The organism is Nocardia gamkensis NBRC 108242 (assembly GCF_001612985.1).
GTDB classification, from domain to species: Bacteria; Actinomycetota; Actinomycetes; order Mycobacteriales; family Mycobacteriaceae; genus Nocardia; species Nocardia gamkensis.
Genome location: NZ_BDBM01000034.1, coordinates 1 through 57,671 on the forward strand (window position 1 = coordinate 1; position 57,671 = coordinate 57,671).

The following is a 57,671-nucleotide window of genomic DNA, read 5'->3' on the forward strand; positions in this document are numbered from 1 at the left end:
CCCGAAACTGTCGGGAGGGGCCGATAGGGTGTACGGCGTGGCGGGAGTCTTCGATCGATTGGTCGGCCAGGAGGCGGTCGAGTCCGAGTTGACGGCTGCCGCCGTAGCCGCGCGCGGGGGAGCGGTCGAAGGCGCGATGACGCATTCGTGGTTGTTCACCGGCCCGCCCGGCTCGGGCAGATCCGTCGCGGCGGTGTGCTTCGCGGCGGCGTTGCAGTGCACCGACTCGGGGACGCCCGGGTGCGGCAGGTGTCACGCCTGCACCACGACCATGGCGGGCACGCACGGCGATGTGCGCCGGGTGGTGCCCGAGGGCCTGAGCATCAGCACCAAGGAGATGCGCGAGATCGTGCAGGTGGCCTCGCGCAGGCCGAGTACCGGGCGCTGGCAGGTGGTGGTCATCGAAGACGCCGACCGATTGACCGAGGCGGCCGGAAACGTGCTGCTCAAGGTCGTCGAGGAGCCGCCGGAACGGACGGTGTTCCTGCTGTGCGCCCCCTCGGTCGACCCGGAGGACATCTCGATCACACTGCGCTCCCGCTGCCGGCACGTGCACCTGGTGACGCCATCGGTGCCCGCCATCGCGCGGGTGCTGCGGGAACGCGACAACCTCGACGAGAGGACCGCGAACTGGGCCGCCTCCATCAGCGGCGGCCATGTCGGCCGTGCCCGTAGGCTCGCCACCGACGAAGAGGCGCGAGCCCGCCGCCGGCGCGCTCTGGCCTTGGTCACCGCATCCGGGAAGCCCGGCGCGGCCTACGCCGCCGCCGACGAGCTGGTGCGCGCGGCCGACGACGAGGCCAAACAGATGAGCGCTACCCGTGACGAACGCGAGCGCGAGGAACTAGCGACCGCGATGGGCGCGGGCGGCACCGGCAAGGGCGCGGCGAGTGCGACTCGCGGCTCCGCCGGCGTGCTGAAGGACTTGGAGCGGCGGCAGAAGTCCCGCGCGACCCGCACCGGCCGCGACGCACTCGATCGCGCTCTGATCGACGTGGCGGGTGTCTACCGGGACGCGCTGGCCGTCCGATTCGGCGCCACCCGGCTCGGCTCCGGCATCGCGCTCACCCACCCGGACCTGTCCGACGAGATCCACGACTTGGCCGAGCGTGTGCCCCCCGAAGGCCTGCTGAAGTCCATCGAGGCCGTGCTCGCCTGCCGCACCGCGCTCGACCTGAACGTCAAACCCCGTTTCGCCCTCGCCGCCATGGCCGCCGCCCTCATCGCGGCCCGCGCGCAATGACCGTGACCACCTGTTTTCGCGATCGGGCCGCGAAAGGATAGACTCGCTTGGCCGAAAGGCACGCCGCCTTAGCTCAGTCGGTAGAGCGCTTCACTCGTAATGAAAAGGTCGGGGGTTCGATTCCCCCAGGCGGCTCCATACTTGCTGGTAGAAGCCATTTTCGTGGGTCGATGGATCAACCCCGAACGGCTCGACTCCCAACTAAATCCCAACAAATTCGTTCTCCGTTCTCATCTCAGGGCTCTCCGCTCACCGCGCGGTCCAGCGCATCGGCAGCGGCATGGTGCGCCCGACCGCGTGCCATGTACCGCCGCTGTGTCATGGCCGGGTCTACGTGCCCCAGCACGTCCGCTGTCACACGGGCTGATAAGCCCGCGTCGTCCAGGATCGTCGCGACAGCACCCCGGAAGCTGTGCGGCGTCACATCGTCAGGGATACCGAGCGCATCACGGACCCGCTGCCACTCGTGCCCGACGTTCTGCGGGTCCCGCAGCGTCCACACCGTGGACGGGAACACGAGATCCGGCGTGTCCTCGCCTTTGGGGGGCGATGCCAGCTTGCGAGCAGCGAGAGCTTTCCGCCGCCGCTTCAATGCCTCCACGACGAAATCAGGCAGGGCAATGACGCCCTTCCGGTTCTTCGGATCGTTGTCGTTCGCCACCCGCACGAGACCCTTGCCCTTGACCCGCACCACCTTCCCGGTTGTTCTCAGCGTGTGCGCGTCCAGGTTGATGTCAGACCACAGCAGTCCCAACACCTGACTCCGCCGCAGCCCCGTACCCGCCAGCACCGTTACCCAGTCGGCCAGGTCGGCGCTCTCGCAGAACTCCGCTACGGTCGGCGGAGTGTAGGACTTGACCGGCTTGCCCCGTGTCCGTTCGGCTCGCGACAGCTTGCGCGGGCACGGTAGGTCAGACGTGCGGACAGCCGCCAGGATCGTGCGCAGCTCATCCACCGTGATATCCCGCGCACCACCGGTTCGGCCCTTGGCCTCGATGTTCTGCGCGAGCTGGGTTTCCCGCACAGGGTTCACGCTCAATGCGTCCTTGCGCACCGCGTAGCGGAACATGCCCGAAAGCACGTTGCGCCCGGTGCGCATCGAACCCGGTCCCTTGGCCTGGCCTAGATCCTTCAAGAAGGCTTCAACCGAAGAGGTGGTGACTTCCAGGAGCCGCCGACTGCCGAACGCTGTGTTGAAAGTCTCAGCTACCAAGTCGTAGCGCTCGACCGTCCCCGGAGCCCGGTTCTGATCAACGAGATACTGCCGATACTCGGCCCACAACTGCCGAACAGTCGTGCTCTCCGACAACTCGCCACCCGCGTCGACTCGGATGGCCGCAGCGGCAGCCAACACGGCGCTTGCCGCTCGAGCACCTTTATGGTCCGGGACCGTTCGCCCCCGCGCATCGAGCTTGAGAGGGGAGTTGCGCGTAAGTTCCCGACGTCGACCCGAGGCATCTCGCACCAGAACCCGAGCCTCCCACCGCCCCGGCGAAAGCTCCCTCAGCATCACCTTGCCAGGGACGCCGATAGGCCGTGCGGGCCGTCCCCGCCTCACGGGTGCCTCACCCCACGTCGGTGTCTTCCTGTGCGTCTAGCGCCGCGTCCAGCGCGTCCAAATCCCAACGGAAATCCTTTCCCACCCGCTTCGGCCGAGGTAGCCACGGGTATTTGTCACGTTGCCTGTTCCACCGCCGCAGCACTTCGGGATTCACGTGGATATGCGCGGCGGCGACCTTGGTCGTTGCCCACCGGCGTACCGGCGGATCGGTTCGAGCAGACATGTCGCAGTCCTTTCCGGTCAAGAGATCCATAGTTCGCTAATCGGTAGCTGTGTCGGCTGAGTCGGTATCACCTGCGCCCGGCTCCGGCGAGTACCCCATCTCTTCGCTACTGGGTTCAGGTGGATGTTGCGCCGCGAGTAGCGCTTTCTCGTATTGCGCGCGCCAGCCGAGCCGTTCTGCGACGGCGTGCATGAGTAGGTAGGCGCGTGAGGGTATGCGGGTGCCGGGGGTGATGGTGTTCCAGGTGTAGCGGTGTGGGTCGCGGGCGGGGCGGGTGATGCCGACGTTGGCGAGCAGTTGCCGAACAAATTCGATGCGGTCGGCTTTGTGGTCATCCAGTGTCTTACCGGTCCACAGTTGCGAGCACAGCACCCGCCGCCCCGGTAGTCCGAGCGTGGTCCGTCGATGTGCCCGTCCCCGGCACTGGCCGGGTTGCATGCGTGACTTCGCACCCTTGGGCACGATCCCGTACATCAGCCACACCGCACACCGAGGCGAGCACGGAGTACGGCACAACGCCTCGTGCAACCGGTCGTAATGCGTCTGCTGACGCGCCGTCCGTGCTTCCAGGACCTCATCCACGGATTTGGTGAGGTACTTGCATAGATACCCGATGTGCCGCTTGGCTTCCTCGGTGCCACCCAGTACGCCCCGGATGTCCATCTGGGAGCCGAACACGGCCATGTGCGCCGGATCGTCCTCCGGGCCGATGGCAGCGATTGCCTCGTCCCAGGACTGCAACGGCTGGCGCGTGTCGGGGTCGACGAACGTGCGTTGTGCGCGGTCCCACAGTGGTACTCGATCCGGGGTGTATGTCATCTCGGTACGGCGGGGCCACCAGATTTGCCGGTACGTTCCGGCGGTGACCTGTCGCAGGATTGCGGCGGGGGATGCTGCCGCGGATTGCGATGTGCACATGGGGGCGCCGCGCCGTTGCGGTTCGACCGTGGCGAAGTATTGGACGTTCCAGCCGACCGCCCGGCGTAGGTTCTGTATCCACCGGTCGAACAACGCCGCGAAGCATATGGCGTCCCATGCTGCCCGCGCGTAGTCGTAGCTGTCGGGGTCGATCGGTGTGCCGTCTTCGCGGTGCACCGGCCCGTAGCTGTCCAGGGTGAGCGTGACGAACATGGAGGGTTTGAACCGTCCGGCGTACTCCCGCCCGATGGTGCGGGAATGGATCGGCAGCCGAGGCAACTCGGGCATCCCCTCGGGCCGTTTGGTGGAACGACCCACCGGCTCCGACCCGCCACAATCGTCCGCGCCGTCGTCGCCGGCCTGCTCCGATGACGACGCGGCCGGCGGTTCCGGCGACGGTGGTGTGCCGCGTGCGCCGAGCGCTTTCAGTTGCTTGTCGGCCCAGTCGATTTCGGCGCGTATCTCTGCTGCGTCGCTGTCGCGGCCCCCAGCGAGAGCGTCTTGGTAGGCGGCGGTCTGATCGGCCCGGTACAGGATCAGCCCGAGCTGATCGAAGGTAGGGCGTGATTTGGGCTTCTGGGGCTCGACCTCCAGGTGCCAGCCCTCCCGCAGCTGCGTTTGCCGCAACGCTTTGGCCTTGGCCGCGCACGCCGGGCAGATGGCGGCCATCGTGTTGCCGCATGGCACGGCCACGAATTCCACCCGCCCGGTCTCGGTGTCGGTCTGCTCGAGCACCATCGGCCGAATGCACACGCCGTGGGTGCGGGCGGCGTCCATCGCGATGTCATCGAATGTCGGCGGCCGACCGACACCGTCAGCTTCACCGCCCGGTTGAAGCCTGTCCGGGTCGGTGGCGGGTAGCTCGGCTGGTTCGTCGTTCACCACGGCGAGACCTCCCCCCGGATGATGCGGATGAGCTTGATGATCAATGCGGCCAGACGGCGGGCGAACTCGCCCGGATGCAGCGGCCCGAGCGGTTCGTCCGCGAACGGGGAAACCTCTACCGCGATCTGCCATTGACGCACGTAACCGGGATGCTCCCACCGCTTTCCCGGACGGACGGGCCGATCATCCACCCCGACGTTCAGTGTCCGGTCACGCAGGCACGCGGCCAGCACCGTGATAACCACCCAGATCAGTTCGTCGTCGCTCACGCGCCTACTCCCTCATCCGAGCCGTAAGGGAAGTCCGCCACGTCGGTCTTCTCGAGCAGCGCCGTTGCCTGCCCGCCTACCTCGTGGCTGGGCGCTGGAGTGGGGTTGTCGCCGGTGTAGCGCCGAGGTGGGCGGTAGGTGGAAATCAACCATCTGATGTCGTCGTCAGTGACTTCGAACGCCCGTACCCGCACGATGTCGGCGGCGTGTTCCTCGGCTGCGTTGGTCTCCGCGTCGCTCAAATCCAGGCCGGGAGTGATCTGCACATACGCCGTGCCGGGCATGCTGACCGGGATCAGGTCACACAACGCGCCCCGTTCCCGGCCGCTGAGCCCGAAAATCATCTGAACTTGAGTCGGCTCGGCAACCCTGAGTCCGACGCGAGTCGGAAAGAGCTGCCTCACCCGCAACACGTCCTTACTGGGGTCCTGGATGCAGCCGACGACCACGATGCCCGCTGCCCTGCCTTGGGTGGTCAGCAGACCAAGCAGGCGTTCGATTTCGTCTCGGGTCTTCTTGTCGGTGAAGTACTCCGTCAGCGAGGCGAACTCGTCCACGATCAGCAGAATCATCGGCTCATCGGCCGAGGGGATCAGTTTGCGGACCTTGCCGCGCATGCGGTCCATCCGCGCTTGCATGGTCTTCACCAGCTCCCGCAGCAGCTGCAAGGCCATCTCGGAGTTGTCGTAGGCGAACCGGTCGAACCATCCCATCCCGAGCCCGAACTCCACGCCCCCTTTCGGGTCGATCACCCACACCACCACCGTTCCGGCGGCGATCGCTGGTGCCAGCGCGGCAATGATCGACCACGCCACCGACCCCTTACCGGAGCCGGTCTCGCCCGCGATCAACAGATGCGTACCCAGAATCGTCAGCTTCCACGGACGATCCAACTCGGTGACACCCACCGGAATCGATTGCAGATCAACAGATTCCCCGCTGCGCCGGTCACGGGGCAGGGGGATCGGTTCGCGCAGCAGGTCTTTGTGGATGACCTCCAGGTGCACGAAACCAGGCCGGGTGTGGCGCACCCGCAGCCCGATCGCCCGGAACGCGTGCCGTAGCTCCTCGGATTTCGCCGCCCAGTCCTCGACCTTCTGACCATCCAGCATGCCCACTTCCAGCACGTCCACCACATGCCCGGTCTCCGCGCGCATGATCGCGGGTGTCTTGACCCGCGTATCCAGTTCCAAGGTCAACCCCGACATGGCGGTGACCGTCTTCCACCGCTGCGTATACCGCGCCCACTTGCGGAAGCGGGCCGCGATCCGGCCGGAGACCCACCGCCGGAACGACACCGGCCACCGCCACCACCACAACCCCCACCCGGCCACCGACACCACCCCGGCCACGGCACCGAACGGCCACCCCAGCCACACTCCCAACCCGACCGACACCACCACCGGCAGCGACAGCATCGGGAACAACACCGCCCACCACACGCACAGCACCAACCCGTAGGCCAGCGCGATCAGCGCGTCCATCAACATGTTCTCGATATCCGTCGCCGGATCGGACACACGCCGCCCATCACGACGCGGATCGAATTTCGCGGATCGAACCATCACGACAAACTCCAAACATTGAGCCACGCCCACGAACCCGCCAGTAGCAGGTAAGGGACGAAAAAGGTTGTGCAGCAAGGCGATTGCCGTGCTCTTGGATCGGCGGGGCGGGTTCATGTCCGCAGGCCGTGAGCCCGCCCCACCGCATGCGGCTAACTCGCCGCGGACTTGCCCGAACTCGAACTGGACGCGCCAGAGCTACGCGGCCCCGCGCCAGCACCCGAAGACGGCGCGGGAGCGGGTTTGGGTGCCTCTACTCCGGTCGCGCGCACGGCGTAGGCGATGTGCCGGAACTCCCCGGTGCCACCCACGCGCGGAGACACCCGCAGGCCGGTGAACCGGATCGGTGCACCCAACGCGAACTCCCCACCCGGCAACACCGGTTCGGTGTCCGACAGCAACGTCACGTCATACGACATGCGCGCCGCATTCCCTGCCGCCGGATCGGTGATCGGCAACTTCCACATCAGAAGACCGGTGTCGTCATCGCGTAAATGCTTGCCCGGTCGGCGTGGATCATTCGAGTATTCGGTGAATGGACGCACAGGCCCGACCACCAAGCAACTGCCGAAATAGAAATCTTCGTGCTCGATTCCGAACGAGATATTCCGGCGACGTTCCTGAGCTTCACTCCGAAGAGGTTGTGTCATAACAAAACTCCAACGAGTCGTAGAAACAGCGGAAGCAGCGCGACCAACGCGCCACGTAGACACCCCTTGCCCCGACAGCCGCCCGCAAGCAGCCCGGCATACGGGCATCTACCAGCCCGAACGGCGGATCACGTCCGCCCCCGCCGCGTCTGCGGCAGTTCTACGACCCTGTGAAGTTGACGGGTTCCCGTTCCCACGGGACACCCCATGCACTACTGTGGACACAGCAGAACTCCCAATTCTGCTCGAGGGGTATCACTGCTTCGGGCTAGGGGTTGCAGCCCCAGTCATGCCCGAAGTACCTCGCTAGTGCTGGCCCTCCGCCCCCGGAGGGTTCAGCCATGCGAGTACTTAAGAACTCCGCAATGCCGCTACACCAATCCGAACTCCTTCCTGTTGATGCCGAACATTCCATCGGACCACGCCCGAGGAAGGTTGTCCAGTAAACCTATTCGCGATCTGCGCGCCCAGCTAGCCAATCCACACAGCCGGTGTGCCCTACCCGCAGCCGCACCAGCGCCGACACCAGGGCATGCGTGTACACGCACACCACTGTCGGAAACACCAGGACACCACACGGCCCCAGAACACACGCGATACCGCGTCTTCACCAACGGGGACCCATACACCCGCGGTGGAATCGACTGCCCGCCACCCATCTTCGCCTTGCTAGGGTGACAGCCGCCGCGCACACAGGGGACCATCATCCGGGCTCGCACCCGATCCGTTCCTTCCACACTCGTCCTCGCCGCTGGGGCTCCGGGTACCCGGCCGGACCAGCAGCGTTCAGTCAGTCTCCCTGGCTACCATCCATGAGACCCGCACAAAACGCCCAGGTCAAGGAAAACCATGCATGCAAAATTGCCTGAAACCGGTACAGGCGTGTCGAATTGACCAAACCGCCGCGATAAGGTATGAGAACCCAACTATGCGATCGGCAGTGGCGACGAAAACCCTTGGCCCGAAGTCGATTTCAGAAGACGCAGGCACTCGCAGTCTTGCGGCAGAACAGGCCTCGAACACTCAGCCCGAACAGGCGACACGCCGGTGCGACACGAAGGAAGAATCTATTAACCCAGAAGTAGCTACATCACATGAATAACAACAGCAACATCAACGATACGCCTGCACCGAGAACGACGACAGCTCACAAAGCTATCCAGAGTCCGTAGTTGCTGTTATTGCTGTTATTGCTGTCGTTGCTGAACGGCGGACAGCGCGGCCTCAACAGCGGCCTGCGGAGTAGATGTCACCACAGCCGACTCGACGGGTTTGCCGTCACTGTCGAGGATTTGCCAACCACCGATTGAGACGACGGGGACGTTCCCGCGCCTGTTCGCCAGTGCAAGTTCAGACAGAGTGCCCCATGAGCCGCCGACCACGATCACAGCATCAGCGGACCATACGAGGATGGCATTGCGCGCCTCACCCATGTTCGTGTAGAGCACCGCCGAAAGGCCCTCGCATACGCGGTCGGGATCAGTGTCGGGTCGCACACCGATCACGAGACCACCAGCCGATGAAACCCCTTCGGCTACTGCGGCCATAACACCACTTCCGCCGCCGCAGAGAACCGTTACGCCCGCTTCGGCGAGCAGTCTGCCGATCTCCCGCGCGTTCAGTGCATCAGCGTCGGCGGCAGATCGGGGACCACATACGGCAACCTGAATCGGGGGCATCTCACTCCTTGCTGGCCTGTTGTGCCGCGTTGCTGGTGAACAGGCTAATCCGGCTGGGAAGTTCCCGCGCGACCCGCGTTGTGGCAGAGATTGCGCGCAATTCGTCTGCCGACTTCACGACCCGTTCCACGATCGGGATGGTTCGAAGTTCTACCGGCAGTTCCAGGACAGTGCTGATACGGTCACTGGCGGCGTCCAGGTCGCCGAGGCCGAGGTGTGCACGGGCCGCATCGAGTTCGGCCGCTGCGACGAATTCCGGCGGACTCGTGTCGTCAAAGATCCCGAGCGCAGCTTCAGCGTGTTCCAGGGCGAGCCTGCTGTGCTGGTGGCCGCCGAGGGCGAGATGGACTTCTGCGGCGTAGTACTGAGCCTTGCCAGGATCGAACCACATCACGCCGGGCGCGCCAGCGGTGGTGGGCTGCACCCCTGTCAGGGCGTCCATTGCAATGTCCAGAGCCGCCAATGCCGCTCGTTCGTCGGGCAGCGCAGCTCGTGCACGTGCGAGCTGACTAGCGAGCCGGAGTCGAGTCGACGGATCGGTCATGTCACGGAGCCCGTTCTCTGCATACTGCGCGGCGCGGCGGTAGTCACCGGCCCAGTACGCAATGTTGGCTTGGACCCACCGGACGTAAGCGCGAAGGTGTTGATCTTCGGCGAAGTCGGCGGCGACCCAGGCGGTGCGGGCGTGGGTGTCTGCATCGTAGGGGCGGCCGAGGTCGGCACAGGCGTGCGCGAGCAGCGCGCAGACCTGTCCGGCGATCAGATACAGGTCGGGCACATAGCGCGGCCGTTGGCGGGCATCGAGCAGTTCGAACACCTCACGCCGCATCCGGGTCAATCCCGGTATCAGTTCCAACGGGGGCTTAGTGAGGTAATCGGCGGCGAAGTGGTGGACGTCGACGTGTAGCTGTTCGAGCACATTCTCGTCGACCCCGCCAGCGCCGCGTTTGACCCAGCGTGCGGAGTCTTCCGTGGACATCTCTATCTCCTGATTCAACTGATCGATCGCGGACGTAGCCGCCTGTGGTAGTCCCCCTCCGACGTTGGGAGGCGACACGAGGACTTCAAAAGCCAGTTTCCACACTCGTTGTGCCACACGCCGCGCGGCCGGACGTGCATCCGGTACGTCTCCAGCCATCCAACGACGAAGCTGCCGCTCGGACAGCGTCGCGTTCTCCTGGCTCTGTTTGGCCAGTTCGTTGAAGACTGTGCACCATTCGGCATTGCTCCGGTCCCCTGTGCGGACCAGGGCTTCTAACACGGTGCGGGGGGCTGCGCTATCCATCGCCGTTTCACCTCACGCTCTGCATCGAATCCACGGTATCCCCCCGGTACGGGCCGATCGGTCTGTCACGAAGGAAGTCCGAGAAAAGTCCGGGAAAAGTCCGGGTGCCGACATTGTTACGTCCGGGGGTGCCGCGTGAGGCTAATCACTGCACGCGCCGCCGGGTTGATGCCGTACCCTCATCGGCTCCCCGGCGTCGGGTGCATACCAGTGCATCGAGCAGGGGAGCCGCTTGTGAACTCATCGAAACAGCTGGGGCACACGCCCTTGTCGGTATGTCACTTCTACCGGCAGGTGTGTGACCTGCCCGCCGAAGTCCACCCACCGCACCTGGGGCGAATCACGCTACGCGCGGGCCGGGTGTGCGGGGTGATGATGCCCGCGTTCATCGGCTCGGACGTTAAAACGTGGATACACCAGCACGGCCAGCAGGCCGGACCGGTACTGACACACCCGCGCTCGCAGCGCTGGACGTTCCTCACCAGTCCGGACCTGCCCGAGGACATCCGGTTGTTCGCGGAGATGTCGCGATTCGGTGTGTCCATCCTGCGCGCCGGAGAGATCGCGCTGCCTGGCCCCGGACAGCGGCCCGGCTTGTTCCGGGCGTGGGTGCAACCGCCCCGCGACGCCTACCGCCCACCGGGACGGGTGGTGGTCGAGGCGATCCGGGGATGCGCGGCCAAGCGTGCGCGGCAACGCCGGGCGGTGGCGCATGCCTGAACCCCTCAGCACCGCGCTGCCGTTCGGGTGTGGGCCGACCTGCCAACCGTGGATCACCGTCGAGCAATGCGGCCTGTTCACCTTCGACCAGCAGACCGGGGAAGTCTTGTCGGTCAAGTGCCCGTCGATGAACTGCTTCGGGCAGATGGTGAAGGTTGTTCGCGGTCGCATGGCCGACCACGACTCCCCGATGGACATCGCACTCGGAGGGCAGAAATGCCCATGGATCGGCATCCGCGTCGTGTTCGACCCCACCCGCTATCCCGACCTCGCCGCCCAGCCTGCTCCGCCACCAAAACGGCACCCGCAGGCCGGTCGATGACCGATGAGCAGGACGCCGAGCGATCCGCCGCCGAACTCGACGTTCTCACCGACGTAGTCGGCACCCTCATGACCGCCACCGCGGAGGCCGTACTGGACGGGATGAGCGACACCACTCGTGTTCGTGTGATGGCGATGGTGGTCTATGAACTGATCAGCAGCGCCCGCACCGCCGCCGGGCCGCACACCGGCCGCTTGTATGCCGCCCCGGTGCTCGATCCGATCATCGAAAACATCCCCGCCGCCGAGGACCTCACCTTTCTGGACCTGTTGATACCCGCGATCATCGGCCAGCACATCAACCGCACCTGAACCACCCAGACCGCCCCAGCACACCCACGCGCCCCCTGGTCCCCCCTTTGCACCACAAGGGAAGCGCGCCACGTGCCGGGGCACCCAAAGGGGGAAGGCTGCGCGGACGGGACTCCATCGGTGTGCCCAACCGAACCCGCCCGCCAGCCTTCCCTCGCACCACCGAATTCATTGCACCACAACATCATTCACTAGGGTGACTCCTTCACGGAAGGCCCCCATGCAGCCCGACGCAGCCGCATCGCACGGCATGACATCACCCCTGCCGCACGAACCCGACGTACACCTGATCGTCCGAATACGTGGCCACCACCTGCACTACGCGGCGTGCCTGACTGCGGCCCTGGTGTTCATCCAAGACGAAAATCTCCGCCACTGCACCGACGCCGTGTGTGTCGCCAGCAGCGCAACCGATCACCTGCCCCGGTTGCCCTGTGAGCGGCTGTATGTCGAGCGATGATGCGACACCTCGCCTCCATCCGCGCTGCTTGCCCGGCGACGCGCACCAACGTGACACTGTAGTGCTTTAACCCGCGACACCAGACAGCCAGCATGAGGGGAAGGCTCCGCCAGTGGACGACGACCAGATCGGTTTCGATATGGAATTCGATGACAAAACCCAAGCATTCCTCGATTGGGTTGCGCCAGAACGCATGGAATCAGAGGTGCGCGCATTCCTTGCCGAAGTAGTCCCCGACATGAGCGATGATTCGGAATGGTGGAAACCGCCGCTGTCGACCCAAATCATGGAAGCGGCCAAAGAGTTGCTCAGTGACTGGGACGGGTTCATCGCACCGGAGAACCGGAAACCAGCCGATGGATTCATCCGGTTTCTTGGCGAATGTTACATACGGCGGCACGGTGATATCGCATGGTCGAACAGCGGAAAGTTCTACCCGCCATTGTATCCCGAGTTTGGACCGGCGGTACAAGTGCGCGACACACATAAGCTCGATTTGATGTTCGAAGCGAGTGCCCTGTTTCGGGAGAACTACGGTCCCCGGATGGTGGAGTACAGCATTACCAAGGCTCATCGCGCGGCATGGTGACATGCATGCGTGATTAGACGTTCCAAAGGGGGGCACCGTGCCCGACGAGTACGACGATTACCGACGAAGGCTGTCCAACTACGAAAAGGGACTGTATTTCGAACTCGGTCGGGCGCGTGAACGAGGCGAAACGCCGGAGCGCGGCTGGGTTCAGCAATTCGCAATCAAGATCGACGATAAAACTCGAAGACTGGATTCAGCCCGCACGGAAGGCCGGGGAACCCGGGGGGTCGAGCGCAAGTCAGGGCGGATCAACGAGCTAGAGACGCTGAGGCAGTTAAGCATAGAACGAGTCGGACTGGAATCTGGCCAACTGGCCCATTCTCGATGGGAAACAGTGTCCGGCGAGAAAATCCCGCCCGCCGTAGCCGCCGAGTTACAGGCTATGGCCCGCGACCTCGGCGACAAGTTTCAGCACGTGGTCATTTCCCGCGCTGACGCACTCCGTGCAATGCAACTCGGGCGATCGCTGGTATCCCAGCAGTTGGAGCTGATCCGACCGTACGAGTTGAATCGAGCCGACCGGGCGCGGGAACGCTTGGCGAAGATCCGCGAAATTGTGCGGGCGCAAGCGCGATCCGAGAAATTCCGGAAGGTGCAGCAGTTCCGGGAAGCCGCCGCGCGTGGCCGGGCGGATGCCCCCCAGCGGGTCGAACGCGACCGACAGGCCCGAGCAGAGGCAGAGCGAGCCCGGCAAGCACGCCAGACGCCAGAGACCGAGCGGGCACGGATCGAACGAGAAGCCGCCGAACGAGTGGCGCAGGAATTCCCGATGCCCAGTCAGTATCAGCAACGCGAAACCGCCGACACCGCAGAACAAGTCGCCCGAGAATCAGCCGACGCCGCCAGCGTCGAGCGCGAAGCAGCCGATGCACGCGCAGCAGCAGCCGAGAAGGAACGCGAAGCGGCCTTGAAGGCGCTGGACGAGGCGAGAAACGCGGCGTTCAAGGAGCTGGACGAGAAAGGTCGTTTATCGGAGGTCGAACGACTTCTGTGGTTGGGGCAGGCGCATCACCCACAAGCGGCGGTGCGGCATCCACCCGGACAGGCACCCAGCGTTGAGCGTGGCGGCACCGGACACGGACAAGACCGCGCACGCGGAATAACTCGCGACCGATAACCATCACAGCCGATCGGCTCAAGTGCGGTCGGCCTCTTGGTCGGGATCGGGGTTCGGGTCGCACGCTGGGTTGTGCGGCAGCAGTGCCAGCCCTTCGCGTCCGCTCGTCCTAGGGTGCAAGGGAGCATTCGCGGGTGAGTGGGGTGCGGGATGTTCTCGAGATTCGTTGTAGCGCAGGGAGAGAAGTTGGCGCGTCCTACTGGGGGAGAAGAAAAAGAGAAAAGGGAAGTAGGAAACCTCCAACAGAATTTGCCGAATTTCCCTCTACAGAATCAAGAACGGCGCGGCTACGCCGCGCCGCGCCAGGCACCCCGTCCTCGCTCCGCTGCGGGCGGGGCGCTGCTGGCGCCCAACCAGGTGGGACACGAACCACCAATCCCAGTCCACCACACCCATCCTCACCTAACTAAGCGCTGCCGCGCCCCTCCGGGGCTTGCCATGTAACGGCGAATACTCTTTTCCGAGCACCTTAAATTCCGGGCTGTTGTGGAACAGCTGGCTCAAACCGAGATAGCTAAATCATGGTTTGGCGGGCGAGGATGTTGGTTCGAGCCGCTCAAGCGGTAGGCGCGGTGCACTTCGAAGAATTGCGATAAGTTGTCGTGAATTATGCGCGACCCGAGTTGGTTCAGGGCTACGTGTTTGACGAGATACGAACCTTCCTCCCTCAAAGTCGAGCATGCGAATTCCCTGCTTGAGTCGAGCGCCCGAGTATTGGCTGAGATCAAGCATGTAGGCTTCCGATCGATGTCCCGCTGAGTGTGGATCAGAAACGCCAGGATCAACGAGATGAATGAGGCGCACATCCATCAAATCAGTTAACAGGCTGTACCAAATGGGGTTGTCCTCCTTGTCTCGGAACCCAACAAGGAAATAGGTATATCCGGACTCTTCCAGGCAGAAACTTCGTACGATTTTGAGTGTCTCGATAGTCCTTGCAGCTGAGCCAGGATTGGATGCCATATCCTCTTCGAGTTCTTTTATCTTCGCGGCTGCGGCGTCGCCGGCAGCTTGATTCACTTCCTGAGCACCAACTTGCCGGGCTCCAACTCTTTGCTGAGCGCGTGTTATTGCGCTGGCAGCGAGCACCATGTAGTCACGTGGCACTGCGCCCGACGCAAGCACTAGGCGGTCCAATGCTTTTCTGCTAAACAGATGTAGCAGGGAGGAGATCCGTACCGCCTTAGCATATCCCGCGAGGACGTTTTCCAAGAATTGTCGTGCTTGCTGAGGGTCCTGGAGAGTTACGTCCAGGTCGATTACCTCGGCATCTTGGCCAGTTTGCATTCCGGTGGGAGGGGAACTGATCCACCATCGGGTCAAATGCTTAATTGAAGCAACCTTAAGCCAAAGCTTTATGTCGCGAGATATTCCGTGCAACATATCGAGAATGATGGGTTGCATATCTCGGGATACGTAGTAGAAATCGTCTAGGAATACATATATTGCAGTATTGGTGACCTCAAGGTAGCGGCTTAGGGCAGCCTGGACCTTTGGAATTAGGAGCACTACCTCTTGCTCGGAATTTTCGCTCTGATCTAACAGCTCGATTGTCTGCGAATGTACTCTAGAAATAGCAACAGCAGGCGCGCTCCGTGGCGGAAGTGCATCATGTCGCGCGGCTACGCTTGACAGGATGTTCTGAATGGTCCACAGCACAACCCTTTGCGGTGCCTCGCGCCGATAGGTCTGGATATTGATCCACGCGGTTATGGCACCGGAGGATTCGACGCGACGTCGCGCCTCCACTAATAAGGCTGTTTTACCCGAACCACGCCTGCCAAAGATCAGATGATGGCGTGCGGCGGTGACTGATGAGAGGCTCGCCCGTACGTCGGGGACGTATACAAGACTCGGTTCTGCTGCTGAAACGCGAGACCGAGCGCTCACCAGACTAACTAGTTCTGTCACTCGAAGGTCGGAGACGTTGTCAACCGCTGGAAGAAGCTTCAAAGATTCCGAGATCATACGCTGTTCAGCAGGCCGAATAATCAAGAAGACCTGAATATCGCCGGTCGACAGCTCCGATTCTAGTTTTGCTGTATGAAGGGCGACCGACGCGAGGTCCTCTTGCTGCACATACAGAACATAGTTTCGCTCGCCGGGGTAATCTCGGATCTGCACATCTACGATTCGGACACCGCTCTCGCGTTCCATTCTGGTACGAATCGATTCTTCCGGACTCAGGCTTTGCCCGTTGCTCACAGGAATCCACATCCTTTGCTAGCAAGATACGATCGACACGCAGAAACGAAGTCGTTCGCCACCGGATCCAATGATCGCACCACTCCCTGGAAATACTTATCATCTATGGGATAAGGATCGTAGTCGGCCTCGTTTCGGCGAAGCCGTGCGTCTTTTAGCTCGTTTGCGCGCAGCTCTTTGCTGGGGAAGTCCTTCGGAATTGACTTGAAAAGCTGGTTGTGAGCTTCGAAATCGTCGCCGCTATGTGCAAAGAATGATACGGCGCGCATTCCATGATACATTCCGTAGTAGTAGCGCCCAATAGTACTGCGCCAATCTCGTATTCTGGCACGCCGCATTGTGTTGGCCACATCTATGAACCGTTCACCGAGTCGTAGACGATCGGCCGTCGTTTTATGGATAATGTCTGTAATACTGAGCGCTAACGCCTTCTCTAGCGAAGCACCTTCCTTGAAGTAACCCAGCGTTTTGCTGTCAGCCTTCATGACGCGCCGCAGTCGGTCATCATGCGCTGGCGTCGTCATGTGTCTCCTTCGGGCTTTAGAGCATCTGCGGTGACCGCCGATCAGCGATCATCTCACGTCGCTGGTGTGCTGCGCTCCCGAGGATGCATGAGTGCCAGGGCTCATTAGGCTGTGCCCCTACGTGCTTGATGTCGAGACGACCAGCTGTGCACGTTCCGCAAGCGCGGTAGTGGGTGCAGTTGCGCTCTGCTGGAGCTGTGCCACGCTGCGCAGCCGTAGGGCGACTCAAAAGCGCTCGCGAACTTCTTTCTCGTTTTCCTGTTCAGATGTCCACGCCATGCGAAGATCGGCCTGTTGCGCGTAACGCATGTCGGGAGCTGGCGAAGGCGTAGTAGCGGCCGGACGCTGGTTAGTACTTCCTCCCTTTGGGATGGTCCAGCCTTGGGCGGGCCTCGGCGCAACGTGCCGCTACTGCTTCAGGCTCGCGTCAGGCTTGGCTGACGCTGGGAGTCGGAACGTGAGGCTTTGCCCACGCGGCCGATGACAACCCACCTCAAACCATCAGGCGACCGAGTGTCCGCCCGTTGAGTTGGTTCCTGGCCGCCGCAATGAGAGAGGCATGAGCATGGGCATGGGCAGCACACCGATGGATCATGAGGCCGCCGACCGCATCGCGGAAGCCGCGGAACGCGACCCGGACAGCCCCACCGCTACGAGCGGATTCCGTGACCGTGCAGAGGCAGCCGCCGACCGCAACGACGAGGACGACGACTGCTAGTAGTCGCGGTGACCGGGGTCGGAACCTTTCGACCCCGGTCACTCAAGATCGCCACCGATTTGCCACGGGATCTAACTGCTCGGCGTGTCGTAGTTTCGACACGCCGCTGTCGGTTGTGCTCCGACCCCCAACTTAGTCCCAACTAATTCCACGCCCGTCCTCGGCATCGAACGGATATTCGGTAGTCGACAGTCGTTGACAGTAGTTGTTTCTGCTGGTCACAGCGGTGCGGCTGGCATCGTTGACATTCGCCGGTCGTCCGTAGTAGCCGTGTCGACCCGTAATGAAAAGGTCGGGGGTTCGATTTCCCCAGGCGGCTCCAAGAAAGCCCGGTGGACGGTTGTTTCCGCGCTAACTGTCTTCAGTCTCCATGCCTCCATGCCTCGCCCGGACGGCCCTGTAGCGGCGGTGGCGGCGCACGCAGGTTTGCGACTGCTTCCGCCGCGATGCCTACCGCAACCCCGAGGTTGCCGCACGACACCGTGTAACTGGAAGCGATACCGGCCGACCCCGACTTATAGAAAGTCCGCGGGTCAGGGTGCGTCCAACACGCTTGCCGGAACCCCGTAGGGGAGAAACCGCACTCGACGGCGATTATCGGTGTTGTCGCGATGTGCGCGTAAGGCCTCGAGTTCGCTCGGGAAGACCTGGTCGATCCTGGCCTCGCCGGTGTCGTCGATGCTGTAGATCGCCCATACCCCGCTGCCCGTCTCGCCGGTGATCTCGCCCTCGGGTTCCGGTGGACGTGGCCGTTCCGGCTGGACGAACTGACCGAACAGCGACGCCAGCGAACCGAGACTCGCGTGGTCGACGCGATCGAGGTATACGCCGGCTTTCCCGAGCAGGTCGCGGAGTTCGGTTCCCGCCCCACGCAGTGCGCGTTCGAAATCTTCCGGATCGATGCCGAAAGGTCCGTTGGTTGGCATCATGTGCTCCTGGGGACGAGGTGGGCGCTACGACCTCAGTGTCCTCGCGAAACGCCGACTTCGCCACGCCGGCCGCATCTGTCCTCGACAGCTGAGCGGCGGTGACGAAAGTGTTGCCACGTGGTTCGGAGCGGCTTGCCCGAATCGCGGGGACCTCGATCACCTATCGAGTGACCTGCATCACAACGTGTCAGGATGTGCGCACCGGCGGTGTCTTGTTCCCGAGCCTCTCGGAGCGAAGGAGACACCATGAGCAAGAACATCCATGTGGTCGTGATCGGCGGCGGATATGCCGGCGTGATGGCGGCGAACCGTCTCACGCAGCGTGACGACATCGCGGTGACCGTGATCAATCCCCGCCCGCTCTTCGTCCCGCGGCTGCGTCTGCACCAACTGGTGGGCGGAACTCACGATGCGGTCGTCGACTATGCCGAAGTCCTCGCCGAGGGCGTACGGCTGGTCGTCGACAGCGTGACCGGAATCGACGCGGCCGGGCGCCGGGTGACGATGGCGGAGGGCGACGAGATCCGCTACGACTACCTGATCTACGCGGTGGGCAGCGGCAGTGTGGGCCCACGGGTGCCGGGCGCGGCCGAGTTCGCCTACCCGGTCGCCACTCTGGAGGCGGCGCAGCGGTTGCGGTCGGTGCTCTTCGACACGCCCATGGCGGCTGCGGTGACGGTCGTGGGGGGCGGTCCGACCGGCATCGAGACCGCCGCCGAGCTGGCAGAGCGGGGGCGCGACGTCACGTTGGTCAGCGGCGGGACCCTCGGCCCGTATCTGCATCCGAAGGCTCGGCGCACAGCCCGTAAGTATCTCGCCAAGCTGGGGGTCAGCGTGCTGGAAGGCCCGGACTCGGCAGTCGCCGCGGTGACGCGGGAGGCCGTGGAACTCGCCGACGGCCGCACGTTGGCGAGCCGGGTCACCATCTGGACCGCGGGCTTCGGCGTTCCGGATCTGGCCGCCCGCAGCGGGCTGAGCACCGATAGCGCCGGGCGTCTGCTCACCGACGAGACCCTGACCAGCGTCGACGACGAGCGCATCGTCGCGGCGGGCGATTCGGCGGCACCGTCGGACCTGCCGTTCCGGATGAGCGCCTACGCCGCGGGTTGCCTCGGCGCCCATGCCGCGGACACCGTGCTGCACCGCATCGCGGGTGACCGGCCTGCGCCGATCGACCTGTCGTTCCCCGCCATGTGCATCAGCTTCGGCCGCGGCGCCGGGATCTTCCAGCTGGCCCACAAGGACGACACCGCGCTGCGGCTCTATTTCAGCGGCCCGGTGGGCAAGAAGCTCAAGGAGTTCTCCTGCGCCTCCAGCGTCGAACATCTGGTGAACGAGGCGCGTAAGCCCGGGTCGCACTCCTGGTTCAAGGACGGCAAGCACAGGCCGGCTCTGCTGGAGGCCCGGCGTAGCGTCACCGCGTCACCGGTCGCCTAGCCGATCCCGCCGGTGACTTCGACTGCACGATGTGCGGCAGCGCCCCTGGTCGCGGGCGCTGTCGCACGCGGCAGCGACAACCGGCGTCGCACGGCCCCCGACGGACGGAAGAAGAGGACGTGATGGACACAGCAAATGAATCCGGCGAGTCGCGGCGGGCCGACGGTGCGGGAGCGGGTCGCGACCACGCCACGGTGAAGGCGACGGAAATGTTCGTCGCCCACCGCAACCTGCTCTTCACCGTCGCCTACGAGATGCTCGGATCGGCGGCCGACGCCGACGACGTCCTCCAGGAGACGTGGTTGCGTTGGGTGGCGGTCGACGCGGCGCACGTCGATGACGCCCGTGCCTATCTGGTCCGGATCACCACCCGTCAGGCGCTCAACCGGCTGCGGTCGATGAAACGCCGCAGGGAGGCTTACGTGGGTTCCTGGTTGCCCGAGCCACTGCTCACCACGCCGGATGTGGCCGCCGATGTCGAACTCGCCGAGAGCGTCTCGATGGCGCTGATGCTCGTGCTGGAGACGTTGACCCCGACCGAACGCGCGGTGTTCGTGCTGCGCGAAGCGTTCGGGATGGGCTACGACGAAATCGCGGCTGCGGTCGACAAGACTCCCGCCGCCGTCCACCAGCTCGCCCACCGCGCCCGCCGCCACGTCGAAGCCCGCCGTCCGCGCCGCTCGGTCACCGCGCGAGAGGCCGAAGCGGCCGCCGCCGCGTTCCGGCGCGCGCTCGAGACCAGAGACCTGCGCGGCCTGCTGGACGTACTGGCCCCCGACGTCGTGGCGATCAGCGACGGAGGCGGTATCAAGCAGGCCACACCGCGTCCGGTCATCGGTGCGGCGAAGGTGGCCCGGTTCATCGTCGGCGGGCTCACCAGGAACGACGTCGCGCTCACCGTCGAGGCGACCACGGTCAACGGCAGTCCCGCATTGGCGCTGTACGTGGATGGAGAACTCGACGGTGTCATCGCGATGCGCGTCGAGGACACCCGTATCGCCGGCCTCTATTACGTCCGCAACCCGCAGAAACTGACCCGCGTCGATTCCGAGATCCCACTCACTCTGCGCTGAACACCGGTTACGGCGCGTCCGCGCACCGACTGGGCCTCGCCTACCCGCGTCTCGGTTGCGGGTGCCTCCGGCAGGCTCATCCTGCCTGCGGCACGGCGGGCAGGTCGTCGAGGGTGCCGAGGAGTGGGGTCAGTCGCTGGAGTTCTTCCAGATGTGTGGCGCTGAGCATGGCCAGGATTTCCTTGCCCGCCTCGGTGAGGGTGAGGTGGACGACGCGGCGGTCGTTGCCCTGCCCTCGCTTGCGGGCGACGAGGCCGAGTTGCTCGGTGCGATCGATCAGTTGCACCACGCTGTGGTGGCGGGTGGACAAGTAGCCCGCGATCTCTCCGATGGTCGGCCCATCCGGGGCGGAATGCCCCCGGATCGCCAGCAGCAGTTGGTGCTGCGTATCGGTGAGCCCCACTTCGGCCGCCCGGCGCTCACTCCACCGCAGGAGCCGGCGAAGCCCGGCCCGGAACGCCAGCAGCCGCGAGTATTCCTGATCGCTGAGGTGCTGAGACTCGGGCGAGACCGGCGATGGCATCGACGCATCCATCATGGAGTGATATTATCACAGAGTGATATATCAGTGAGCGGCGATCAGGACCGGCCGCGTTGCGGGACCGATCGCGGCCGCCCGGCTCGGGAGAGCTTCGATTCGCCACTACGTCTGAAGGGTGGTGGAGAGTATGAGTAGTGAAACCATGATGAGTCGGCATCCCGACATCGTGGAGTTGCGGGAGAAGTACGAGCGCGCCTCCGAGGCGCCCGACGCCCAAGCGGTCACCGGCCTGATGTTCCTGACCGGGCTCTACATCGCGATCTCCCCGTGGGTCGTTGGGTTCAACGGGTTCTCGACGTTGACCGTCAACAACCTCGTCGTCGGCATCGCCCTGGCGATGCTGGCCTTCGGATTCGCCTCGGTTTACGGCCGGACCCATGGCATCGTCTGGGCCGCGCCACTGCTCGGCCTCTGGACGATCCTGTCTCCCTGGGTGGTCAGCGGCAACGTCGACACCACGTCGACGATCTGGAACAACGTGGTCGCCGGCGCGATCGCTGTGCTGCTCGGCCTGGGCTCGATGTTCCTCGGGATGAGCCGGACCGGCCGCCTCACCGGAGAGGCGCCCGCCGCGAACGCGACTCGAACGCAGCGACCGTCCGGGCTTCCGCCGGAAACTTCCGCGCGGTGAGAACGCAGTTCATCCCGGCTGAATCGGCACGGCTTTTTCAACGCGCAAACCCCTGCAAATCGAAGCCGTCCGAGGATGCGTTCTTCGCACACTGAGAGGTGTTGGGTCTGGGGTGGCCGCGGGCGCTGGCTACCCCAGACCTGACCTCTACGGTTAGCGCGTGCCGGGCAGAACGACCGGAGGCGGGCGTTCGCGCGAGTTTTCTGCGAAGGTGTCTATGTGGAGGTGCTGAGCAGGAACCATGTGACCGTCAGCGGCAAGACCGGCGCCCCGGTGGTCGTGCTCGCCCACGGCTTCGGTTGCGACCAGCACATGTGGCGGCTGGTCGTCCCGGTTCTGGAGCGGGATTTCACCGTCGTACTGTTCGATCACGTGGGTGCGGGCCGCTCGGATCTGTCGGCCTGGAGCCCGCAGCGTTATTCCAGCATGGACGGGTACGTCGAGGATGTGCTCGCGCTGCTTCGCGAACTCGATCTGGGGCCGGTGATCTTCGTCGGGCACTCGGTGAGTGCGACGATGGGAGTGCTCGCCGCCGCCCGCGAGCCTGCGGCGTTCGCCGGACTGGTGCTGGTGGCTCCTTCGCCGTGCTTCCTCGATGATCCGGCCACCGGATACCGGGGCGGCTTCGCTGCCGCCGACATCGAGGAACTCCTGGAGGCGCTCGATGCGAACTATCTGGGTTGGTCGGGTGCGATGGCGCCGGTGATCATGGGCAACCTCGATCGGCCGGAGCTCGCCGAGGAACTCACCAACAGTTTCTGCCGGACCGACCCGGAAATCGCCCGTGTCTTCGCCCGCGTCACGTTCCTCGCCGACAACCGCGCCGATCTCGAGGCGGTGGAGGTACCCACTCTGATCCTGCAATGCTCCGATGACGCTATCGCCCCACTCGAGGTCGGGGCCTTCGTCCACGAGCGGATTCGGGGCAGCAGACTGATCACGCTGACGGCAACCGGCCACTGCCCCCAGCTCAGTGCTCCGGCGGAGACCGCCGACGCCATAGCCGCCTTCGCCGCCGAGACCGGATGACGAGCGCCGCGGGCGACCGAGACCGTGGTTCTGCTCTCGGAGCGGGGACCGATGACGACGCGACGTTCGCCGCGTTGCTCGAGGACAGCGCCGAGGACCTGTACGAGAACGCGCCCTGCGGATACCTGTCCACCTCGCTGGACGGTCGCATCGCCAAGGTGAATGCCACGCTGCTCGACTGGCTTGGCTGGCGGCGAGACGAACTGGTCGGCCGGAAGCACTTCTCCGACCTGCTCACCGTGGGGGGCCGCCTCTATCACGAGACCCATTTCGCTCCCCTGCTACGCATGCAGGGGAAGATCCGCGGGATCGCCCTGGAGATGAAGACCACCGACGGCCGCCGACTACCCGTGCTGGTCAGCTCGCAGGTCAAGACCGGCAGCCAGGGACAACCGCTGCTGATTCGCACCACCGTCTTCGATGCCAGCGAGCGCCGCGCCTACGAGACCGAGCTGCTACGGGCACGCCGCGAAGCCGAGCAGGAGCGCGAACGCCTCCAGCGTCTGAACGGCACTTTGCAGACCACACTGCTACCACCCGAACTACCCGATGTTCCCGGCCTCGAGGTCGCCGCGTACTACCACATCGCCTCCGCCGACGAGGTCGGCGGCGACTTCTACGATCTGTTCCCGATCGCCGGCGGCAGCTGGGGAATGTTCCTGGGCGATGTCTGCGGCAAAGGCGCTCCTGCCGCGGCCCTCACTTCCCAGGCCCGCTACACGCTGCGCACCGCCACCGCCTACACCCGCGATCCGGCCGCCGTGCTCGACATGCTCAACACCACCCTCACCGAGCGGTCCCACGGCCACAACCCACGGTTCTGCACGATCATCTTCGGCCTGATCGAACCCACTCCCCAGCGCGGCGGTTGCGACATCACCCTGGCCGGTGGCGGGCACCCGCCGGCCCTGCTCTTGCGCGCCGACGGGGCCGTGGAGGAAATGCATACCTGGGGCGGTCAGCTCATCGGGGCGATCCGAAACGCCCAGATCGTCACCAGGAAACTCCGGCTCGAGGTCGGCGACACCCTGATTCTCTACACCGACGGGCTCACCGAAGCCCGCACGACGGCGGACGGCGGTCGCTACGGCGACCGCGCGCTCATCGAATTCGCTCGCGCGCTGGCGCCGGTCACGGCCTCCGGCGGCGTCGAGGCCATCCGAGAACTGCTCGCCTCCTTCGGATCCGGAGTGGAGGACGATACCGCCGTCCTCGCCATCCACGCGCTACCTCCGTCGCGGGGCGCCACGCCCTGATCCCGGCCGGGTTCGAAAGCTGCGCCCCGCCGTGAGCGGATCCGTTCGACCGCGCCCCGAACCGCGACCTGCTGAAACGCCGCTTCGCTGAGCGGGGAATATCTCACAACTTTAATGAGCCGTCGAATAGTGGCACAATTCACAACGAACCAATATTCATGTAACCCTGGCGTAACCAGGTTCCGCTCGGGGCGATGAGGAGCGACGCCGGTGCAGATGCCGAGGACCAGATCGAGGCTTACGTCCCTCGGGGAACCATCGTTGCCCGGCATCGATGCGGTCCTATCCTGCCGATCCTCACGCGGCCCCGTGGGCGAACCGGCTCCTTCTGCAATCGAGGTGATCATCAAGTGTTGGAAAACCGAACCGAGGTAATCCGAAGTCTGGTTCCCGCCCGGATGGACCGGCTTCCGTGGACCGGGTTCCATTGGCTCATCGTCGTGGGGCTCGGCGTCTCCTGGATCTTGGACGGAATCGAGATCCAGATCGTCAGCAGCATGGGCGGCCCGCTACAGGACGCCGACGCACTGCATCTCACGTCCGGTCAGGTCGGCGCGATGGCTTCGTGGTATCTGGCCGGCCAGGTCGTCGGCGCACTCGTCTTCGGCCGGCTCACCGACCGGCTCGGCCGCAAGAAACTTTTCATCCTGACCCTGGCGATCTATCTGATCGGCAGCGGATTGGCCGGTTTCTCCTGGAATGCGTGGTCGCTGTATTTCTTCCGCTTCATCGCGGGCACCGGAATCGGTGGAGAATACACGGCGATCAATTCGGCGATCGACGAGATCATGCCGTCGAAGTATCGGGGCCGGGTCGACATCGCGATCAACGGCACCTATTGGGGCGGTGCGGCTTTGGGAGCGGCAGCCAGCCTGGTCCTGTTCAACGAACGTTTCGTTCCGACCGATTGGGGATGGCGGCTCGGATTCTTCATCGGACCCGTCCTCGGGCTCGTCATCATCTTCCTGCGCAGGCACATCCCCGAGAGCCCCCGCTGGCTGCTCACCCACGGGCGGGCCGAGGAAGCCGAGCGGACCGTCGACGAGATCGAAGCGCAGGTTCGGAGCAGGGGAGTCGAACTTCCTCCGGTCGACGAGAGCAAAGCCTTGGATATCGTGGACACGGAGCGGCTGTCCTATCTACAGATGGGTCGGATCTTCTTCGGACGGTATCCTTCCCGTTCCTTCCTCGGATTCACGATGATGGCCACGCAAGCATTTCTGTACAACGCGATCTTCTTCACCGTCGGCTTGGTTCTGATCAATTTCTACAACGTGCCCGCGCATCACACGGGATATTATTTCTTCCCCTTTGCGATCGGCAATCTGATCGGCCCATTGGTGCTCGGCCCGCTCTTCGACAGTATCGGTCGCCGGAAGATGATCTGCGCGACGTACTCGATATCCGGTTTCCTGCTTTTCATCTCGGCCTGGGCATTCAACGCGGGCATGCTCGACGCCACCACGCAGACGATTTTCTGGTGCGTCATCTTCTTCTTCGCCTCGGCGGGCGCTTCCTCCGCCTATCTCACGGTCAGCGAGATCTTTCCGCTGGAACTGCGTGGTCAAGCCATCTCGTTCTTCTTCGCCATCGCGCAGGGCGCCGGTGGGGTTGTCGCACCGTTCCTGTTCGGGCACCTGGTCGGCGGCGCCGACAACCCGAGCCCCGACCGGTTCCCGCTCACGGTGGGGTACCTCATCGGCGCCGGGTTCATGATCGTCGGCGGCTTGGTCGCCTGGTTCTTCGGAGTGAACGCCGAAGGGCAGTCCCTGGAGGACATCGCGGATCCGCTGTCCGTGGCGAAACCCTCAACTCCAGTTGCCATAAGTAGCGAGCCGGTGTCTGACGGCGCGTCGGGTATCGATTCGACGAACAGGGATTAGCGAGATGGTGCAGCCGACTCCGTGGCGTACGAGCAAGGATCGACAGGCAGCCGCACCGCGCCGGTCAGCGGGCAGGGCCCGAAAACGCAGAGTCGACGTCGGGAAACTACGTGCGCGGGTCCGGCCACTCGTCATCTTGCTCCGGGACAACGCGGGCTTCCTATGTGCCGCGGCGGGGAGTTTGATCACCTTCACGCTGTTGTTCAAGCCGTGGCTCGCCACCGGCGGGCCCGACGGCACGATCTGGAGCAACGCCTTCGGTCAAACCCACATCACCACCACGCTCGTCGGTCTGTGGTCGAAGAGTCCGCCGGCTCACACCAACCTCAGCGGAAAGTGGGCCATTCTCGCCACCATCGCGATTTTCCTCACCGTCATCGCCGCGGTGATCAATCTCTGGGCCCGCACCGAAGCGCTCGCTCGCTTGACGACCGTTTCCGCGGTGGCGGTGGCGCTCTTCGTCGCCTTCACGCTGGTCTATCTGAATGGAAAGGGGCCGGAGCTGCGCAACATGATCGGGTCCGGGCCTCCCACCGACCTGGGAACTCAGGTCGGCTACGTGATCCGGTGGGCCTCGGGCAACGGCCAGTACCCCCTGCCGGGACTGCGAAAGGTGGAGTTCTCCACCGCGAAACTCACCGGTACGGCGTTGCTGGCCGGCGCGACGGCGATGTTCTCGGCCGTGGTGGCTATCGCGCAATGGGTACGGAGCATGAAGTCACGCCGTCGCTCCGGCTGAGTCCCGCGCTCGGCTCGAGCGCGGGACTCTCATCGGTGTCAGGAGGCCCAAGGGCCGATGCCGCCGACCTTCTCGATGCGGATCCGGGTGAGGTAACCGGGCGGGGCGTCCGCGGGAGGGAACTCGGCATTCGGACTGGCCAGAGTCTTGGCGAGTTCTCGGAGCAGTTCCGGTGCGCCGCCCTCCACCACGCGTGCGGTGCCGGTGATGGACAGATACGGGCGCATCACCTCACCCCGTTCCGGGGACAGGATGGTCACCGCGACGCGCGGATCGCGGCGGACGTTCCGGATCTTCTGGTAGACGCCGAGGTGCGCGGTGACGAGTTCGTCGCCGTCCGGTGTCGATTGCAGAGCCACCCAGACGACCGAGACCTGTGGGCTGCCGTCCGGGTTGATCGTGACCAGTGTCGCGTCGGCACCGGGTCCGATCAGTGCCCGGGCTTCGTCGTCGAGTGTCATGTGTTGTTCTACCGCTCGGCCGACGCTTTCATTCCCGCCCCGGCACCCGACGAGATCGCGCTCGGAGCAAGCGGATCGGATGGATCCTCCACTGATCGAGAGCCCGCGCCGGTCGTGCCGGGGCGGAGAGCCCGGACTACGTGACTACGAAGACTCCCTTGCCCGGGACGTGCGGAGAGTCGGTCGCGATCAGGACTTCCACTCGGCCGAGGCCTGCGGGAATGCCGACCGGTATCCACGAGCCGGCGACGTTCTCCTCGGCCGGGGTCCGGTCGTCGAGCCATATGGGGGGAAGGGTTCCGAAGACGCCGGTATCGGAGTTCCGCCACGAAACGGTGACCGTTACGCCGCAGGAGCCGCCGGGTCGATCGGGTGCGAAGACGAACTCCGGGTGGATCCAGAGCGTCGGAACACCGGAGTAATTGCGGTCGGGGTCGTAGAAGGCGGCGATCATGCCGATGCCGGCACCATCGCCGCCACAGAGCGTTCGGGCAGGGGGGACGCCTAGGGGAAGCGCGGTGGCCGCGGGGGCGGTCGCACCGAGTGCGCCGATTGCCAGAGCCAGGACCGCCACGCCACGCCGGACACTCACCGATGCTCCCTTCGTCGGAACCCGAACCTGTCTGTCCTCTGAGTCGACTTGAGTTCGCCGAATGTTAACGAGAGCGTGCGGAGGTCGAGTTGAACAAAGGAAATCCGGCGTAGAAACGCCGGATTTTCGTGGTGAGCGACAGGCTGCGTCCGAAGAGCCGTCTATGCAGTATCTGGTTGGCAAACCTACGGGAGTGCGATAGCGGAGCGGGGCGTGTCGGCGGTCGGCTCACCCTCGCCCCTGGGCCGGGCGTCATCGACCGGCCCAGGGAAGCGGTCTCGGGTCAGCCCGCGGCCGCGGAGCGCAAATGGCCGGTCTCGGCGATAGCGGCCAACTCCGCGTTGAAGCGATCGGCGGCTTCGATATTGCCGAGGTGGCCGGTGGGCCACACGTGGTACGCGGCCAGATGGCCCGTCTCGGCGAGCGCGTCGGCGATGCGGCGCGACATGCGTTCGGGCAGCAAGCGGTCGTGCGCGCCCGCGATCACGGTGGTCGGCACCGTGAGGGAGGCGGCGGCTTCGGCGAGATCCATGTCGGCCAGCGCGGCGGCGTGCCTGCCGCGCGTCAGCGGCCGGCACGACCGCACGATGCCCAGCGCGAATTCCACCTGGTCGGCGGTCGCGTGCGGAGTCATCACGCGCGCCTTGAGCAGCGCGCTGGCCGGCCAGCCGCCCGGCAGCGGAACCGGCGCGGTGAGCAGCGTCTCCGAGACGATCATGGGCATCCGCACGGTGGCGCCGAGCACGGTGATCGGCCGGTCCGCCAGCGTCAGCGGCTTGTTCAGCAGCGGAAGCAGGTCGGTGTCGTAGCGGATGTTGCCCGAGGAACTGTTCAGCAGCACGGCGGCGGCGGCCTGCTTGCGCACCTGCTCCGGATAGCGAGCGGCCCACGCCTGCACCGTGATCCCGCCCATGCTGTGACCGACCAGAACGGCTCGTTGCCCGGGGCGGAGCGTCGCATTCAGGACTACCGAAAGGTCGTCGGCCAGTGACTCTTTGGTGGGGGCCGACTTGCCGAGTTCGCTGGCGCCGTGGCCGCGCTGGTCGTAGCAGACCACGCGATACCGGTCGGCGAAGGCGTTGATCTGCGGGTTCCAGTACTCGATGCTGCAGCTCCAGCCGTGGATCAGGACGATGACATCGCCCTCCGCGGGACCGTACGCGTGTACTCGCAGGCGAGCGCCGTCCTTGGTGGTGACGGGGATGACCGCGTGACGGGCGGTGGGCGCGTTCAACGACGCGGTCCGGAAGGTGCGGGACCGCAGTCCGGCACGGTAATCGGCGGTGAGCGCACCGTTGTGCGCGTCCGCCAGCGTCCTCATCGACTTCGCCAGCATGAGCACTCCTTTGTGTCCACCGTCACCGTACAGTGCAAGCAAGGTGCTTGCTAGTGCTAGCGCTGCACGACGGCATTCCTGGTGTATATCGGGGAGTACCCCCGGAATCGCAACCGCAAAAGATCATTTCGGAATGAACCGGGTTGTGAGGTATCGGACGTATCGCCACCCGGTTACGGTTGACTTCGTGGATATCGCGCAACCTTCCTCCGGCCCCGCTACGGAGCTGGGACCCGAGCCGAGGACCGGTTGGCGCGGCGTCGGACTTCCCCTGCTCGTCGCGGGTGTCGGAGTGGGCGTCGGGGTGCTGCTGCATTTGCGCGATCCGCACGTCGAAGGCTCCTACGGGACCTGCCCGGTCTACGCGCTGACCGGTTGGTACTGCCCCGGCTGCGGCGGGATGCGCGCCGTGCACAATCTCACCGACGGGCACGTGCTCGACGCCCTGCACAGCAACTTGCTCGCGATCCCGCTGGTCGTCGCGTTCGTGGTGTGGGTGACGGACTGGACCGTCCAGGCGTGGCGCGGGCAGAAGATGCGGCTGCCGTCGATCAGCCGGACCACCATGTGGACATTCTTCGCCTTGCTGGCGATCTACACCGTGGTGCGCAATACGCCGTGGGGAACCCTGTTCACACCCGTGTAACACGCCGATGTGGGGGCACCCTCAGGTATGAACGATTCGCTGAAGACCCGGGTGCGGGAGAAGTTGCTGCGCCAGCTCATCGAGGATCCGCGGGATACCGAGCACGACGACCCCCGGCAGATCGCCGTGGAAACCGATCTGGACGCGCTGGCGAACGTCCCCGAGGACGATCCGCTCGTCGAGGAACTCGCCGCCCGCTATCTGGTGTTCTGATCAGGCCGTCGACGCGCCGCCGTAGGGCGGCAGCTGCGGTAGCCGCTCGGCGAGCAGCCAGCTGTCCCACAGCGGGCGCAGCGAGACCAGGCTGTAGTGCCCCGCCAGGTCGGTGAACTCCTCGGTGGTCACCGACGAGTGGCGGTAGCGGATGGTCCACTCCCGCAGCAGGTCGAAGAATCCCGAATCGCCGAGTTCCAGGCGCAGCGCGTGCAGGGTGAGCGCACCCCGTTTGTAGACGCGATCGTCGAACATGCGCTGCGGTCCCGGATCGCCGATGACGATGTCCTGGGGCTCGCGGGAGAGGTTGTGCCGCGCGGCGCGGGCCAGCTGGTCGGCGGTGGGTCCGCCCGCGGCCTCCGACCAGATCCATTCCGCGTAGCAAGCGAAGCCTTCGTGTAGCCAGATATCGCGCCACTGCCGGATGGTCAGGCTGTTGCCGAACCATTGATGGGCCAGCTCGTGCGCGACCAGCCGTTCGGCGCCGCGCCGGCCGTCGCAATGGTTGGCGCCGAAGATGGAGATGCCCTGCGCCTCGATCGGGATCTCCAGCTCGTCGTCGGTGACGACCACGGTGTAGTCCTCGAACGGATAGGGACCGAACTTCTCGCTGAAGATCTCGAGCATCCGCGGCTGGCGAGCGAAGTCGTGGTCGAAGTTGACGCGCAACCGCGGCGGTAGGACGGCGTGCATCGGCACCGCGGAGTGCGAGGGGCCGATGCGGTGCTTGCGATAGTGACCGATCTGGATGGTCGCCAGGTAGCTCGACATCGGTTCGGGCTGCTCGTACACCCACGTGGTCTGACTGGCCTTGGTCTGCTTGCGCAGCAGGGTTCCGTTCGCCACCGCGTAGTAAGGCGAATCGGTGGTGATCGAGATCCGATAGCTCGCTTTGGAACTCGGGTGGTCGTCACAGGGGAACCAGGACGCCGCGCCGTTGGGCTGGCTGGCCACGAGCGCGCCCTCGGTGAGTTCCTCCCAGCCGACCTCGCCCCACGGCCCGCGCACCGGTTTCGGGGTACCGCCGTACTGCACCACCAGCGCCAGCACGCCGCCCGCCGGAATCCGCTGCTGCGGCGTGACGATCAACTTGCCGTGCTGATGTGCGAATTTCGCGGCCTTGATCCCGTTGACGGACACCTTCGACACGCTCAGCGCCTGGGCGAGATCGAGTGCGAACCGGGTGCGCACCTCGGTGGTGACCGCGGTGATCGCGGCGCGCCCGGTGAGGCGGTTGGCGGCAACCCGGTAGGCCAGCTCCAGCTCGTACCGGGTGACCCGATACCCCCGGTTGCCGTTCTGCGGGAGGTACTCGTCGATGGGGGCTTCGTAGAACTTGCCCGTCATCAGCGCGCCCCGGGGTCGCCCGTGAACCAGGGCGCGATCGGGTTGCCCCACCAGCGCGTCGAGGCGGGCACCGTGTCACCGCGCATGACCAGCGAAGCCGGGCCGATGGTCGCGCCGTCGCCGAGCGCCGAGGCGGGCAGCGCCACGCAGTGCGGACCGAGGGTGGCGCCGGCACCGAGAGTGACGGTGTCCATGGCCATGATCCGGTCGTGGAACAGATGGGTCTGCACCACACAGCCGCGTTCCACGGTCGCGCCGTCGCCGAGAGTCACCAGGTCCGCCTCCGGTAGCCAGTAGGACTCGCACCATACCCCGCGCCCGATGTGCGCGCCGAGACCGCGAAGCCAGAGGTTCAGTACGGGCGTCCCGGTCGCCGCGCGCGCGAACCACGGCGCGGCAACCGTTTCCACGAAGGTGTCGGAGACCTCGTTGCGCCAGACGAACGAGCTCCACAGCGGGTGTTCCCCGGTGCGGATCCGCCCCACCAGCAACCATTTGGCGGCCACCGCGCTCGCCCCCGCGACAGCGCCTGCCGCCAGCAGCACCAACCCGCTGAGCAGTCCGGCGGCCAGATGGCCGAACGTTTGCGCGAGCCAGGCGAGGGTGAAAAGCACGCCGAGTCCGATCGCGAAGGTCACCAGCACCGGGACCAAGCGGCAGGTTTCGACGATGCCGCGGGCTACCCGCAAGCGCGCGGGCGGGTCGAAGGTGCGCGCGGTATCGGCGTTCTCCGCGGCGCGGCGCAGCCGGACCGGCGGGCTGCCCAGCCAGGACGAGCCGGGTTTCGCCTTGGACGGCGCCGCCGACAGCACCGCGACCAGCCCGTTCTTCGGGACACGGCGGCCGGGCGCGGTCATCCCGGAGTTGCCGAGGAAAGCGCGCTTGCCGACCTTCGCCTCCCCGATGTGCAGCCAGCCGCCGCCGAGTTCGTAACCGGCGATCATGGTGTCGTCGGCCAGGAACGCCCCGTCGGCGACGGTGGTGAACTTCGGCAGCAGCAGCACGGTCGAGGCCTCGACGCTCTTACCAATCTTCGCGCCGAGCAAGCGCAGCCACAGGGGCGTGAGCAGGCTGGCGTACAGCGGGAACAGGAAGGTGCGCGCGGAATCCAGCAGCCGCTCGGTGGCCCAGGCCTGCCAGCCGACCCGGCTGCGCACCGGGTGGTAGCCCTCGGTGAGGCCGATGCTCAGCAGCCGGACCGCGACGATGGTCGCCGCCGCGTAGACGCCCAGGCTGAGCAAGGTCGCGAGGGGAAGCACGGCGAACGCGCGCGCGGCGCCGGCGGCGAGCGTGCGGGTGTCGCGAACGAACCAGGCCAGGAACGCCCCACCGGCGCCGATACCGAGAATCGGCATGGCGGCCAATGCCATCGACGTGATCCCGAAGATGCCGACCCAGTGCCGGGCACGATCGGGCGTGTGCGCGGGCCAGCGGTGCTGTGCCTTACCGACTTTCACCGCGGGCGAACCGGCCCAGGCCTGGTCCGCCTTCACCTTGCCCGATACCGCGGAGCCGGGGGCCACCTCGGCGTTCTTGCCGATCTTGGTGCCCGGCAGCAAGATCGAGCGTGAGCCGACCACCGCGCCGGGGCCGATCGTGATCGGGCCCAGATGCACCACGTCGCCGTCGATCCAGTAGCCGGACAGGTCGACCTCCGGCTCCACACTGCACCCGTCACCGAGTTCGAGCATGCCCGTCACCGGCGGGAGACTGTGCAGGTCGACGCCCTTGCCGATCTTCGCGCCGAGCGCGCGGGCGAACGGCACCATCCACGGCGCTCCGGACAGGTTCTCGGCGCCGCTGGCCTCGGAGAGACGGACGGCCGCCCACAGCCGCAGATGTACCGCGCCACCGCGTGGATAGCTGCCGCGCCGGATGCCGCGCAGCAGCAGCCGCGCGCCCGCCACACAGATCGCCATGCGGCCGGGCGGCGAGATGAACAGCAGGAACGCGGCCAGCGTCCACCACCAGGACAGCTGGGGGAGCCAGGGCAGTGAGCCGGACCAGGCCGCGATATTGCCGACGATCGCCAGCCAGGTGAGCCACTGCAATCCGGTGAGGGTGGTGAGTGGAATGGTGGCCAGCACCTGCGCCGCCTGCGCGGGTAGCGGCGTCGGCCGCACCGTGCGCTCGGCGACAGCCACCGCGGGGGTGGTCTGTTCCAGCAGGTCGGCCAGGGCGCCGAGGCGGGGATGGTCGTAGACGTCGGCGACGGCGATCTGCGGATACCGTTCGCGCAGGGCGGTGACCAGCTGCGCCGCCGCGAGCGAGCCGCCGCCCAGGTCGAAGAAGTCCGCGTCGAGATCGCCGACCTCCGCGCCGAGAATGGCATCCCACAGTCCGGCGACCCATTGGGCGGTGCCGGTCAGGTCGTTGTCGTCGTCGTCCTCGGCGGCATTGGGCAGCGGCCATGGCAGCGCGTCGCGGTCCACCTTGCCGGAGGTGCGGGTGGGCAGTTCGTCGACCACCGCGAGCCTGGGCACCAGTGGTGCCGGAAGTTGTCCACCTAGGACGGCGCGCGCGGCCTTGACATCGAAGTCCGGGCCGGGTCCGGTCAGATAGCCGACCAGAAGCTTGTTGCCCGCCTTGGTGGTCCGGATGGCCGCCGCGGCGGCCGTGACGCCGGGCAGGTGTTGCAGAGCGTTGTCGATCTCGCCGAGTTCGATGCGCCGCCCGCCCAGTTTGATCTGATCGTCGGCGCGGCCGAGGAAGACCAGTCCGGCGCTGTCGTTGCGGACCAGGTCGCCACTGCGGTAGGCGCGCTCCCAGCCGACAGAAGGCAGCGGCGCGTACTTCTCGGCGTCCTTGACCGGGTCGAGATAGCGAGCCAGTCCGACGCCGCCGATCACCAGTTCGCCGGATTCCCCCTCGGCCACCGGGTTACCCGCCCCGTCCACGACGACCAGGTCCCAGCCGTTGAGCGGCAGGCCGATTCGGATCGGCCACCGGCCGTCCAAGCGCGCGGCGCAGGCGACCACCGTGGCCTCGGTGGGGCCGTAGGTGTTCCACACCTCGCGAGCCGAATCACCGTTCCCCGCGAGGCGCTCGGCGAGCTCCGGCGGGACGGCCTCGCCGCCGAAGATGAGCAGGCGCACCGCCTCCAATGCCTCCACCGGCCAGGTCGCCGCCAGGGTCGGGACGGTCGAGACCACGCTGATCTCCCGCCGCACCAGCCACGGGCCGAGGTCGGCGCCGGTGCGCACCAGCTCACGCGGGGCGGGCACCAGGCAGGCGCCGTTGCGCCAGGCCAGCCACATCTCCTCGCAGGACGCGTCGAAGGCGACCGACAGACCCGCCAGCACCCGGTCACCCGGACCGATCGGGGCGTCGCGCAGGAACAGATCGGCCTCGGCGTCGACGAAGGCGGCCGCGTTGCGATGGGTGACCGCAACGCCTTTCGGAGTGCCGGTGGAACCGGAGGTGAAGATGATCCAGGCGTCGTCGCCGGGAGTGGGCAGCGTCGACCAGGTCTGTTCGCGCTGCTGCTCCGCTGCGCGGATGCCCGCGGCCGTGGTCTCGATGCCTTCGGCGGTGACGATCGCGGTGACCTGCGCTTCCCCGAAGACCAGCTGGGCGCGCTCGTCCGGGTCGTCGGCGTCGACCGGCACGTAAGCGGCGCCGGAGTAGAGGATCGCGAGGATGGTCACATAGAGCCCGCGGGTGCCCGACGGCATGCGAACGCCGACCCGATCGCCGGGCCGCACGCCCGCGGTGGCGAGCCGGGCCATGGTGTTCTCGATCTCGACGACCAATTCCAGATAGGACAGCACCACGTGGCCGTCGTCGATGGCGGGGGCGTCGGGATGGGCGAGCGCCGTCGCGGTCAGGATGTCGACGAGCGTCCTGGCCTCCGGTGCGCGATCGCCGCGTGACAACGGGCCCGCCGGCGCGTCGACGTCTGTCTCGAGCATGGTGCTGTGCGCACCTCCCATCGACTTGCCTCACACTTTCCCGTTGTTGTGTCATAGCTGGGTTACCAAAGGGCAAACAGCGCTGTGGCCAGCTGTCCACGGTACCCGGGTTGTCGTCGCTTGTTGTTCACCGAACCGGATGCCGGATCGGTGGGTGCGCTGCGCGTTGTTGCAGGTGGGATCGATATTCGCCGCTCCGGTAGGGCAAAACGCTGGTGGGCGGCTCGCCCGCCGCGTTCGCCGGGAGATCGCCGATCCGAAGGTGTGATTCGGCTCATCGAGCGGTCCGGAGCTGGTCCTCGCGAGGGTCGGGACGCCCGTTTGTTCCGGCCGGTCATCGAGGGAGTCGCAGCGGGGCGCCGCGATCGGGTTCAGCGCGTTCGAGATACGGAGGCGCTCGAGAACCTCGGCTCGCGCGTCGTCGTGGGGGTGCTTGTAATGGCCGACGCGTGGTGGTTATGTCCACGCGGTGCTCGTGGGGACTCGGGTGGAACGTGGTTGACAGTGCCGGGGCGCTTCTGCCACTCTCGGGTCTGGTCATGAGTGCCAGCGCGAAGCCCCGGCTTGCTGGCCGGCAACCCTCCTCCGCGGTGGGGTGCTCCGGGTGACGACCCGGCCGCCGCCCAACCGGGCGCGGCAAGCGCGGACTCGCCGAATCGTTCGGTCGCGAGTCCCTGAGCCGACGGGATTCACGTGATGACTACTGCTGTCGACAACTCCTGTGCCGCACTCGCCCGGGTGTCCGGGGACGAACTGCGCGTGCCGCTGGTGCACGGCGGATCGGCGACCTACGCCAATTTCGACTACGCCGCGAGTGCGCCCGCCTTGGCCCAGGTCACCGACCGCGTGCAGCAGTTGCTGCCGTACTACGCGAGCGTGCACCGCGGCGCGGGCTACGCCTCGCGGATCTCCACCGAGTGCTACGAAGCCGCTCGCGGATCGGTGTCCCGGTTCCTCGACGCCGCCGACGATCAGGTGGTGGTCTTCACCCGCAACACCACCGACTCGCTGAACCTGCTGGCCTCCTGCGTCCCCGGGGACACCGTGGTGCTCGACATCGAGCACCACGCCAACTTCCTGCCGTGGACCAAGCGGGGCAGGCGCGTCGTGCAGGCCGCCGACACGGTCGAGGAGACCATCGGCAGGCTGGTCGCCGAACTGTGCAGCAAGCCGGCCGCATTGCTCGCGGTGACCGGAGCGTCGAACGTGACCGGCGAGGTGCTTCCGCTGGAACGGCTGGCCACCATCGCGCATCAGTGCGGCGCCCGGATCCTGGTGGACGCCGCCCAGTTGGCGCCGCATCGGCGGATCAGCCTGCGGGACACCGCGATCGACTACCTGGCGTTCTCCGGGCACAAGCTCTACGCGCCGTTCGGCGCCGGTGTGCTGGTGGGCAAGCGGGATTGGCTCGACGCGGCGCAGCCCTACCTCGCGGGCGGCGGCGCGGTGCGCGAGGTGCGCAGCGACGCGGCCGAATGGGCGTCCGCTCCGCAGCGGCACGAAGCAGGCTCGCCGAACGTGCTCGGCGCCGCCGCGCTGGCCGCCGCTTGTGACGCGCTCAGCGGGATCGACGCCGAAACCCTTGCCGCGCACGAACACCGGCTCGCCGACCGCCTGCGCGACGGCTTGGCCACGATTCCCGGCGTCCAACTGCTGCGGATCTGGATCGACAGCCCTGATTCCGTCGGCATCGTCGCCTTCACCCTGGACGATTTCGCCCCCGGCCACGTCGCCGCCTATCTCTCCGCCGAACACGGCATCGGTGTGCGCGACGGACGTTTCTGCGCCCACCCGCTGCTGGCCCGCCTCGGCTTGAACGGCGCACTGCGCGCCAGCATCGGCCTCGGCACCACCTCCGCCGACGTGGACCGTCTGATCGAGGCGATCGCCATCCTCGCGCGAACGGGCCCCACCTGGAACTACGCCGCCGAGAACGGCGTCTGGAACCCTACGCCCGAAACGCGCCCCTTCACCTCCACCGCCCCCACCGGCGCAGCCCCCTGCCTCGTCGGCTGAGGCCGCGCTGGTCCCGATGGCGTGGTTACACCGGATACTATCGCCGTATCCGGTAACCCGAGTTCGAGGCGGTCTCGTGAGCACCCTGCCCGTTTGGGCCACCGATCCGGCCGCCCTTCTCATCACGGAGGAGGGTTACGCGGCACTCCCGGAAGACGTCCAACGTCAGATCGAGGTGGTCGACGGCCACGTGATCGTCTGCCGGAGCGGCACCTTCGAGCACAACAACGTGGCCAGGCGACTGGCCAACGCGTTGGAACGGGGGAGCCCGGACGAGCCGTGCACCGGCGTGGTGACCCACTTCGAGATGCATTACGTGCGGAGTCGTCCGGCGAGTCCAGAATTCTCGTTTCGGCGTCCGGAGGTGGCGTTGCATCGGTGCATCGACGGTGATCGGAAATTGACGACGGCGGACGTGCTGCTGGTGGTCGAGGTGGTCTCCCCGGGATCCGAATACACCGACACTGTGGATAAATGCGCGGAGTACGCGAACGAAGGAATCCCGATCTACCTGATCGTGCATCTGGCCGCGGATCGCAAGGTGAAGATCATCCAGGAATACCGTCTGGACTGGGCGAGCCGCAATTATCGGCTGGCGGAAACCCATCAGGATGTGCTGCGGCTCAGTGATCCGTTCCCGGTCGACGTGGACCTCGCCGTGCTGGACGGTGCCTGACTGTTTCTCGAGCTGGATTGGCCGGCGCGCGCCGCGGAGCCGGTCGTGCGGGTGCGGCCGCGGGTGGCGTAGTCGAGCGCTGGGTCAGTCGCTCAGGGCGATCGGTCGGTAGTAGCGCCCGTTGTAGTACAGCAGTGGCGCGGCGGCGGGTTTCTCGTCGGTGTTGTCGTGGACCCGGGTGACCAAGCCGACAACGAAGGTGTGGTCGCCGATGGGGATCAGTTGGTGCACCGTGGCGCGCAACCAGATGGGGGTGCCGTGCAGGACCGGTTCGCCGGTGTCCAAGGTGGTCCACAGGGCGCGGTCGGTGAAGCGCTCCTCCGCGGTCCGGGAGAACCGGTGGGCCAGGTGCTGCTGGTGTTCGCCGAGGAAGTGGATGACGACTGACTCGGCGTCCAGCATGGCGGACAGGCTGGAGGAGGTGTGCGCGATATTGAACGACACAAGCGGCGGGTCCAGTGACAGCGAGGCGAAAGAGGTCGCGGTGAAGCCGACCGGCCCCTGCGGCGAAGTCAGCGTGACGACGGTGACTCCGGCCGGATAGTGGCGCATGGAGGCGCGATACTGCTCCGCGGTGATGCCGCTCAGATCATCGGGGATCTGTAGTTCCGTCTCGGGCCGTGGTGCGTCGGTCACCTCACGAAACTACGCCCGGACGCCCCGTAGGTGCGGGTGGCATTGATCGCACTCGTGCGGGCGCCGGGCTCGCCGCGAGGGCGTCGAGTCAGTCGACATCGATCGGAAGACCCGCGGTGATCCGCAGCAATTCCGGGAACGACGTGCGGAAGATGGTGTTCGGATGCCCGCCCGCTGCCCACAGCTCCCGATGGCGGCCCAGCGCGCTGTCCACCCAGGTGGGCAGGTTGGTCGGGTGACCGACCGGTGCGACGCCGCCGATGGGCTGACCGGTCACCTCCCGCACCATCTCGGCGGGGGCGCGGCTGAGCGTCCCGTCCAGGCGCGCCCCGGTCTTCGCCAGATCGACTTGGTGCGCTCCCGAGACCAACAGCAGCACCGGGTCGTCGTCGAGCAGGAACACCAGTGATTTCGTGATCGCCCCCACGTCTACGCCGAGCGCCCGTGCGGCGTCGGCGGCGGTGTGGGTCGGCTCCTGCTGGGCGACGATGAGACCGTGATGGCCCCGGGAGATGAGGGTGTCCGCGACCCGGCAGGCGACCGGTGGCAATGACGACCTGCGCATCTCACCAGGGTAGAGCGATTGCCGTCGGTACGCCGGGCAAGTCGCGCCGCCGGTTCAGTATTCCGGGTATCCTTCGGCGGGCCCGAGCATCCCGGCGATTCGCTCGCGGGTGACCCGGGCCAGTTCGGCCAGGCAGTGCGACGAGACCGGTTCGTGCGCAACCCCTTCGAAGGCGCGATCGACGTCCCGCTGGGATAGCGCGAGCAGTTCGACATCGGCCTTGCTCAGCAGCGCGTCCCGATCGGGATAGGGGCGAGCGTCGGCCAGCGTCGCGGCCCACGTCACGTTGCAGCAGCACTCGTAGAGGGCGTGAATCGCGCGACCGCGCGGCAGACCGTTGAACCGGTCGAGGCCGATTCCCCGATGCATCAGCATGGTGTCCTCCGAAACCGGCGAATGAGGTTTGCTGACTCGACCATGATCCGCTGAATCCCGAACCGGGAACCAGTGCGCCGCCGCGCAATTTGCACAGGATTTACACGTTGCGGGGTTTCGCGGCGAATCCTCGCACACCGAGCTCGCGCGGGCCGGGATACCCGCCCGGCGTGGTCTCGATACGCTGTACAAATGACTGATTGGCAGGCTTTCACCGTCGAAACCAAGGATCACGTCGCGCAGGTGACGTTGATCGGGCCCGGCAAGGGCAACGCGATGGGTCCCGACTTCTGGCGCGAGTTGCCGGAGGTCTTCCAGGCGCTCGACGCCGACCCCGAGGTGCGCGCGATCGTGCTGACCGGCTCGGGCAAGCACTTCTCCTACGGTCTGGACCTGCCCGCGATGAGCGGCACGTTCGGTCCGCTCATGGCAGATCGCGCCCTGGCCGCGCCGCGCACCGACTTCCTCACCGAGTTGCGCAAGATGCAGGCCTCGGTCACGGCGGTGGCGGACTGCCGCAAGCCGGTGATCGCCGCGGTGTCCGGCTGGTGCATCGGCGGCGGGCTCGACCTGATCGCGGCCGTCGACATCCGCTATGCCAGCGCCGACGCCAAGTTCAGCTTGCGTGAGGCGAAGGTCGCGATCGTCGCCGACATCGGCTCGCTGCACCGTCTGCCCGGCATCATCGGCGAGGGGCACCTGCGGGAGCTGGCCTACACCGCCAAGGACATCGACGCCGCGCGCGCGGAGAAGATCGGCTTGGTCAACGACGTCTTCGCGGACCAGGATGCGGCGCTGGACGCGGCGCACGCCACCGCGCGCGAGATCGCCGCGAACCCGCCGCTGGTGGTGCAGGGCGTCAAGGACGTGCTCGATCAGCGGCGCAAGGACGAGATCGCGGCGGGCCTGCGCTACGTCTCCGCGTGGAACGCCGCGTTCCTGCCGTCGGAGGACCTCACCGAGGCGATCAAGGCCGTCTTCGAGAAACGCGCGCCCGAATTCCGCGGTCAGTGACACCCGCGGCGCGCCAGTACTCCGCGAGTGCGCCGTGCCGAGCCCCCAAGGGTGGGTATCGAGGGTGGGCAAGGTGATTCGCCTCAGGGTTGCCTTGCCCTCACCCTAGGGGTGGCTGTGCGAGGCGCCGATCGTCCATATCGTTTGGGATGTCGGAAATTTCGCCTCGCATTCAGGAGCAAGAACAATGCGTATCAAGTCCTTCCTCGCCGCTGGTCTGCTGGCCACCGCCGCCGTCGCCGGGGTGTCGACGGCTGCTTCGGCCTCGGCCGCGCCGGTTTACCAGGAGGTCGCCTACGGCGGCACCTACGTCGGTACCTACGCCACGCTGAACGCCTGCCGGGCCGACGGCGAGTCGCCCAGCACCGGCGGCTACTACTGGGAGTGCATCGAGACCTGGGACGGCTACGACCTGTACATCTACTACTGAGCCACCTGACGCCGAGAAGGGGCATCCGGTTTCCGGGTGCCCCTTTTCATCTTTCGCGCCCGGAAAAACGAAAGCGGGGAGTCCGTGCACCGGACTCCCCGCTTTCGTTGTGCCCGAGGGCTTTCAGTGCCCGCCCTGGTCTTTCAGGCGCTGGATGGACGCCTCCACCTCGGCCTCGGCCTCGGCCCGTCCGACCCACTCCGAGCCCTTGACGAACTTGCCGGGCTCCAGGTCCTTGTAGCGCTCGAAGAAGTGCTTGATCGCGGCCAGCTCGAACTCCGGAACATCCTTCAGATCCTGGATGTGGTCCCAGCGCGGGTCGCCCGCGGGCACGCACAGGATCTTGTCGTCGCCGCCCGCCTCGTCGGTCATCTTGTACATAGCGACCGGACGGGCTTCCACGATCACGCCGGGGAACACCGAATCGGGCAGCAGGACCAGCGCGTCCAGCGGGTCACCGTCCTCGCCGAGGGTGTTCTCGATGTAGCCGTAGTCGGCGGGATAGACCATGGACGTGTACAGGAACCGGTCGAGCCGGACCCGGCCGGTCTCGTGATCGACTTCGTACTTGTTCCGGGAACCCTTGGGGATCTCGATAGTGACGTCGAACTCCACGCCATCTCCTTCGTGCATCGGTGCCGAGCTCGGCGACTCGGCTGCTTTTCGGCGACTGCCGACTCGGCCGCTGCGGAGTGCGCCGACTCGCCAGGTTGTTCAGGGGAACGGTTGCGCAACGAGGATAGTGTGGGCGTCGCGGATATGGGTGCGGCAGGCGGCTGCTGCGGGAATCGGTCAGGAGAGCGGCGGCGACGTGTTTGGTGGCAACGAGAACATCGGTGGGCTGGCCGCCCGGCGGCGCCGCAACAGGTGGATCTGGATCTCGAGCGCGGTGGTCGTCCTGATCGTCGTCGCCGCCGTGGCACTGCTCGCGGTGCGGCCGTGGACCGACGAGTTCCGGCACGGTGGCCTCACCATCGCCGACCCGCCCGCTCCGGTCGAGCCGTCTCCGCAGGTCGGTCCCGCCCGGTCCACCCATTCCGCACCGAGCCCGGCGGGAATCGCCGCCGCGCTCGCCCCGGTGATCGCCAATCCGGACCTCGGCGCGTTCGCGGGCCAGGTGACCGACGCCGACAGCGGGATCGTGCTGTGGAGCGGCGACGCGAACCGGCCGATGATCCCGTCGTCCACCGCGAAGATCCTCACCAGCGCGGCGGCCCTGCTCACGCTGCCCGGCGAGCACCGGGTGATCACGAAGGTCGTCGCGGGTGCCGCGCCGAACGAACTGGTACTGGTCGGCGGCGGCGACCCGACTCTTACCGCGCAACCGGACGGCAAGGGGTACTACCCGAACGGGCCGCGGCTGTCCGACCTGGTCACCCAGATCAAGTCGGCCGGGCGCGCGGTGGACACGATCGTCGTCGACATCTCCGCCTACACCGGCCCCACCATGGCGCAGGGCTGGGACCCGGTGGACATCCCCGAGGGCTCCATCGCCCCGATCGAGCCGGTGATGATCGACGGCGGCCGCCTGCAACCGCTCGTGGAGTACTCGCCGCGCACCGCGACGCCCGCTCTCGACGCCGGGCGGCGCTTGGCCACCGATCTGGGGTTGGACCCGGCCAAGGTACGCGTGGGCGCCGCGCCCGCCGGTGCGGCCGAGATCGCCTCCGTGCGCTCGGCGCCGCTGCGCGACCGGTTGCGCGACATGATGGTCCACTCCGACAACGTGCTCGCCGAGACGATCGGACGGGAGATCTCCACGGCCACCGGCGGCGAGGCGTCGTTCACCGGCGGGGCCACCGCGGTGCGCGCGGCGCTGAGCAAGGCCGGTTTCGATCTGTCCGGCCTGGATATGCACGACAGCAGCGGGCTTTCGGTGGACGACCGGATTCCCGCGCGTTTGCTCGACCGGGTCGTGGCGAGCGCGGCCGAGCCCACCGGCGCCACGGCGGTGAAACCGGCCGGTACCAAGGCCCAGCCGGAGAACGACCGGGTCGCGGCCACCTTGGCGCCGATGCTCGACGATCTGCCGGTCGCGGGTGCCACGGGCTCACTGACCAGCCGTTACGTCGCCCGGGACCGTCAGGGCGCGGGCTGGGTGCGGGCCAAGACCGGAACTCTGTCGGTGTCCAGCGCGTTGGTCGGGTATGTGCTGGACGCCGATGGGCGGGTGCTGACCTTCGCTTTGATGTCGAACGATCGACCGCCGGAGGTGAGCAGGCCCGCGTTGGACGCGATCGCAGGCACGCTGCGAAATTGTGGATGCTCCTGACGGGTGGTTGATCATGACCCAGCAAGGTTCCGAGGCAGCTGAATTCGGCTCCGCCGATGGGGTCGAGCGGCGAAAGGGCCGCTCGGGTCTGTCCGGCGCGGTCGATTGGCGCTTGGCCGCGAAAACCGGCTCCGCTCTGGTTCCGGCGGGTCCGCGCACGTCGCGCTACTCCGCCGAACAGGTGGTCGCCGAACTCGCCGATTCCTCGGTGCGGGCGGAGGCGCCGGTACGTGAGGTCAGCGGCTTGCTGGACGACCGGCCGGTCCCTTCGGCCAGGATCGTCGACCGGCCGGGGTGGATCACGGCCGCCGCCGACTCGATGGCCCAGCTCACCGGGACCGGTGCGGCGGGGCCGGACCGCAGACTTCTCGTGGGCAAACCCGCCGGTGTGCAGGCGGGCGCGATGCTCGCTTTCCTGTCCACGGCGATTCTCGGTCAATACGACCCGTTCACGGGGTCCGACGGCACCTTGCTGCTGGTCGCGCCGAACATCGTGGCCGTCGAGCGGGCCCTCGGGGTGTCGCCGAGCGACTTCCGGCTCTGGGTCTGCCTCCACGAGGTCACCCACCGGGTGCAGTTCTCCTCCGCGCCCTGGCTCGGTGACTACATGCGCGCCAACGTCGAGGTTCTCGGCGAGGTCGCCGAAGAGCCGGTGAGCGAGATGCTGTCGCGGCTGGTGGACGAGGTGCGCGACCGTCGTCGCGGGGCCGCCTCCGACGACCCGGCCGCGCGCGGTGTGGTCGGCCTGCTGCGCGCCACCCAGGCGCCGCCGCAGCGCGCGGCGCTGGACCGGCTGCTCATGCTCGGCACCCTGCTGGAAGGGCACGCCGACCACGTCATGGACGCGGTCGGCCCGGCGGTGGTCCCGTCGGTCGAGCAGATCCGCACCGCGTTCGACCAGCGGCGCAGGCGTCCGACCAACCCGGTGCAACGCCTCCTGCGCGCCCTGCTCGGCGTGGACGCGAAGGTCGCCCAGTACGTGCGCGGCAAGAAGTTCGTCGACGAGGTGGTCGGCACCGTCGGGATGACGCGATTCAACACGGTGTGGACCGATGCCGAGACGCTGCCGCGCACCGACGAGATCGAGCATCCGCAGCGCTGGATCGAGCGCGTGCTGGCCTGAGCGGGCAGGGCCACTGCGATGGATCGCCGGTCGCGGTCGGCCGGTAGGCTGCGCCCATGGGGCGTGCGCCAGGAACGACACCCGGGCGCTTCGGGTCGGAGACCGGGTCATCCGGTCCTGGGCGAGCGGCCGCTGCGGGCACCCCCCGGCGGCTGCCCGAGACCGCGGCCGTGCTCGCCGTCCGCAGGGCGGTCCGCGACTGGCTGAGCGTTTACGGGCCGCGCGAGACCGAAGAACAGGCAGTCGCGGTCGCCTTGTCCGGTGGCGCGGATTCGCTGGCACTCACGGCGGCGGTGGTGGTCGAGACGAACACGGTCGACGCTCTGGTGGTCGATCATCGCTTACAGCCCGGTTCCGGGACCGTCGCCGCCACCGCGGCCGCACAAGCCCTGGCCATGGGCTGCCGGTCCGCCCGCGTGCTCACGGTCGAGGTCGGCACCGAGGGCGGTGTGGAAGCCGCCGCCCGCAGGGCCCGCTATGCCGCGCTGGACTCGGCGCGCGCGGACCTGCCGGTGCTGCTCGGGCACACCCTCGACGACCAGGCCGAAACGGTGCTGCTCGGGCTCGCGCGAGGCTCGGGTGGCCGCTCGATCCAAGGGATGGCCGCCTGCGCCGAGCCGTGGGGGCGGCCGTTGCTCGGCGTGCGCCGGGAGACCACCCGGCAGATGTGCGCCGACCTGGGCGTGACGCCGCACGACGATCCGCACAACGCGGCGCCGGAGTTCACCAGGGTGAGGCTGCGCACCGAGGCGTTGCCGCTGCTGGAGCGGATTCTCGGCGGCGGGGTGGCCCCCGCGCTGGCACGCACGGCCGAGCAGTTGCGGGAGGACGGCGCCGTCCTGGACGCGCTCGCCGCCGAGCTGCGGCACACCGCGAGTGATGGGCGGGCGCTGGTGATCGAGACCCTCGCCACTGCGCCCGCCGCCCTCCGTAAACGGGCAATTCGGGCATGGCTGCTCGACAACGGAGCGAAAGCCCTGACCACCAAGCATTTACAGGCAGTCGACGAGCTGGTTACGGCTTGGCGCGGACAGGGCGGCGTGGCGGTCGGCGGAGGACGGCCGGATTGCAGGTTGGTCGCCGGGCGTGAACATGGCAGGCTGACACTGCGGCTGGGCGAGGATGGCATCGGACCGATGAAGCAGACCCAACCGGACCAACGGGCTCACCACCACGGAAGGGAATCCGGCTGACGTGTACGGGGACGACATCGCGTCGGTGCTGATCACCGAGGAACAGATCGCCGCCAAGACCCAGGAGCTGGCCGAACTCATCGCCAAGCGGTATCCGCCCGATGCTCCCGAGGGCGATCTGCTGCTGGTGGGTGTGCTCAAGGGCGCCATCTTCTTCATGACCGACCTGGCCAAGGCCCTGCCTATCCCGACCCAGATGGAGTTCATGGCCGTCTCGTCCTACGGGTCGTCGACGTCGTCCTCCGGCGTGGTGCGCATCATGAAGGACCTGGACAAGGACATCGCGGGCCGCAACGTCCTGATCGTCGAGGACATCATCGACTCCGGGCTCACGCTGTCCTGGCTCAAGCGCAACCTGTCCACCCGCAATCCGGCGTCGCTCGAGGTGGTCACCCTGCTGCGCAAGCCCGACGCGCTACGCACGCCCGTCGAGGTCGCGCACGTCGGCTTCGACATCCCGAACGAGTTCGTCGTCGGCTACGGCCTCGATTACGCGGAGCGCTACCGCGACCTGCCCTACATCGGCACCTTGGACCCGAAGGTCTACGGCGGCTGAGACTCAGCCGGGCAGGATGCCGAAGATCGTTGCCGGGGAACCGGAACCGCCGCGGTAAAGCGGTCCGCCGACCAGCACCCACGCCCCGGTCGCGGGCAGCGCGGCCAGGTTCGCCAAGCATTCCAAGCTGATCCGGTGCTCGCCGTAGAGCAGCTTGGACACCGCGTACGTCTCGTCGGCGCCCACGTCGGGGCCGAACGTGTCGATGCCGAGCGCGCCACGGCGGCCGAGCCTGCCCCCGCGCAGCAGCCATTCCACCGTCTCCACCGCGAAACCTGGTTGCCGACCGGCGGATTCACCCGTGCCGACGAATTCCGGCGTACCCCACTTGGCGTCCCAGCCGGTCCAGGCGATTATCGCCGCGCCGTCCGGAATCCGGCCGTGTTCGGCTTCCCACCGCGTCAGATCGTCGACCGTGATCGCGTAGTCGCGATCGTTCGCGCAGCGTTGCCGGACATCGATCCGCACCGCGGGCAACAGCAGATCGTCCAATTCCAGTTCGTGCGCGGCCAGCCCGTCGGCACGGAAATGAACCGGTGCGCCCCAATGGGTTCCGGTGTGTTCGCCCTGCTGGATATAGCGCAGGTGGTAGCCGTCGTCCGCGATCGTGGCCACCACGTCGGCGCGGAATTCCGGATCGCCCGGGTACAGCGGGGTGGTGACCGGATCGTGGACGTGCGAGAGGCTCAGCAGTCGCCCGAGCGGGCGCGGTGTGGTCATCGCGGACGCTGCGGGATCGCCCTGGCCAGCGCGAGCAGATCCGCTTCGAGGAGCCGGAAGAGTCGATAGGTCAGCACGAATGCCAGGATGCCACCCACGCTCAGCACGCGCACCGGAACGATCACCAGCTCCAGGTCGGTGGCCTCGACGAAGGTCGCGCTCGCCACGCCCAGCAGCGGAACCGACGCCGCCACACCGAGATAGAGATTGCCGCGCCTGGCCAGCGCGCGCAGCTGACGTTCGTCGTCGCGACCGATACCGCCGCGCACCAGAAGTTGTGGATAGATCGAGCGCACCGCGTAGACCATGATCGGAAAGAACGGATAGGCCAGCGCGATCGCCGCGCACACCACTTGCGCCGCGAAGAAATGCAGGAAGGTGCCGCGCGGCAGCGCGACGCCGGAGGAGGCCAGTCCCAGCGGCCAGATGATGCCCGCCACCAGCCAGAAGCCGAAGGGTATCCACACCGCCCAGTCGCCCATCAGCAAGGTGTCGCGGCGCGCTTTCGCGAGCGTGCGCGCGGAATACCCGGAGCCGCGGCCGAGGCGGTACGCGATGGTGAGCGGCCGCCGGGTCATGAACAGCAGCAGCAGTGCGGCCACCGGGAACGCGACGAGATTGTTGATCAATCCCACCGCCGCGAACTTCTCCTGGTCCGCGGCCGACATCCGGTCGATGATCAGGCTCTGGTTCAGCCGGATGTTGTAGAAGCTGGCCAGCATGTTCGGCACGCCGACGCACAGCGCCGCGACCGGGAGCAGCCATGCGCGGGCTCGGTGGGCGAGGCTGTCGGGCGGGGGATCGACCAGGTCGCGAGCGCGGGCGTCCAGGCACAGGTCGAGCTGGCCCGCGAGTTCCGCACCGCCGCGCCAGCGGCGTTCCGGATCGGCGTGCAGGCAATCCAGCAGCACCCGGCGCAGCGCGGCGGGGGTGTCTTCCGGCAGGCGCGCGAGCGCCTCCGCCGAGACGCCCCGGCGGCGCACCGCGAGCATCGCCGCGTACGTCTCGGTGGCGGGTCCGCCCTCGGTGAGCGGTGGATCGTCGAACGGAATAGCACCCGTGAGCATCTCCCACAGCAGCACGCCGAGGGAGTACACGTCGCTGCCGTTGCCGGGGGCGGGCGCGTCGGGATCGAGGTAAGCGGCCAGCTGCTCCGGCGAGCGGTAGGCCAGTGCGCCGGTCGCGCCGGGACCGTGCGGCGCCGAAGCGCGGGCCGCCTCGCCGAGAGCGAAGTCGGCCAGCTTCGGGATGCCCTCCGCGGTGAACAGCACGTTCGCCGGCTTGATGTCGTGGTGCAGCACGCCGTGGTGCTCGGCGTAGTCCAGGGCATCGGCCAACCGCCTGCCCACCCACGCCACGGTCTCCGGCCAGGTCAAGCGGGCGATCTCGGCACGAACGCTGGAATCCGACGGCCGGATCTCGCCCTTGGCCTCCATCGCGGTGTCCAGCGCTCGCAGCAGCAGTGCGCCGCCCTCGGTCACCGAGCCGCGACGGCGTTGCTCGAGGAGACCGACCGCTGTGCCGCCCGGGAGGTACTGCATGTAGACCAGGCGCGGGGGGACGGTCGAGGGGGAGTCCGATACGAACGGCGTGCGGGCGGGCGCGGAGCCGGTGTGGGCCGGCGGGCCCGCGACGGTCGCGTCCGGATAGATCGATCGGTCGACCACCGTCGCGTCCGGAGCGGCGAGAACCGCGGTGCCCTCACCGGATCCGGGGGGTCGCCCGGCAGCATGCTCGGAGATCGGCGCACCGTCGCGGCGTGGGCGGCGAGTACCGGCTACTGCGGTGTCGTCACTGTCTTCTGGCGCGGTGAACGCATCGGCCGCCGCGGCGACCGTCGCGTCGTTCGCGGCGGATCGTCCGCTGTGTGTCGCGTCGGCCGGTTGGGTGTGGGGCTGGGCGATTGTCGCGTCGTCTGTGCTGGATGCCCGTCGGCTGTGTGTGGCGTCGGCTGGTTGGGTGTGGGGTTGGGCGATTGTCGCGTCGTCTGTGGTGGGCAGTTGGGTGAGCGCCGCATCGGAACGGCGGGCATGAGGAGCGCTGGGTTGGGCGATTATCGCGTCGTCCGTGGGGGACTGTCGGATGTGAGCTACCTCGGCTCGCCGGACGCCGGGCTGCGCGACCGGCGCATCGTCGCCGGGGTGGCCCGGTGGGGCTGCGACCGTGGCGTCCGAATCCGCGAGCGGGAGTGGGCGGGCGGGCCGTGGCGCGGCGAGAGGCGCATCCGCGTCGGCTGTGCCTGCGATGGCGTGGCCGCCGTTCGCGGGCGCACCGGCGACCGTCAGCGTGCGTGCGGTGTCGGCGCTGAGCACCCGCTGGTCGAAGACGCGCACTATGTGGGCGTGATCGAGCTGGGCCATGGTGCGTGGCGCGGCCGCCCGGCCCGCCGAGAACCGGACGGCGACCAGCCGCTGCATGGAACGCTGCCTGGCCAGGAAGACGCGGCCGAGCAGCCCGGCGCCCAGATCGGTGATCAGGTCGAAGTCGTCGATTCGCAGACCGGGCGCCAGGTCGGCCAGCGCGGCGACGGCTTCGCTCGATTCGGCGTTCGTCCCCGCGTCGTCGGCGAAATCGGCGAGACGTTCGCGGATCGCGGCGGCGAACTCCGGATATTCGGCGAGGTAGTCCTCCAGCGGCAGCGATCCGACTTCATGGCGCGCCAGAAATTCTTCGCACAGCAGATCGACCAGTTCCGGGCTGTCCGCCATTTCGGGGAATTCCTCGCGGTACTCCGCGATCCGTTTGCCGAGCCCCTCGTGTTCCCAGCGCCGCCGCAGATCCACCCGGATCAGGTCGACGAGCACCGCCAAGCGAACCTGCGTGCCGTCGGGTACGTAGTCGCGGATCTGCGGTGGCAACCGGTCGCCATGGACGCTGCTTTGCCAGTCGGCGGAGAACCGGGCGACGGCATGGGTGCGGGGCAAGCTCACGCGGCGGTCTCCGCGGCGGTCTTGTTCGCTCGGGCGGACCTGCCCTCCGAGGATCCCGTTACGGCGGCTTCGGGATCGACCACCCGCTCCAGCGCCCGCAGATCCGCTTCCAGCGCACGGAAGATCAGATAGGTCCCCACGAACGCGATTATGCCGCCCACGCACAGCAGCCGGACCGCGAAGATGACCGACGGGATGTCGGACGGGGGCAGGAAGGTCACCCCGGCGACCGCGAGCAGCGGCACCGAGGCGGCCACCGCGAGGTAGCCGTTGCAGCGCCGGTCCAGGCCGCGCAGCCACACCGCGTCCTCGGGGCTGATGTCGCCGTGCCGGAGGAACAGCGGGTAGACGCACCGCACCATGTAGAAGGTCAGCAGGAAGAAGGGATACGCGACCGCCATCGCACCGCACACCACCAGTGACGAGAAGAAGTGCACCACGGAGCGCGTCGATATCCCTCCGGTCGACACCTGTAGTGCGATCAGGAAGACCGGTCCGGCCAGCACCCACAGCGAGAAGGCCACGGCCACGGCTCGGTCGCCCATCAGCAGCGCGTCGCGTCTGGCGCGCCGCAGGGTCTCCGGGTCGTATCGTCGCCCTTTGCGCAGGCCACGCGGCACGGTCAGCACGTATCTCGCCATGTACAGCACGAGCGCGATGCCGGTCGGGAAGAAGATGGCGTTCACCGCGCCGGTGATGATGAGGAAGGTCTGCTGGGCTTCCTCGGTCATCCGGCTGATGATCAGGTGTTGATTGTGCTGGATGTTGTACAGCGAGGCGAGCACGTTGGGCAGCGCCATCGCCGCCAGCGCCACCGGGACGATGTGCGGGCGCAGCCGGCGCCGCCAGCTGTTCGGCGCCGGGTCGACCAGCTCGCGGGCGCGCGCGTCCTGGCACATCTCCAGCTGCCTGGCCAGGATGGTGCCACTGGACCAGCGGTCGGCCCGGTCCGGGGCGAGGCAGGTCCGCAGTACGCGGCACAAGGCGGCGGGGCAGTCGGCCGGGATCCGCTCCAGCGCGGTCTCGTCGACGCCGGCGCTGCGCCGCTCCAGCATGGCCTCCAGTGTGGTGTCGTCGCCTCGATCGCCCGCGCCCGCCGTCCGGTCGTCGAACGGCTTCGCGCCGGTGAGCAACTCCCAGAGCACCACGCCCAGCGAGTAGATGTCGGCTCGGGTGTCCAGGTCGGCGGCGCTGCGGCCGAAGCTGGGGTGGCAGGCCTCCAGCTGTTCCGGCGACATGTAGGCCAGTGAGCCGCCGAAGTAGGCCACCGGGCTGGTGCCCTCCACGTTGCGGCTGAAGCTGATGTTGAAGTCGGCCAGTTTCGGCACGCCCTCGGCGGTGAGCAGGACGTTGGCCGGTTTCACGTCGCGGTGCAGCACGCCGTGCGTGGAGGCGTAGTCCAGCGCCTCGGCCAGCCTTCGACCCAGCCAGGCCACCGTCTCCGGCCAGCTCAGCTTCGCGATCTCGGCGCGCACACTGGAGTCGGTCGGCCGGATCTCGCCTTTCTCCTCCATGGCCGCGTCCACGGCGTCCAGCAGGAGCCGGCCGCTGCGCTCGGCGGGCGGGGTGGCGCGCACCCAGCGCAACACGCTCAGCAGCGTGCCACCCGGAAGGAACTGCATGTAGAGCAGTCGCAGCCTGCGTGCGGCGCCCTCGGCGTCGTCGAGCAGCCGCTGGTCGAAGACCCGCACGATGTAGTCGTGGTCGAGCTGGGCCAGCGTCTGCGGTTCGGTGCCGTGGTCCAGCGAGATCTTGACCGCGACCAGCCGTTGCAGCGAGCGCTGCCGGGCCAGGAAGACCCGGGCGAACGCGCCGCTGCCCAGACCGGTCAGCAGATCGAAGTCATCGATGCGCTGACCGATCTCGATGCGGTCGAGCGGGTCGGAGCGGCCCGGCCCGGTCCCGATCGTCGTGGGCGCGGCGGTGGCCGTGCCCGTCAGATCGGCGGCGGTCGTTCTGGTCACCTCGGAATCACGAACAGACTCGGTGGTTCGGTTCAATGCGGTATCGGCGAGGACCGATCCGGTATGCGCCAACACGGTCCGGGAAGAATCCTCGGTAGTCGCGCGGCGGGTGCTCTGATCGATGTCGTCGGTGTTCAACAACTCGCGCAGTTGCTCGGCCTGCCGCGGATATTCGCGCAGGCATTCGCGCGGATCCACTCGCTCGCCGCTCTGGCGGCGGATGACGAACTCCTCGTACACCAGACCGGCCGGAATATCGTCGGACGCGAGTTCGGGGAATTCGGCGCAGTAATCCGCCAAACGCAACCGCGTGGCCGGTTCCGGCACGGTGCTCGTGGCCGTCACCGGGCGACGCAACCAGCGATGGCGCAAGTCGACGCGGATCAGCTCGAGCAATGCCTCGCGACGCAACGTGGTGGCGTCGGGCAGGTAATCGGCGATCGTCGGCGGGCGCCGGGTCGATTTCCATGCCGCCGAGAACGCCGCTACCGCGTCGGATTCGGCATGCGACAACTCGCCACCCCTCGGACGGGTGGAAACACCTGTGTCGGGATCGGAACTTCTTCCAGAGTTCGCACTCATGCTCGGACCTTGTGGCTCGGCGGACGCCGCGGAATCCGCATCGGTCGTTGTCGGATGGCCGGAAATTTCCGCCACACCCCACACCATCATCCCCCGTGCCGTATTCGAAATGATAACTTGCGGCACGACAGTGGATCACCCGATTTCGACAACGACGCGACGGGGGATGACCAGCACATGTCTGACGAGGCCGCAATCGTGGCGGACGGCTCGATATCGGCGCGCCGCGCCGCGCCGCGAACAACCATTCCGAATGCGAAGACCAGCGAACCGGTCCTTATCCGACCGCTCGGGGCCGCCGCGGGCGTACGTCCGCAGAGCGCTCGGGAAGCCGAGGCCGGTCTCGAACGCGGTCCGGCCGCGACGATCGCGGCGTGCGTGCGAGACGGCCTGCTGCACCCCGGCCAGGTGGCCGCGGATGCCGGGACGCGGATCTCGGCGGCGGACCGCGAACACACCGCGTTCAGCGTTGTCCGTGCCGAACAGGCGATGGCCGAGTCGGTCGGTCTGATGGAGCGTGACGACCTCGATGTACTACCGCTGGCCGGTGTCCCGGTCGCGGTCGAACACGGCCTCCCGATCGCGGGCGAGCCGGTGCCGTGGGGCCCGGCGGCCGCCGCGGATCATCCGGTGGTGGCCAGGCTGCGGGCCGCGGGCGCGGTGGTCGTGGGCCACGTGACGGCGCCCGAGCTGAGCCGATGGGTGACCAGCGCGGGCACGGAACCGGTCGTCCGCAATCCGTGGAACCCCGCACGCAACGCGGGAAGCGCGGCAGGCGCCGCCGTCGCGGCCGGGCTGGTCCCGGTGGCGCACGGGTGCGACGGCTTGGGCGCGGTGCGGGTCGCGGCCGCGTGCTGCGGCGTCTTCGGGATCAAGCCCGGGCAGTACACCGTCCCCGGTGCGGGCGCCTGGTCCGGACTGGTCGAAAGCGGTGTCCTCGCGACGAGCGTGGACGACGCCGCGCTGGCGCTGTCGGTGCTGGCGGCGCGGCCGGACCTAGCCGAGGTGGATCCACCCGCCCGACTACGGATCGGACTGGCCGTGGATCCACCTTCTCGCCTGACGCGCGTCGACCGGCACTGGACGGCCGCGGCCCGCAGAGCGGCCTCGCTGGCCGCGGCGGCGGGCCATCTCGTCGAACCGACCGCGCTACCGTACGGAAACGCGCTGTTCGCGGCATCCCTACGCTGGCTGGCCCTCGGTGCACGCGATGCTCCCGCGCTACCCGAGCCCGACCAGCTATCCCGGAGAGCCCGGCATCGACTGGCCCTTGGCCGGACGGTGCATCGGTTACGGCTCGCGCGGCCCGCCCAGATCGACCGGGTCGAGGCGCGACTACTGGAGTTCTTCGAGCATTACGACGTGGTGATCACTCCCACGCTCGCCGCCCCGCCGCCCCCGGTGCGGGCCTGGCACTTCCGCAATCGGCCGGCCACGCTGCTCGCGGGCGCGCGGTTCGCCCCCTTCACTCCGCTGTGGAATCTGGTCGGCTGGCCGGCCGCATCCGTCCCCATGGGTGAGCATCCTCGGTCGGGTACGCCGGTGGCGGCCCAGCTCGCCGGACCGCCGGGCAGCGAATCCACCCTGCTACGGCTGGCCGCGCAACTGGAGGCCCACTATCCGTGGCAGCGCACGGCGCCCGCCACCACCGCGGGCCGATTCAGACGCTGACCGGCGATTGCTGCGCGGCGAATCCGCCCTCGACGGCCCGGCCCGCGAACTCGAGGATGGTCGGCCGGTTGTCGTCGGCCCGCCACGCCACGGCCAGCTCGCACGGTGCGAGCCCCGACACGGGACGCGCGGTCAGCCCCGGCCAGCGGTACATCGGCACGTTGTTCTCGGCGAGCAGGCACACGCCGAGGCCGAGGCTCACGGCCTCCAGCTTGTCCTCGGCGGTCGCGGCCTCGGCGCCGATCTTCGGCGGACGGCCTGCGCGTCCGTCGTTGCCGAGCCAGAAATCGCGCACCGCACCGGCTTCGGTGGGCAGCGCGACGAACGGTTCGTCAAGCAGATCGGCGAACTCGATGGTCTCCGAGACGGCCAGCGGGTGGTTCTCCGGCAGCAGCACCCACCGCGGTTCGGTGCGCAGCACCTGCCAGCGATAGCGGCTCTGGTCCGGCAGCGGCAGCCAGACCAGAGCGAGGTCGGCCTGGCGTCCGGCGAGCCCGCTGGAGGGATCGGTCCATGAAGCGGCGTGCAGTGCGAGGCGATGCCCGCTCGCGCTCTCCAGATCGCTGAGCAGACCGCGGCCCAGCGCGGACTGGATGCCGACGCGCAACACCTCGCCCGCCTCCTGGAGCGAGACGTTGGTGACCTCCCACAGCTCCAGGATCTTGCGGGCGCCTTCGAGCAGTTCCTTGCCCGCGACGGTCAGTGCGACACTGCGCTGGTTGCGGTCGAACAGGACCACGTCGAGCTGACGTTCCAGCTGACGGATCTGACGCGACAGGGTGGGTTGAGCGATGTGCAGCCGCTGAGCGGCGTTGGTGAAGTGCAGTTCCTCAGCGACGGCGACGAAATACCGCAGGTCGCGCAAATGCGGGTCCATAGCCCCTTGCTATCAGAATCAGTCCGGAATTTCCAGGCTTATCAGGCCGAAAAGTTCGGATACGGGTGCCGAAACAGTCGGCAGGTTTGTTAGGGACAGCATATTGCCTGCGATGGTGTTGCGCATCAACCGGTTGGCGAATTCTCGGCATGCGTGCAGCTGTTGCCCTCCTGTCGTCACAGTTGGGCAGTTGACCAGCATGAATGAGGTCTTTCCCGGAGGGGTAATGGCGGATTGTGGCCATCACTGCGGGCGCCGATCACCGGCTGAGGATTTGCCGCTGGCCGTCCGGTCGATGTAATCGAGACCTCGCGTGATTTTCCTCACATGACTGGGGCGAACGGCGCTCGAAGTGTTGCTCGCGGTACAAAGCGAGGCGCCGCGACCGAGACGAATCCCGGCCGCGACGCCTCGGCTCCGCGCTGTGTTCACACCCCGCGGGCGCGCTCCTCGTAGGCCTTGCGCTTGTCCGCGTCGACGTCGGCGAGGAAGGCGCGGCCGGACCCGAGCGCCCGGCCGATGCCGTCCCCGACCGCTTCCGGCAGCAGCCCGACGAACTGGGAGATGAACCCGGCCACCGCGGTCACCCTGACCTTCGACTTCGGTGCGACGATCAGCTTCGCGACGGCGTCGGCGATCTCCTCCGGTTCGGCGGCGCGCATCAGCTTGGGCGCGGTGACGCCGGAGCCCAATTCGGTGTTGGTCAGCGTGGGCAGCACCGAGGAGAAGCGCACCCCGGTGCCGCGGTACTCCTCCCGCAGCGTGTCGGTGAAACCCAGTACCGCGTGCTTGCTGGCGTTGTAGGTGGCCAGACCCGGGATGTGGGCCTCACCGGCCAGCGAGGCGATGTTGATGATGTGCCCGCTGCCGCGCGGCAGCATCCGGCGCAGCGCCAGTTTGGAGCCCAGGATCACGCCATAGACGTTGATGTCCAGGATGCGCTTTGTCAGCGGATCCGGCTCGTCCACCAGCTTGCCGGTCGGCATGATGCCCGCGTTGTTGATCAGCACGTCGATCGGGCCGAGGGTGCGCTCCACCTCGTCCAGGAACCCGTCGAACGAATCCTGATCGGTCACGTCGAGCCTGCCGTAGAGCTCGAAGCCGCGTGCCGTGCCCGACTCCTTGACCGTGGTCTCGTCGATGTCGCCGATCGCGATCCGGGCGCCGAGGGCTTGCAGCGCGGTCGCGGTGGCGAGCCCGATGCCGCGCGCGCCACCGGTGATGACGACGACCTTGCCGCGGATCTGCTTCGCTTCGGTCACTTGTCGTCTCCCTTCAGCTTCAGCAGGGCCGGAAGGTCGAGGCGGCGTAGGCCGCGCGCCCCCGCCGCACGCATCGCGCCGAGTGCGAACAGCAGCTTCGGCATCGAGTACGGGTACCAGAACAGTTCCTTCTGCTGGGTCGGCAGGATCGGCGTGGTGATCGCCTGCTGACGGCAGTACTTGCGCACGCCGTTCGCGCCGCCCCAGCGGGCGCCGACACCGGACAGGCCCCAGCCGCCCATCGGCAGGGCATAGCTGAACAGGTTGGCGAAGACGTCGTTGATGTTGACCGCACCGGCGTTGAGTTGCCGGGCGATCCGCTCGCCCCGCTCCTTGTCGCCGGTCCACACCGACGCCGAGAGGCCGTAGACGGAGTCGTTGGCCAGCCGTACCGCCTCGGACTCATCGGCCACCTTCATCACCGGCAGCGTCGGGCCGAAGGTCTCCTCGGTGACGCAGGACATGGAGTGATCGACGTCCACCAGCACGGTCGGCTCGAAGGCGGTGCCGAATCCGGCCCGCTTGCCGCCGGTGAGGACCTTGGCGCCCGCCGCGACGGCCTCCTCGACGTGGCGTTGCACGATCGCCACCTGGTTCTCGTTGGCCAGCGCTCCCACGTCGTATTTGGAATCACGTCCGTCCAAGCCCTGGCGCAGCGCCTTGACGTTGGCGGTGAGCTTGGCGACGAACTCGTCGTACACCGGCGCCTCGACGTACACCCGCTCCACCGAGATGCAGACCTGGCCGGAGTTGAACATGCCGCCGAAGGCGATGCCGTGCGCGGCGCGCTCGAGGTCGGCGTCGGCCAAGACGATGGCGGGGTCCTTGCCGCCCAGTTCCAGGCTGTACGGCACCATCCGTTCCACGCAGGCGGCGGCGATCTTGCGGCCGGTCGCGGTGGAGCCGGTGAACTGGATGTAGTCGGCGTTGCCGACCACGGCCGCTCCGGTCGCGCCCGCGCCGGTGACCACCGCGAAGACCGGCGGCGCGCCGATCTCGGCCCAGCCCTTGGCCAGTTCGAGCGCCGAGAGCGGGGTCACCTCGGAGGGCTTGAGGATGACGGCCGCCCCGGCGGAGAGAGCGGGGAAGACGTCCATCACCGGCATGGCCAACGGGAAATTCCACGGTGTGATGACGCCGACCACCGGATAGGGCCGGTAGACCGTGGTCAGCCGCTTGACGCGGGCCAGCGGGCTGTGCGGCGACGGGTGATCGTCGGCCAGGAACTTCGCCGCGCGGCGGGCGTAGTAGCCGATCAGATCGGTCGCGAAACCGGGGTCGATCAGGGCGTCCACCCGGGGCTTCGCGGTCTCCGACTGCAATACGGTGGCCAGCCGGTCGGTGTTGTCGATCAACCAGTCCTGGAACTTCAGCAGCCAGACCTTGCGTCCTTCGGGGCCGATCGCCTCCCATTCGGGCTGATACAGCCGCAGTTCACGGACCTTGGCCGCGACCGCGTCCGCGGTCTCGTCCGGCACCGTGCCGACGACCTCGCCCGTGCCGGGATTGCGCACCTCGATGACGGCGGGACCGTCCTT

Annotated in this window: 53 protein-coding genes, 1 tRNA gene and 1 riboswitch (1 of these 55 running past the window's edge); of the genes, 27 read left to right on the forward strand and 27 right to left on the reverse strand. The window is 67.1% G+C overall.

The annotated features are described in order from the left end of the window. Window positions 1-37: 37 nt before the first annotated feature. Window positions 38-1,243 (forward strand): DNA polymerase III subunit delta', encoded by a 1,206-nt coding sequence (locus NG1_RS24730; RefSeq protein WP_062974733.1) that lies wholly within the window; start codon window positions 38-40, stop codon window positions 1,241-1,243. Window positions 1,244-1,305: 62 nt separating this feature from the next. After that, window positions 1,306-1,381 (forward strand) — tRNA-Thr (locus tag NG1_RS24735). A 97-nt stretch (window positions 1,382-1,478) separates the two neighbouring features. Here NG1_RS24735 and NG1_RS24740 read toward each other — a convergent pair. From NG1_RS24740 to NG1_RS24775, 8 genes are all read right to left on the reverse strand, one after another. After that, window positions 1,479-2,552, reverse strand: a complete 1,074-nt coding sequence (locus NG1_RS24740) for a site-specific integrase (protein ID WP_245660035.1) — start codon at window positions 2,550-2,552, stop codon at window positions 1,479-1,481. 256 nt (window positions 2,553-2,808) lie between these two features. Continuing rightward, window positions 2,809-3,027, reverse strand: coding sequence for a hypothetical protein (locus tag NG1_RS24745; protein ID WP_157114208.1), 219 nt, complete (start codon window positions 3,025-3,027; stop codon window positions 2,809-2,811). 36 nt (window positions 3,028-3,063) lie between these two features. After that, window positions 3,064-4,827, reverse strand: a complete 1,764-nt coding sequence (locus NG1_RS24750) for a replication initiator (RefSeq protein WP_174554919.1) — start codon at window positions 4,825-4,827, stop codon at window positions 3,064-3,066. Next, entirely contained in the window at window positions 4,824-5,099 is a 276-nt protein-coding gene (locus NG1_RS24755; RefSeq protein WP_062974629.1) for a hypothetical protein, read from the reverse strand. Before NG1_RS24755 ends, NG1_RS24750 begins: the two co-directional genes overlap by 4 nt. Continuing rightward, window positions 5,096-6,664 (reverse strand): FtsK/SpoIIIE domain-containing protein, encoded by a 1,569-nt coding sequence (locus NG1_RS24760; RefSeq protein ID WP_281218320.1) that lies wholly within the window; start codon window positions 6,662-6,664, stop codon window positions 5,096-5,098. The genes NG1_RS24755 and NG1_RS24760 overlap by 4 nt, the downstream gene beginning before the upstream one ends. A 152-nt stretch (window positions 6,665-6,816) precedes the next feature. Next, on the reverse strand, window positions 6,817-7,131 hold the full coding sequence (locus tag NG1_RS36920; RefSeq protein WP_157114210.1) for a hypothetical protein: 315 nt from the start codon (window positions 7,129-7,131) through the stop codon (window positions 6,817-6,819). Between the two features lie 1,370 nt (window positions 7,132-8,501). Beyond that, complete coding sequence (locus tag NG1_RS24770; protein WP_051021581.1) at window positions 8,502-8,993, reverse strand: SLOG cluster 4 domain-containing protein; 492 nt, start codon at window positions 8,991-8,993, stop codon at window positions 8,502-8,504. Between the two features lies 1 nt (window position 8,994). Beyond that, window positions 8,995-10,278 (reverse strand): NsdA family TPR-like regulatory protein, encoded by a 1,284-nt coding sequence (locus NG1_RS24775; protein WP_157114211.1) that lies wholly within the window; start codon window positions 10,276-10,278, stop codon window positions 8,995-8,997. 234 nt (window positions 10,279-10,512) lie between these two features. On the opposite strand from NG1_RS24775, the gene NG1_RS24780 reads away from it, so the two are divergent. From NG1_RS24780 to NG1_RS36930, 6 genes are all read left to right on the forward strand, one after another. Further along, entirely contained in the window at window positions 10,513-10,998 is a 486-nt protein-coding gene (locus NG1_RS24780) for a hypothetical protein (RefSeq protein WP_063910426.1), read from the forward strand. After that, window positions 10,991-11,320 (forward strand): hypothetical protein, encoded by a 330-nt coding sequence (locus NG1_RS24785; protein WP_157114212.1) that lies wholly within the window; start codon window positions 10,991-10,993, stop codon window positions 11,318-11,320. Before NG1_RS24780 ends, NG1_RS24785 begins: the two co-directional genes overlap by 8 nt. Further along, window positions 11,317-11,631 carry a hypothetical protein gene (locus NG1_RS24790; RefSeq protein WP_062974639.1) on the forward strand — a complete coding sequence of 105 codons (315 nt, stop codon included), beginning with the start codon at window positions 11,317-11,319 and terminating at the stop codon, window positions 11,629-11,631. The genes NG1_RS24785 and NG1_RS24790 overlap by 4 nt, the downstream gene beginning before the upstream one ends. 220 nt (window positions 11,632-11,851) lie before the next feature. Further along, window positions 11,852-12,091, forward strand: coding sequence for a hypothetical protein (locus tag NG1_RS36925; protein ID WP_157114213.1), 240 nt, complete (start codon window positions 11,852-11,854; stop codon window positions 12,089-12,091). A 112-nt stretch (window positions 12,092-12,203) separates the two neighbouring features. Further along, complete coding sequence (locus NG1_RS24795) at window positions 12,204-12,680, forward strand: hypothetical protein (RefSeq protein WP_062974641.1); 477 nt, start codon at window positions 12,204-12,206, stop codon at window positions 12,678-12,680. A 37-nt stretch (window positions 12,681-12,717) separates the two neighbouring features. Then, on the forward strand, window positions 12,718-13,800 hold the full coding sequence (locus tag NG1_RS36930) for a hypothetical protein (RefSeq protein ID WP_157114214.1): 1,083 nt from the start codon (window positions 12,718-12,720) through the stop codon (window positions 13,798-13,800). A 519-nt stretch (window positions 13,801-14,319) separates the two neighbouring features. Here NG1_RS36930 and NG1_RS36935 read toward each other — a convergent pair. Together NG1_RS36935 and NG1_RS36940 are read right to left on the reverse strand one after the other, a co-directional pair. Continuing rightward, window positions 14,320-16,005, reverse strand: coding sequence for an ATP-binding protein (locus NG1_RS36935; protein ID WP_157114215.1), 1,686 nt, complete (start codon window positions 16,003-16,005; stop codon window positions 14,320-14,322). Further along, window positions 16,002-16,529 (reverse strand): hypothetical protein, encoded by a 528-nt coding sequence (locus NG1_RS36940; protein WP_157114216.1) that lies wholly within the window; start codon window positions 16,527-16,529, stop codon window positions 16,002-16,004. The genes NG1_RS36935 and NG1_RS36940 overlap by 4 nt, the downstream gene beginning before the upstream one ends. Window positions 16,530-17,088: 559 nt before the next feature. Between NG1_RS36940 and NG1_RS36945 the strand changes: the two genes are divergently transcribed. Then, window positions 17,089-17,247, forward strand: coding sequence for a hypothetical protein (locus NG1_RS36945; protein ID WP_157114217.1), 159 nt, complete (start codon window positions 17,089-17,091; stop codon window positions 17,245-17,247). A 533-nt stretch (window positions 17,248-17,780) separates the two neighbouring features. Here the strand turns inward: NG1_RS36945 and NG1_RS24805 are convergent. Further along, complete coding sequence (locus NG1_RS24805; RefSeq protein ID WP_062974740.1) at window positions 17,781-18,173, reverse strand: Rv0313 family protein; 393 nt, start codon at window positions 18,171-18,173, stop codon at window positions 17,781-17,783. A 249-nt stretch (window positions 18,174-18,422) separates the two neighbouring features. On the opposite strand from NG1_RS24805, the gene NG1_RS24810 reads away from it, so the two are divergent. Together NG1_RS24810 and NG1_RS24815 are read left to right on the forward strand one after the other, a co-directional pair. Continuing rightward, window positions 18,423-19,613 carry an NAD(P)/FAD-dependent oxidoreductase gene (locus tag NG1_RS24810; RefSeq protein WP_062974645.1) on the forward strand — a complete coding sequence of 397 codons (1,191 nt, stop codon included), beginning with the start codon at window positions 18,423-18,425 and terminating at the stop codon, window positions 19,611-19,613. Window positions 19,614-19,735: 122 nt separating this feature from the next. Then, window positions 19,736-20,686 (forward strand): RNA polymerase sigma-70 factor, encoded by a 951-nt coding sequence (locus NG1_RS24815; protein WP_062974647.1) that lies wholly within the window; start codon window positions 19,736-19,738, stop codon window positions 20,684-20,686. 76 nt (window positions 20,687-20,762) lie between these two features. Here NG1_RS24815 and NG1_RS24820 read toward each other — a convergent pair whose 3' ends face one another. Beyond that, complete coding sequence (locus NG1_RS24820) at window positions 20,763-21,224, reverse strand: MarR family winged helix-turn-helix transcriptional regulator (RefSeq protein WP_245660036.1); 462 nt, start codon at window positions 21,222-21,224, stop codon at window positions 20,763-20,765. Between the two features lie 130 nt (window positions 21,225-21,354). Here NG1_RS24820 and NG1_RS24825 point away from each other — a divergent pair, with 130 nt between their 5' ends. The 5 genes from NG1_RS24825 (at window position 21,355) to NG1_RS24845 (ending at window position 26,765) form a co-directional block, all read left to right on the forward strand. Then, on the forward strand, window positions 21,355-21,858 hold the full coding sequence (locus NG1_RS24825) for an SPW repeat protein (RefSeq protein WP_062974649.1): 504 nt from the start codon (window positions 21,355-21,357) through the stop codon (window positions 21,856-21,858). A gap of 219 nt (window positions 21,859-22,077) precedes the next feature. Then, window positions 22,078-22,887, forward strand: coding sequence for an alpha/beta fold hydrolase (locus NG1_RS24830; protein WP_062974651.1), 810 nt, complete (start codon window positions 22,078-22,080; stop codon window positions 22,885-22,887). Next, entirely contained in the window at window positions 22,884-24,143 is a 1,260-nt protein-coding gene (locus NG1_RS24835) for a PP2C family protein-serine/threonine phosphatase (protein WP_062974653.1), read from the forward strand. The genes NG1_RS24830 and NG1_RS24835 overlap by 4 nt, the downstream gene beginning before the upstream one ends. Before the next feature lie 350 nt (window positions 24,144-24,493). Further along, window positions 24,494-26,026: an MFS transporter gene (locus tag NG1_RS24840; protein WP_245660037.1), complete on the forward strand. Its 1,533-nt coding sequence runs from the start codon at window positions 24,494-24,496 to the stop codon at window positions 26,024-26,026. 136 nt (window positions 26,027-26,162) lie between these two features. After that, a complete protein-coding gene (locus NG1_RS24845; protein WP_157114218.1) occupies window positions 26,163-26,765 on the forward strand; it encodes a hypothetical protein in 603 nt (200 codons plus the stop codon). 38 nt (window positions 26,766-26,803) lie between these two features. On the opposite strand, the gene NG1_RS24850 is transcribed toward NG1_RS24845, so the two are convergent. From NG1_RS24850 to NG1_RS24860, 3 genes are all read right to left on the reverse strand, one after another. Further along, window positions 26,804-27,226: a PPOX class F420-dependent oxidoreductase gene (locus NG1_RS24850; protein ID WP_062974659.1), complete on the reverse strand. Its 423-nt coding sequence runs from the start codon at window positions 27,224-27,226 to the stop codon at window positions 26,804-26,806. Window positions 27,227-27,362: 136 nt separating this feature from the next. Beyond that, window positions 27,363-27,800, reverse strand: coding sequence for a hypothetical protein (locus tag NG1_RS24855; RefSeq protein ID WP_062974661.1), 438 nt, complete (start codon window positions 27,798-27,800; stop codon window positions 27,363-27,365). A gap of 301 nt (window positions 27,801-28,101) precedes the next feature. Then, the gene (locus NG1_RS24860) at window positions 28,102-29,154 is read right to left on the reverse strand and encodes an alpha/beta fold hydrolase (RefSeq protein ID WP_062974663.1); all 1,053 of its coding nucleotides are present in this window, start codon (window positions 29,152-29,154) and stop codon (window positions 28,102-28,104) included. Between the two features lie 187 nt (window positions 29,155-29,341). Between NG1_RS24860 and NG1_RS24865 the strand changes: the two genes are divergently transcribed. Both NG1_RS24865 and NG1_RS24870 read left to right on the forward strand, forming a co-directional pair. Continuing rightward, a complete protein-coding gene (locus NG1_RS24865) occupies window positions 29,342-29,800 on the forward strand; it encodes a DUF2752 domain-containing protein (protein WP_062974665.1) in 459 nt (152 codons plus the stop codon). A 27-nt stretch (window positions 29,801-29,827) separates the two neighbouring features. Further along, window positions 29,828-30,013, forward strand: coding sequence for a hypothetical protein (locus NG1_RS24870; protein ID WP_062974667.1), 186 nt, complete (start codon window positions 29,828-29,830; stop codon window positions 30,011-30,013). Here NG1_RS24870 and NG1_RS24875 read toward each other — a convergent pair whose 3' ends face one another. Together NG1_RS24875 and NG1_RS24880 are read right to left on the reverse strand one after the other, a co-directional pair. Next, window positions 30,014-31,360, reverse strand: coding sequence for a M1 family metallopeptidase (locus NG1_RS24875; protein WP_062974743.1), 1,347 nt, complete (start codon window positions 31,358-31,360; stop codon window positions 30,014-30,016). It abuts the gene before it with no gap. After that, window positions 31,360-35,271, reverse strand: coding sequence for a Pls/PosA family non-ribosomal peptide synthetase (locus NG1_RS24880; protein ID WP_062974669.1), 3,912 nt, complete (start codon window positions 35,269-35,271; stop codon window positions 31,360-31,362). Before NG1_RS24880 ends, NG1_RS24875 begins: the two co-directional genes overlap by 1 nt. 535 nt (window positions 35,272-35,806) lie before the next feature. Beyond that, window positions 35,807-35,920: riboswitch (SAM riboswitch) on the forward strand. A gap of 47 nt (window positions 35,921-35,967) precedes the next feature. On the opposite strand from NG1_RS24880, the gene NG1_RS24885 reads away from it, so the two are divergent. Both NG1_RS24885 and NG1_RS24890 read left to right on the forward strand, forming a co-directional pair. After that, the gene (locus NG1_RS24885) at window positions 35,968-37,287 is read left to right on the forward strand and encodes an aminotransferase class V-fold PLP-dependent enzyme (protein ID WP_062974671.1); all 1,320 of its coding nucleotides are present in this window, start codon (window positions 35,968-35,970) and stop codon (window positions 37,285-37,287) included. A 76-nt stretch (window positions 37,288-37,363) separates the two neighbouring features. Then, window positions 37,364-37,963, forward strand: a complete 600-nt coding sequence (locus NG1_RS24890) for a Uma2 family endonuclease (protein WP_062974673.1) — start codon at window positions 37,364-37,366, stop codon at window positions 37,961-37,963. An 84-nt stretch (window positions 37,964-38,047) separates the two neighbouring features. On the opposite strand, the gene NG1_RS24895 is transcribed toward NG1_RS24890, so the two are convergent. The 3 genes from NG1_RS24895 to NG1_RS24905 form a co-directional block, all read right to left on the reverse strand. Next, window positions 38,048-38,599, reverse strand: coding sequence for a flavin reductase family protein (locus NG1_RS24895; protein WP_062974675.1), 552 nt, complete (start codon window positions 38,597-38,599; stop codon window positions 38,048-38,050). Between the two features lie 88 nt (window positions 38,600-38,687). Then, window positions 38,688-39,164: a YbaK/EbsC family protein gene (locus tag NG1_RS24900; RefSeq protein ID WP_062974677.1), complete on the reverse strand. Its 477-nt coding sequence runs from the start codon at window positions 39,162-39,164 to the stop codon at window positions 38,688-38,690. Window positions 39,165-39,218: 54 nt separating this feature from the next. Then, window positions 39,219-39,539: a 2-oxo-4-hydroxy-4-carboxy-5-ureidoimidazoline decarboxylase gene (locus NG1_RS24905; RefSeq protein WP_062974679.1), complete on the reverse strand. Its 321-nt coding sequence runs from the start codon at window positions 39,537-39,539 to the stop codon at window positions 39,219-39,221. Window positions 39,540-39,731: 192 nt separating this feature from the next. On the opposite strand from NG1_RS24905, the gene NG1_RS24910 reads away from it, so the two are divergent. Next, entirely contained in the window at window positions 39,732-40,553 is an 822-nt protein-coding gene (locus NG1_RS24910; RefSeq protein WP_062974681.1) for a crotonase/enoyl-CoA hydratase family protein, read from the forward strand. Between the two features lie 187 nt (window positions 40,554-40,740). After that, on the forward strand, window positions 40,741-40,983 hold the full coding sequence (locus tag NG1_RS24915; protein WP_062974683.1) for a hypothetical protein: 243 nt from the start codon (window positions 40,741-40,743) through the stop codon (window positions 40,981-40,983). A gap of 123 nt (window positions 40,984-41,106) precedes the next feature. On the opposite strand, the gene NG1_RS24920 is transcribed toward NG1_RS24915, so the two are convergent. Further along, window positions 41,107-41,598: an inorganic diphosphatase gene (locus NG1_RS24920; RefSeq protein WP_040864523.1), complete on the reverse strand. Its 492-nt coding sequence runs from the start codon at window positions 41,596-41,598 to the stop codon at window positions 41,107-41,109. Between the two features lie 217 nt (window positions 41,599-41,815). Between NG1_RS24920 and dacB the strand changes: the two genes are divergently transcribed. The 4 genes from dacB to hpt are packed head-to-tail and all read left to right on the forward strand — an operon-like array spanning window position 41,816 to window position 46,127. Further along, window positions 41,816-43,255 carry a D-alanyl-D-alanine carboxypeptidase/D-alanyl-D-alanine endopeptidase gene (dacB, locus tag NG1_RS24925; RefSeq protein WP_062974745.1) on the forward strand — a complete coding sequence of 480 codons (1,440 nt, stop codon included), beginning with the start codon at window positions 41,816-41,818 and terminating at the stop codon, window positions 43,253-43,255. A 13-nt stretch (window positions 43,256-43,268) separates the two neighbouring features. Continuing rightward, window positions 43,269-44,378, forward strand: a complete 1,110-nt coding sequence (locus NG1_RS24930; protein ID WP_084499175.1) for a zinc-dependent metalloprotease — start codon at window positions 43,269-43,271, stop codon at window positions 44,376-44,378. Window positions 44,379-44,434: 56 nt separating this feature from the next. Further along, window positions 44,435-45,571 carry a tRNA lysidine(34) synthetase TilS gene (gene tilS, locus NG1_RS24935; protein ID WP_062974685.1) on the forward strand — a complete coding sequence of 379 codons (1,137 nt, stop codon included), beginning with the start codon at window positions 44,435-44,437 and terminating at the stop codon, window positions 45,569-45,571. A 1-nt stretch (window position 45,572) separates the two neighbouring features. After that, window positions 45,573-46,127: a hypoxanthine phosphoribosyltransferase gene (gene hpt / locus NG1_RS24940; protein ID WP_040864524.1), complete on the forward strand. Its 555-nt coding sequence runs from the start codon at window positions 45,573-45,575 to the stop codon at window positions 46,125-46,127. Between the two features lie 3 nt (window positions 46,128-46,130). Here the strand turns inward: hpt and NG1_RS24945 are convergent, their stop codons facing one another. The 3 genes from NG1_RS24945 to NG1_RS24955 are packed head-to-tail and all read right to left on the reverse strand — an operon-like array spanning window position 46,131 to window position 52,254. Beyond that, on the reverse strand, window positions 46,131-46,847 hold the full coding sequence (locus NG1_RS24945) for a cyclase family protein (protein ID WP_084499171.1): 717 nt from the start codon (window positions 46,845-46,847) through the stop codon (window positions 46,131-46,133). Continuing rightward, complete coding sequence (locus NG1_RS39080; protein ID WP_062974687.1) at window positions 46,844-49,777, reverse strand: protein kinase domain-containing protein; 2,934 nt, start codon at window positions 49,775-49,777, stop codon at window positions 46,844-46,846. The genes NG1_RS24945 and NG1_RS39080 overlap by 4 nt, the downstream gene beginning before the upstream one ends. After that, window positions 49,774-52,254, reverse strand: coding sequence for a serine/threonine-protein kinase (locus NG1_RS24955; RefSeq protein ID WP_439956483.1), 2,481 nt, complete (start codon window positions 52,252-52,254; stop codon window positions 49,774-49,776). The genes NG1_RS39080 and NG1_RS24955 overlap by 4 nt, the downstream gene beginning before the upstream one ends. Window positions 52,255-52,500: 246 nt before the next feature. Between NG1_RS24955 and NG1_RS24960 the strand changes: the two genes are divergently transcribed. Beyond that, a complete protein-coding gene (locus NG1_RS24960; RefSeq protein WP_062974751.1) occupies window positions 52,501-53,994 on the forward strand; it encodes an amidase family protein in 1,494 nt (497 codons plus the stop codon). Here the strand turns inward: NG1_RS24960 and NG1_RS24965 are convergent. From NG1_RS24965 to NG1_RS24975, 3 genes are all read right to left on the reverse strand, one after another. Then, the gene (locus NG1_RS24965) at window positions 53,984-54,871 is read right to left on the reverse strand and encodes a LysR family transcriptional regulator (protein ID WP_040864525.1); all 888 of its coding nucleotides are present in this window, start codon (window positions 54,869-54,871) and stop codon (window positions 53,984-53,986) included. The genes NG1_RS24960 and NG1_RS24965 overlap by 11 nt on opposite strands. Before the next feature lie 428 nt (window positions 54,872-55,299). Then, window positions 55,300-56,133, reverse strand: a complete 834-nt coding sequence (locus NG1_RS24970; protein ID WP_062974689.1) for an SDR family oxidoreductase — start codon at window positions 56,131-56,133, stop codon at window positions 55,300-55,302. After that, on the reverse strand, window positions 56,130-57,671 hold the 3' portion of the coding sequence (locus tag NG1_RS24975) for an aldehyde dehydrogenase family protein (protein WP_062974691.1). The gene runs 60 nt beyond the window's last position; 1,542 of the gene's 1,602 nt are visible here — the last part of the coding sequence; the start codon falls outside the window, past its right edge — the gene reads right to left on this strand; it ends in the stop codon at window positions 56,130-56,132. Before NG1_RS24975 ends, NG1_RS24970 begins: the two co-directional genes overlap by 4 nt.

Coding starts and splice junctions, on each gene's coding strand:
- NG1_RS24905 (WP_062974679.1), bottom strand. CDS start 39,539: ATGCTGATGCATCGGGGAATCGGCCTCGACCGGTTCAACGGTCTGCCG.
- NG1_RS24875 (WP_062974743.1), bottom strand. CDS start 31,360: ATGACGGGCAAGTTCTACGAAGCCCCCATCGACGAGTACCTCCCGCAG.
- NG1_RS24770 (WP_051021581.1), bottom strand. CDS start 8,993: ATGCCCCCGATTCAGGTTGCCGTATGTGGTCCCCGATCTGCCGCCGAC.
- NG1_RS24815 (WP_062974647.1), top strand. CDS start 19,736: ATGGACACAGCAAATGAATCCGGCGAGTCGCGGCGGGCCGACGGTGCG.
- NG1_RS36940 (WP_157114216.1), bottom strand. CDS start 16,529: ATGACGACGCCAGCGCATGATGACCGACTGCGGCGCGTCATGAAGGCT.
- NG1_RS24775 (WP_157114211.1), bottom strand. CDS start 10,278: ATGGATAGCGCAGCCCCCCGCACCGTGTTAGAAGCCCTGGTCCGCACA.
- NG1_RS24945 (WP_084499171.1), bottom strand. CDS start 46,847: ATGACCACACCGCGCCCGCTCGGGCGACTGCTGAGCCTCTCGCACGTC.
- NG1_RS24915 (WP_062974683.1), top strand. CDS start 40,741: ATGCGTATCAAGTCCTTCCTCGCCGCTGGTCTGCTGGCCACCGCCGCC.
- NG1_RS24930 (WP_084499175.1), top strand. CDS start 43,269: ATGACCCAGCAAGGTTCCGAGGCAGCTGAATTCGGCTCCGCCGATGGG.
- NG1_RS24850 (WP_062974659.1), bottom strand. CDS start 27,226: ATGACACTCGACGACGAAGCCCGGGCACTGATCGGACCCGGTGCCGAC.
- NG1_RS24805 (WP_062974740.1), bottom strand. CDS start 18,173: ATGCCAACCAACGGACCTTTCGGCATCGATCCGGAAGATTTCGAACGC.
- NG1_RS24860 (WP_062974663.1), bottom strand. CDS start 29,154: ATGCTGGCGAAGTCGATGAGGACGCTGGCGGACGCGCACAACGGTGCG.
- NG1_RS24910 (WP_062974681.1), top strand. CDS start 39,732: ATGACTGATTGGCAGGCTTTCACCGTCGAAACCAAGGATCACGTCGCG.
- NG1_RS24960 (WP_062974751.1), top strand. CDS start 52,501: ATGTCTGACGAGGCCGCAATCGTGGCGGACGGCTCGATATCGGCGCGC.
- NG1_RS24825 (WP_062974649.1), top strand. CDS start 21,355: ATGAGTAGTGAAACCATGATGAGTCGGCATCCCGACATCGTGGAGTTG.
- NG1_RS24760 (WP_281218320.1), bottom strand. CDS start 6,664: ATGGTTCGATCCGCGAAATTCGATCCGCGTCGTGATGGGCGGCGTGTG.
- NG1_RS36925 (WP_157114213.1), top strand. CDS start 11,852: ATGCAGCCCGACGCAGCCGCATCGCACGGCATGACATCACCCCTGCCG.
- NG1_RS24745 (WP_157114208.1), bottom strand. CDS start 3,027: ATGTCTGCTCGAACCGATCCGCCGGTACGCCGGTGGGCAACGACCAAG.
- NG1_RS24885 (WP_062974671.1), top strand. CDS start 35,968: ATGACTACTGCTGTCGACAACTCCTGTGCCGCACTCGCCCGGGTGTCC.
- NG1_RS24965 (WP_040864525.1), bottom strand. CDS start 54,871: ATGGACCCGCATTTGCGCGACCTGCGGTATTTCGTCGCCGTCGCTGAG.
- NG1_RS24835 (WP_062974653.1), top strand. CDS start 22,884: ATGACGAGCGCCGCGGGCGACCGAGACCGTGGTTCTGCTCTCGGAGCG.
- NG1_RS24785 (WP_157114212.1), top strand. CDS start 10,991: ATGCCTGAACCCCTCAGCACCGCGCTGCCGTTCGGGTGTGGGCCGACC.
- NG1_RS24880 (WP_062974669.1), bottom strand. CDS start 35,271: ATGCTCGAGACAGACGTCGACGCGCCGGCGGGCCCGTTGTCACGCGGC.
- NG1_RS24790 (WP_062974639.1), top strand. CDS start 11,317: ATGACCGATGAGCAGGACGCCGAGCGATCCGCCGCCGAACTCGACGTT.
- NG1_RS36920 (WP_157114210.1), bottom strand. CDS start 7,131: ATGTGGAAGTTGCCGATCACCGATCCGGCGGCAGGGAATGCGGCGCGC.
- NG1_RS24870 (WP_062974667.1), top strand. CDS start 29,828: ATGAACGATTCGCTGAAGACCCGGGTGCGGGAGAAGTTGCTGCGCCAG.
- NG1_RS24810 (WP_062974645.1), top strand. CDS start 18,423: ATGAGCAAGAACATCCATGTGGTCGTGATCGGCGGCGGATATGCCGGC.
- tilS (WP_062974685.1), top strand. CDS start 44,435: ATGGGGCGTGCGCCAGGAACGACACCCGGGCGCTTCGGGTCGGAGACC.
- NG1_RS36945 (WP_157114217.1), top strand. CDS start 17,089: ATGAGCATGGGCATGGGCAGCACACCGATGGATCATGAGGCCGCCGAC.
- NG1_RS24900 (WP_062974677.1), bottom strand. CDS start 39,164: ATGCGCAGGTCGTCATTGCCACCGGTCGCCTGCCGGGTCGCGGACACC.
- NG1_RS24820 (WP_245660036.1), bottom strand. CDS start 21,224: ATGATGGATGCGTCGATGCCATCGCCGGTCTCGCCCGAGTCTCAGCAC.